General features: G+C 62.9%; 57 protein-coding genes (2 of these 57 cut by a window edge). 24 read left to right on the top strand and 33 right to left on the bottom strand.

Going from position 1 to position 56765, the window contains the following annotated elements; all coding sequences use genetic code 11:
* Positions 1-651 carry the 5' portion of an SDR family oxidoreductase gene (locus RA302_RS07000; protein WP_020968804.1) on the bottom strand. Its footprint begins 132 nt before the window's first position, so the window shows 651 of its 783 coding nt (coding positions 1-651); it begins with the start codon at positions 649-651; its stop codon lies off the left edge, out of view.
* 34 nt (positions 652-685) lie between these two features.
* Between RA302_RS07000 and RA302_RS06995 the strand changes: the two genes are divergently transcribed.
* On the top strand, positions 686-1129 hold the full coding sequence (locus RA302_RS06995; RefSeq protein WP_338479911.1) for a hypothetical protein: 444 nt from the start codon (positions 686-688) through the stop codon (positions 1127-1129).
* Between the two features lie 4 nt (positions 1130-1133).
* Here the strand turns inward: RA302_RS06995 and RA302_RS06990 are convergent, their stop codons facing one another.
* Positions 1134-1847, bottom strand: a complete 714-nt coding sequence (locus RA302_RS06990) for a lysoplasmalogenase (protein WP_021343244.1) — start codon at positions 1845-1847, stop codon at positions 1134-1136.
* Between the two features lie 49 nt (positions 1848-1896).
* Positions 1897-2577, bottom strand: a complete 681-nt coding sequence (locus RA302_RS06985; RefSeq protein WP_003944312.1) for a lysophospholipid acyltransferase family protein — start codon at positions 2575-2577, stop codon at positions 1897-1899.
* A 63-nt stretch (positions 2578-2640) separates the two neighbouring features.
* Here RA302_RS06985 and RA302_RS06980 point away from each other — a divergent pair, with 63 nt between their 5' ends.
* The 3 genes from RA302_RS06980 to RA302_RS06970 are packed head-to-tail and all read left to right on the top strand — an operon-like array spanning position 2641 to position 4961.
* Complete coding sequence (locus RA302_RS06980) at positions 2641-3204, top strand: TetR/AcrR family transcriptional regulator (RefSeq protein ID WP_042951078.1); 564 nt, start codon at positions 2641-2643, stop codon at positions 3202-3204.
* Positions 3205-3237: 33 nt separating this feature from the next.
* Positions 3238-3681 (top strand): MarR family transcriptional regulator, encoded by a 444-nt coding sequence (locus RA302_RS06975; RefSeq protein ID WP_020906635.1) that lies wholly within the window; start codon positions 3238-3240, stop codon positions 3679-3681.
* A gap of 23 nt (positions 3682-3704) precedes the next feature.
* Entirely contained in the window at positions 3705-4961 is a 1257-nt protein-coding gene (locus RA302_RS06970; protein WP_020906634.1) for an MFS transporter, read from the top strand.
* A 51-nt stretch (positions 4962-5012) separates the two neighbouring features.
* Here the strand turns inward: RA302_RS06970 and pyrE are convergent, their stop codons facing one another.
* The 5 genes from pyrE to clpB all read right to left on the bottom strand — a co-directional run bounded on the left by pyrE (position 5013) and on the right by clpB (position 11124).
* Positions 5013-5546, bottom strand: a complete 534-nt coding sequence (gene pyrE, locus RA302_RS06965; RefSeq protein WP_019749433.1) for an orotate phosphoribosyltransferase — start codon at positions 5544-5546, stop codon at positions 5013-5015.
* A gap of 74 nt (positions 5547-5620) precedes the next feature.
* Positions 5621-6421 (bottom strand): SDR family oxidoreductase, encoded by an 801-nt coding sequence (locus RA302_RS06960; RefSeq protein ID WP_029254745.1) that lies wholly within the window; start codon positions 6419-6421, stop codon positions 5621-5623.
* Positions 6422-6467: 46 nt separating this feature from the next.
* On the bottom strand, positions 6468-7355 hold the full coding sequence (locus RA302_RS06955; RefSeq protein ID WP_020968800.1) for a hypothetical protein: 888 nt from the start codon (positions 7353-7355) through the stop codon (positions 6468-6470).
* Between the two features lie 86 nt (positions 7356-7441).
* Complete coding sequence (locus RA302_RS06950) at positions 7442-8413, bottom strand: hypothetical protein (RefSeq protein WP_338479906.1); 972 nt, start codon at positions 8411-8413, stop codon at positions 7442-7444.
* 158 nt (positions 8414-8571) lie between these two features.
* Positions 8572-11124, bottom strand: coding sequence for an ATP-dependent chaperone ClpB (gene clpB, locus RA302_RS06945; protein WP_338479904.1), 2553 nt, complete (start codon positions 11122-11124; stop codon positions 8572-8574).
* A 182-nt stretch (positions 11125-11306) separates the two neighbouring features.
* On the opposite strand from clpB, the gene RA302_RS06940 reads away from it, so the two are divergent.
* Positions 11307-12503 (top strand): FAD-binding oxidoreductase, encoded by a 1197-nt coding sequence (locus RA302_RS06940; RefSeq protein WP_243617388.1) that lies wholly within the window; start codon positions 11307-11309, stop codon positions 12501-12503.
* 16 nt (positions 12504-12519) lie between these two features.
* Positions 12520-13266, top strand: a complete 747-nt coding sequence (locus RA302_RS06935; RefSeq protein WP_003944435.1) for an FAD-binding oxidoreductase — start codon at positions 12520-12522, stop codon at positions 13264-13266.
* 3 nt (positions 13267-13269) lie between these two features.
* Here RA302_RS06935 and RA302_RS06930 read toward each other — a convergent pair whose 3' ends face one another.
* On the bottom strand, positions 13270-14430 hold the full coding sequence (locus RA302_RS06930) for a globin domain-containing protein (RefSeq protein ID WP_338479902.1): 1161 nt from the start codon (positions 14428-14430) through the stop codon (positions 13270-13272).
* Positions 14431-14665: 235 nt separating this feature from the next.
* Between RA302_RS06930 and RA302_RS06925 the strand changes: the two genes are divergently transcribed.
* Positions 14666-15853: a nitric oxide synthase oxygenase gene (locus RA302_RS06925; RefSeq protein ID WP_020906627.1), complete on the top strand. Its 1188-nt coding sequence runs from the start codon at positions 14666-14668 to the stop codon at positions 15851-15853.
* A 6-nt stretch (positions 15854-15859) separates the two neighbouring features.
* On the opposite strand, the gene RA302_RS06920 is transcribed toward RA302_RS06925, so the two are convergent.
* A complete protein-coding gene (locus tag RA302_RS06920) occupies positions 15860-17245 on the bottom strand; it encodes a citrate:proton symporter (protein ID WP_003944372.1) in 1386 nt (461 codons plus the stop codon).
* 93 nt (positions 17246-17338) lie between these two features.
* Positions 17339-18346: a tripartite tricarboxylate transporter substrate-binding protein gene (locus RA302_RS06915; protein WP_037126234.1), complete on the bottom strand. Its 1008-nt coding sequence runs from the start codon at positions 18344-18346 to the stop codon at positions 17339-17341.
* A 179-nt stretch (positions 18347-18525) separates the two neighbouring features.
* Between RA302_RS06915 and RA302_RS06910 the strand changes: the two genes are divergently transcribed.
* Positions 18526-20178, top strand: a complete 1653-nt coding sequence (locus tag RA302_RS06910) for a sensor histidine kinase (protein ID WP_338479896.1) — start codon at positions 18526-18528, stop codon at positions 20176-20178.
* On the top strand, positions 20175-20858 hold the full coding sequence (locus RA302_RS06905; protein WP_020906624.1) for a response regulator: 684 nt from the start codon (positions 20175-20177) through the stop codon (positions 20856-20858). The genes RA302_RS06910 and RA302_RS06905 overlap by 4 nt, the downstream gene beginning before the upstream one ends.
* A gap of 24 nt (positions 20859-20882) precedes the next feature.
* Here RA302_RS06905 and RA302_RS06900 read toward each other — a convergent pair whose 3' ends face one another.
* The gene (locus RA302_RS06900; protein ID WP_141487880.1) at positions 20883-22457 is read right to left on the bottom strand and encodes an AMP-binding protein; all 1575 of its coding nucleotides are present in this window, start codon (positions 22455-22457) and stop codon (positions 20883-20885) included.
* A 222-nt stretch (positions 22458-22679) separates the two neighbouring features.
* Here RA302_RS06900 and RA302_RS06895 point away from each other — a divergent pair, with 222 nt between their 5' ends.
* From RA302_RS06895 to RA302_RS06875, 5 genes are all read left to right on the top strand, one after another.
* The gene (locus tag RA302_RS06895; RefSeq protein ID WP_338479893.1) at positions 22680-23225 is read left to right on the top strand and encodes a hypothetical protein; all 546 of its coding nucleotides are present in this window, start codon (positions 22680-22682) and stop codon (positions 23223-23225) included.
* 126 nt (positions 23226-23351) lie between these two features.
* A complete protein-coding gene (locus tag RA302_RS06890; protein WP_020906621.1) occupies positions 23352-24548 on the top strand; it encodes a Rieske 2Fe-2S domain-containing protein in 1197 nt (398 codons plus the stop codon).
* 51 nt (positions 24549-24599) lie between these two features.
* Entirely contained in the window at positions 24600-25781 is a 1182-nt protein-coding gene (locus RA302_RS06885) for an acyl-CoA dehydrogenase family protein (RefSeq protein WP_019749417.1), read from the top strand.
* A 39-nt stretch (positions 25782-25820) separates the two neighbouring features.
* Positions 25821-26732 carry a biphenyl-2,3-diol 1,2-dioxygenase gene (gene bphC, locus RA302_RS06880; RefSeq protein ID WP_029254739.1) on the top strand — a complete coding sequence of 304 codons (912 nt, stop codon included), beginning with the start codon at positions 25821-25823 and terminating at the stop codon, positions 26730-26732.
* A 210-nt stretch (positions 26733-26942) separates the two neighbouring features.
* The gene (locus RA302_RS06875) at positions 26943-27725 is read left to right on the top strand and encodes an IclR family transcriptional regulator (protein WP_020968790.1); all 783 of its coding nucleotides are present in this window, start codon (positions 26943-26945) and stop codon (positions 27723-27725) included.
* A 1-nt stretch (position 27726) separates the two neighbouring features.
* Here the strand turns inward: RA302_RS06875 and RA302_RS06870 are convergent, their stop codons facing one another.
* Positions 27727-28428, bottom strand: a complete 702-nt coding sequence (locus RA302_RS06870; protein ID WP_019749414.1) for a PadR family transcriptional regulator — start codon at positions 28426-28428, stop codon at positions 27727-27729.
* A gap of 239 nt (positions 28429-28667) precedes the next feature.
* Here RA302_RS06870 and RA302_RS06865 point away from each other — a divergent pair, with 239 nt between their 5' ends.
* The 3 genes from RA302_RS06865 (at position 28668) to RA302_RS06855 (ending at position 29915) form a co-directional block, all read left to right on the top strand.
* Positions 28668-29168 carry a flavin reductase family protein gene (locus tag RA302_RS06865; protein ID WP_020906617.1) on the top strand — a complete coding sequence of 167 codons (501 nt, stop codon included), beginning with the start codon at positions 28668-28670 and terminating at the stop codon, positions 29166-29168.
* A 115-nt stretch (positions 29169-29283) separates the two neighbouring features.
* Positions 29284-29670 (top strand): nuclear transport factor 2 family protein, encoded by a 387-nt coding sequence (locus tag RA302_RS06860; RefSeq protein ID WP_070797229.1) that lies wholly within the window; start codon positions 29284-29286, stop codon positions 29668-29670.
* Positions 29670-29915 carry a hypothetical protein gene (locus RA302_RS06855; protein WP_020906615.1) on the top strand — a complete coding sequence of 82 codons (246 nt, stop codon included), beginning with the start codon at positions 29670-29672 and terminating at the stop codon, positions 29913-29915. Before RA302_RS06860 ends, RA302_RS06855 begins: the two co-directional genes overlap by 1 nt.
* On the opposite strand, the gene RA302_RS06850 is transcribed toward RA302_RS06855, so the two are convergent.
* Both RA302_RS06850 and RA302_RS06845 read right to left on the bottom strand, forming a co-directional pair.
* Positions 29888-30373 (bottom strand): flavodoxin family protein, encoded by a 486-nt coding sequence (locus RA302_RS06850; RefSeq protein WP_070797228.1) that lies wholly within the window; start codon positions 30371-30373, stop codon positions 29888-29890. The genes RA302_RS06855 and RA302_RS06850 overlap by 28 nt on opposite strands.
* A complete protein-coding gene (locus RA302_RS06845) occupies positions 30370-30570 on the bottom strand; it encodes a hypothetical protein (RefSeq protein ID WP_021334256.1) in 201 nt (66 codons plus the stop codon). The genes RA302_RS06850 and RA302_RS06845 overlap by 4 nt, the downstream gene beginning before the upstream one ends.
* A gap of 92 nt (positions 30571-30662) precedes the next feature.
* Here RA302_RS06845 and RA302_RS06840 point away from each other — a divergent pair, with 92 nt between their 5' ends.
* From RA302_RS06840 to RA302_RS06830, 3 genes are all read left to right on the top strand, one after another.
* Positions 30663-31097, top strand: a complete 435-nt coding sequence (locus RA302_RS06840; protein WP_182261672.1) for a nucleotidyltransferase domain-containing protein — start codon at positions 30663-30665, stop codon at positions 31095-31097.
* A complete protein-coding gene (locus tag RA302_RS06835; RefSeq protein WP_338479880.1) occupies positions 31094-31705 on the top strand; it encodes a uridine kinase in 612 nt (203 codons plus the stop codon). Before RA302_RS06840 ends, RA302_RS06835 begins: the two co-directional genes overlap by 4 nt.
* 404 nt (positions 31706-32109) lie before the next feature.
* Positions 32110-33552, top strand: coding sequence for an FAD-dependent oxidoreductase (locus RA302_RS06830; protein WP_338479878.1), 1443 nt, complete (start codon positions 32110-32112; stop codon positions 33550-33552).
* 1 nt (position 33553) lies between these two features.
* Here RA302_RS06830 and RA302_RS06825 read toward each other — a convergent pair whose 3' ends face one another.
* The 4 genes from RA302_RS06825 to RA302_RS06810 all read right to left on the bottom strand — a co-directional run bounded on the left by RA302_RS06825 (position 33554) and on the right by RA302_RS06810 (position 37193).
* On the bottom strand, positions 33554-33856 hold the full coding sequence (locus tag RA302_RS06825; RefSeq protein WP_338479876.1) for a hypothetical protein: 303 nt from the start codon (positions 33854-33856) through the stop codon (positions 33554-33556).
* 82 nt (positions 33857-33938) lie between these two features.
* Positions 33939-34769, bottom strand: coding sequence for a mycofactocin-coupled SDR family oxidoreductase (locus RA302_RS06820; protein ID WP_020968781.1), 831 nt, complete (start codon positions 34767-34769; stop codon positions 33939-33941).
* Positions 34770-34773: 4 nt separating this feature from the next.
* The gene (locus tag RA302_RS06815) at positions 34774-35571 is read right to left on the bottom strand and encodes a mycofactocin-coupled SDR family oxidoreductase (protein ID WP_020968780.1); all 798 of its coding nucleotides are present in this window, start codon (positions 35569-35571) and stop codon (positions 34774-34776) included.
* On the bottom strand, positions 35568-37193 hold the full coding sequence (locus RA302_RS06810; RefSeq protein WP_047888741.1) for an NAD(P)/FAD-dependent oxidoreductase: 1626 nt from the start codon (positions 37191-37193) through the stop codon (positions 35568-35570). The genes RA302_RS06815 and RA302_RS06810 overlap by 4 nt, the downstream gene beginning before the upstream one ends.
* Before the next feature lie 218 nt (positions 37194-37411).
* On the opposite strand from RA302_RS06810, the gene RA302_RS06805 reads away from it, so the two are divergent.
* The gene (locus RA302_RS06805) at positions 37412-37852 is read left to right on the top strand and encodes a hypothetical protein (protein ID WP_020968778.1); all 441 of its coding nucleotides are present in this window, start codon (positions 37412-37414) and stop codon (positions 37850-37852) included.
* A 7-nt stretch (positions 37853-37859) separates the two neighbouring features.
* On the opposite strand, the gene RA302_RS06800 is transcribed toward RA302_RS06805, so the two are convergent.
* Complete coding sequence (locus RA302_RS06800) at positions 37860-38519, bottom strand: response regulator transcription factor (RefSeq protein ID WP_019749393.1); 660 nt, start codon at positions 38517-38519, stop codon at positions 37860-37862.
* 176 nt (positions 38520-38695) lie between these two features.
* On the opposite strand from RA302_RS06800, the gene RA302_RS06795 reads away from it, so the two are divergent.
* Complete coding sequence (locus tag RA302_RS06795) at positions 38696-39157, top strand: hypothetical protein (RefSeq protein ID WP_019749392.1); 462 nt, start codon at positions 38696-38698, stop codon at positions 39155-39157.
* A gap of 91 nt (positions 39158-39248) precedes the next feature.
* On the opposite strand, the gene RA302_RS06790 is transcribed toward RA302_RS06795, so the two are convergent.
* The 9 genes from RA302_RS06790 to dnaK form a co-directional block, all read right to left on the bottom strand.
* Entirely contained in the window at positions 39249-40424 is a 1176-nt protein-coding gene (locus RA302_RS06790; protein WP_024487410.1) for an NADH:flavin oxidoreductase, read from the bottom strand.
* Between the two features lie 132 nt (positions 40425-40556).
* Positions 40557-41276, bottom strand: a complete 720-nt coding sequence (locus RA302_RS06785; protein ID WP_020723665.1) for an ABC transporter ATP-binding protein — start codon at positions 41274-41276, stop codon at positions 40557-40559.
* Positions 41276-43126: a branched-chain amino acid ABC transporter ATP-binding protein/permease gene (locus tag RA302_RS06780; RefSeq protein ID WP_019749389.1), complete on the bottom strand. Its 1851-nt coding sequence runs from the start codon at positions 43124-43126 to the stop codon at positions 41276-41278. Before RA302_RS06780 ends, RA302_RS06785 begins: the two co-directional genes overlap by 1 nt.
* 1 nt (position 43127) lies before the next feature.
* The gene (locus RA302_RS06775; RefSeq protein WP_020906602.1) at positions 43128-43985 is read right to left on the bottom strand and encodes a branched-chain amino acid ABC transporter permease; all 858 of its coding nucleotides are present in this window, start codon (positions 43983-43985) and stop codon (positions 43128-43130) included.
* On the bottom strand, positions 43982-45196 hold the full coding sequence (locus RA302_RS06770) for an ABC transporter substrate-binding protein (protein ID WP_047890168.1): 1215 nt from the start codon (positions 45194-45196) through the stop codon (positions 43982-43984). Before RA302_RS06770 ends, RA302_RS06775 begins: the two co-directional genes overlap by 4 nt.
* 334 nt (positions 45197-45530) lie before the next feature.
* Positions 45531-45938, bottom strand: a complete 408-nt coding sequence (locus RA302_RS06765; protein WP_020906601.1) for a helix-turn-helix domain-containing protein — start codon at positions 45936-45938, stop codon at positions 45531-45533.
* On the bottom strand, positions 45938-47110 hold the full coding sequence (gene dnaJ, locus RA302_RS06760) for a molecular chaperone DnaJ (RefSeq protein WP_338479867.1): 1173 nt from the start codon (positions 47108-47110) through the stop codon (positions 45938-45940). The genes RA302_RS06765 and dnaJ overlap by 1 nt, the downstream gene beginning before the upstream one ends.
* 22 nt (positions 47111-47132) lie before the next feature.
* Positions 47133-47729, bottom strand: a complete 597-nt coding sequence (gene grpE / locus RA302_RS06755) for a nucleotide exchange factor GrpE (protein WP_019749385.1) — start codon at positions 47727-47729, stop codon at positions 47133-47135.
* Complete coding sequence (gene dnaK / locus RA302_RS06750) at positions 47726-49579, bottom strand: molecular chaperone DnaK (protein WP_019749384.1); 1854 nt, start codon at positions 49577-49579, stop codon at positions 47726-47728. The genes grpE and dnaK overlap by 4 nt, the downstream gene beginning before the upstream one ends.
* A 262-nt stretch (positions 49580-49841) precedes the next feature.
* Here dnaK and RA302_RS06745 point away from each other — a divergent pair, with 262 nt between their 5' ends.
* Positions 49842-50417, top strand: a complete 576-nt coding sequence (locus RA302_RS06745; RefSeq protein ID WP_021343221.1) for a hypothetical protein — start codon at positions 49842-49844, stop codon at positions 50415-50417.
* Positions 50414-51418 carry a TIGR03617 family F420-dependent LLM class oxidoreductase gene (locus RA302_RS06740; RefSeq protein ID WP_256064913.1) on the top strand — a complete coding sequence of 335 codons (1005 nt, stop codon included), beginning with the start codon at positions 50414-50416 and terminating at the stop codon, positions 51416-51418. Before RA302_RS06745 ends, RA302_RS06740 begins: the two co-directional genes overlap by 4 nt.
* Positions 51419-51437: 19 nt before the next feature.
* Here RA302_RS06740 and RA302_RS06735 read toward each other — a convergent pair whose 3' ends face one another.
* The 4 genes from RA302_RS06735 to RA302_RS06720 form a co-directional block, all read right to left on the bottom strand.
* Positions 51438-52082, bottom strand: a complete 645-nt coding sequence (locus tag RA302_RS06735; RefSeq protein ID WP_029254726.1) for an NAD(P)H-dependent oxidoreductase — start codon at positions 52080-52082, stop codon at positions 51438-51440.
* 23 nt (positions 52083-52105) lie between these two features.
* The gene (locus tag RA302_RS06730) at positions 52106-53689 is read right to left on the bottom strand and encodes an MFS transporter (protein ID WP_084325731.1); all 1584 of its coding nucleotides are present in this window, start codon (positions 53687-53689) and stop codon (positions 52106-52108) included.
* A gap of 104 nt (positions 53690-53793) precedes the next feature.
* Positions 53794-55278, bottom strand: a complete 1485-nt coding sequence (locus RA302_RS06725) for a dynamin family protein (RefSeq protein ID WP_338479860.1) — start codon at positions 55276-55278, stop codon at positions 53794-53796.
* On the bottom strand, positions 55275-56765 hold the 3' portion of the coding sequence (locus RA302_RS06720) for a dynamin family protein (RefSeq protein WP_338479858.1). It continues 378 nt past the right edge of the window; 1491 of the gene's 1869 nt are visible here — the last part of the coding sequence; its start codon lies off the right edge, out of view; its stop codon occupies positions 55275-55277. The genes RA302_RS06725 and RA302_RS06720 overlap by 4 nt, the downstream gene beginning before the upstream one ends.

Here is a 56765-nt window from a genome sequence, read left to right as displayed (position 1 = left end):
GGCCGCCCACAGTTCCTTCGCGACGTCGGTGGCAGTCAGCTTGATACCCAACGATCTGGTGGCTCCGGTGTCCATTCCAGTGACCATCGCGGTCTGGACGAACAACGGCCAGAGCGCGAGAACACGGATGTCGTGCTGTGCCCATTCCAGATCGAGCGCCTCGGTCAGGCCGCGGATCGCGAACTTGGTTGCACCGTACGTCGCCAGTTCGGGCTGGCCGTAGATCGCCGAAGCGGAGCACAGATTGACCACCTGAGCGCCGACGGTATCGCGGAGGTACGGGAAAGCCGTGTGCGTGCCGTTGAGGGTGCCGGTGATGTTGATGTCGACCATTCGGCGATGCGCCGCAAGAGAAATATCCTCGAACCGTCCCGAGGAGAGCACGCCCGCATTGTTGATCAGGATGTCCAGACGCCCGGACTCCCCGGCAAAATCGGCCAGACACTGCGCCCATCCGGCAGGATCGGTGACATCCAGGACACCCGTCACGACGCTCCCACCGAAACCGTCGATCGCGGCCTTCAAGGAGGCAAGGCCGGCGTCGTCGATGTCGAACGCGCCGACGCGGTATCCGTTGCGCGCGAACAACAGCGACGTCTCCCGCCCGATTCCAGCCGCAGCACCGGTGATGAAGACGTTCGGTTCGCTCATCCGGTCAGGCTATCCTGGATATGGAGGAAATCTGATGAATCACCGTCGCGTCGTACACACCGTATGTTTCATCGCGGTGGGATATCTGATCGTGCTCGCGGTGTGGCTCGGATGGCTGGTCGAGCACACCCCACCTGGCACTCTGCCCTATCAGATCGGCGGGCTACTCGCTGCTTTCGGCTCCGTACTCGGGTTCGGAATGGCCTGGGCCAATCGCCCGACCCGCGCCGAGCGCAAGCTCGAAAAGCACGGCCTCGAAGGGTGGGCACGAATCGACAAGGTCACACCCCTGCGCCGAACCGTCGACGGCGAGTTGGCCAAGCTCGCACTCCGCCTCACGGTTCCAGGTTCCGATTCGTACTCGGGCCGGATCGAGTACGAGATCCGACCCGAGTTCAAAGACAAGATCACTCCCGGATCCACGGTCACCGTCATGGTGGACCCGAACAACCGAGACCGAATCATGCTGTGCCCGTGAAAAACTAGACGCTCTTCTTGCGTCCCAGCGCCAACATGCCCTCCACCAGCATCAGTTGCGCTCCCGCGTACGACGCCAGGATCACACCCTCGGCAGCGGCGCGGCCGGCGGTCCCGCGGATGAACAGTCGACGCACCACGATCAGCCCGTCGGACGCGGTGAAGAGCACTCCGCCCAATCCGAGCCAGGAGCGTCGATCCTTGTTCGGGACGACCACGTCGAGCACGGCCTTGGACTGCGGTGCCAGAGCGGGGTCCGCCGACAACGTCGAGGTGGTTCCCAACATCAATCCGTATCCGGTGAGCGGCGTCGACACGCTCGGCGCCTTGGCACGGAGCAGACCGGACGCCGTCGACCAACCGCTGATGCGGGGTTTGAGGGCAGCACGGGTCGGCCGTGCCCCGCGGCGCAGGAGAAGAGCCGAGTAACTGGCCTGCATCACCGCGAACGACGACGCGCCCTTGATCAGACGAGCATCGTTGTCCGGGTCGATCATGAACACGTCGCCGACGGTCGCGGCGGCGAGGCCGGCCAGAAGCAGTGCGGTATCGGCAGTTTCCGTCTCCGAACGCTTGCGCAGCACTCGGGCGGCCAAGGCAGGTGCAATCAGCGGCTTGGCGATCTGCTGAACCCGCTCGTTACCGACCACTGCCCCAACCACCGTCGCTGCCGTCGCCGCCGCAAAAACTGCGTGCTCGATGCCCCACTTGCCCGCCATCACAATCCTCCTGTTGGTTACACGTCCAACAGCGACCGTACTGGGTCACTCAGGCAGCATCGCCGGATTTGACGTCCGCGCCGTAGACATCGACGTATTCCTGCCCCGACTGGTCACAGAGCACTGCCATCAATTCATCCGTCGCCGCGCGCACGACGGCCTGGTAGCCACGAAGTTCGCGGTACCGAGAGAAGTCGATCGGCTCCCCTACCGTGATCCGGACCTTGCTGAAGCGCCACATCCGCGTACCCGGCGGGTTGACTGCGTCACCGCCGTGCACGACGACGGGAATGACCGGCGCCCCGGTTTCCAAGGCGACACGAATCGCTCCGGTCTTTCCCTTGTACAGGCATCCGTCGGGCGATCGCGTTCCCTCGGGATAGATCCCCCAGACTCCGCCTTTGTCGAGAATTCCGATGGCCGTGTCCAATGCCGCACGGGAGGCATCGGCGCCACTACGGTCGATCGGCACCTGACCCGCCCCACCGAAGAACCAGCGCTGCATCGCGCCCTTCACGCCGGTCCCCGTGAAATATTCACTCTTCGCGACGAAGGTGATGCGCCGGCGCACCATGAGGACCAGGAAGAACGAGTCGACGACTGCCCGATGGTTTCCGGCGAGAATCACCGGCCCTTTCTTGGGGATGTGGTGCTGCCCCTCGATCGTCGGCCGCCCGAACAGCCAGAGGACCGGGCCGATCAGAACGTATTTGAACAGCCAATAGAGCACAGGGCATCACCTTTTCCGTCTAGTAGACAGTGTCTACGACGAGAATAGTAGACACTGTCTTCCATGACTGTCAGCAGCCTTCGCGAAACACTCGTCGCCACCGGCGTCGAGATTCTCGATGCCGACGGCGCCACAGAACTGACGCTACGGGAGATCGCGCGTCGGGCGGGCGTGTCGCACGGCGCCCCGCGGAGATACTTTCCGACCCACAACAGCCTGCTTGCCGCAATTGCCTCGCACGGCCTGCGCGATCTCACCGACAGGCTCCAGCCGGCACTCGTCGGCAAACAACCCGCTCGTAGCCGATTGATCTCGGCAGCAATCGAATACGTGTCATTCGCCCAGGAGCGGCCGGCGATGTTCGAGTTGATGTTTCGCCACGACCTCCTCGAGGGCGCCGGCAGCAACCTCCGAGAGTCGTCACTCCCGCTCTTCGCCGCCCTGCAAGCCTTGACCGAAGAGGCCGACGCGTCCGATCCCACCACTTCTGCAGTGAACATCTGGACCGGAACCCACGGCATCGCAGTGCTGGCGGCAAATCGAAGCCTCGCGCTCGTTGCACCAGGCCTCGACATCGCGGCACTGGTCACCACAAGTGTGACGGACCACCTTTTACGGACTCGTTGATTTACATAGTTACCCTATGCAATAATATTTTTCGTGACAGATGAAGAGCAGCAACTGCACGAACTACTCGTCGACCTCGTGAGCAACACGCACCGCTTCGCGAAGCTGGCAGGTTCTTTCGCGTCCGATCAGTACCCACGCGCCTGGCTGCGCGCGCTCTCGCTCCTCGAGGAATACGGCGAAATGCGGATCAGCGATTTTGCTCGACTCGACAGAAGCTCGCAGCCCTCTGCCACTGCCCTACTGCGCAAACTCGGCGAGAACGGTTACGTCGAACGCCGCGCCGACCCGGAGGACGCCCGCGCAGTGCGCGTCGCCATGACCGAGAAGGGTCGAAAGATCCTGAACGACGGCCGAAACGAGATCGCCGACGCTCTAGTCCCCCACTTCGTCGAACTCGGGCCCGAGCAGATCAAGAAACTGGCCGACGGATTGGCCGAATTGCGGTCCATCATCAAGACTTCCGACCCCAGCTGAAATACCCACCACTGAAAAAGGAGGTGGCCGTGAGCAACACGACCGCGACATCAACGCACCAGAACGAGGCTCCGCCGAGCCTCCTGAAACAACCGAAAGCGGTGTGGGCGGTAGCCTTTGCCAGCGTCATCGCCTTCATGGGCATCGGATTGGTCGATCCGATCCTCAAGCCGATCGGCGAACAACTCGACGCCACACCGTCGCAGGTTTCGCTCCTGTTCACCAGCTACATGCTCGTCACCGGCGTGGCCATGCTCATCACCGGTGTGGTGTCCAGCCGCATCGGCGCCAAGAAAACACTTCTTGTAGGCCTTGCCATCATCATCGTGTTCGCCTCTCTGGCAGGCGCTTCCAGCACCATCGGCCAGATCGTCGGATTCCGTGCCGGCTGGGGACTGGGCAATGCACTCTTCATCGCAACGGCACTGGCGGCCATCGTCGGCGCGGCCAGCGGCGGCGTCGCACGGGCGATCATCCTCTACGAGGCTGCACTGGGGATCGGTATCGCGGTCGGACCGCTGGTCGGCGGCGTTCTCGGTGACATCAGCTGGCGCGCACCGTTCTTCGGCGTCGCAGCCCTGATGGCGGTTGCTTTCATTCTCATCGTCGTGATGCTTCCGAGCGCACCCAAGCCCGAACACCACACGTCCATCGCTGCGCCCTTCCAGGCGCTGCGACACCGCGGGCTACTCACCGTTGCCATCACCGCGCTGCTCTACAACTACGGATTCTTCACGCTGCTCGCGTACACACCGTTCCCCCTCGACATGGGGGCGTACCCGATCGGATTCATCTTCTTCGGCTGGGGCCTGATGCTGGCGATCTCGTCGGTTTTCCTCGCTCCTCGCCTGCAACGACGCTTCGGCACACTACCGATGATGATGCTCGCGCTGACACTGTTCGCACTCGACCTCGGCATGATGGCGCTCTTCACCGAGAACAAGATCGTCTTGATCGTGGGTGTCGTCCTCGCCGGCTTGTTCCTCGGCGTGAACAACACACTCATCACCGAAACCGTCATGATCTCGGCTCCCGTGGAACGGTCGACCGCCTCGGCTGCTTACAGCTTCGTTCGATTCGTCGGCGGCGCCGCAGCTCCGTGGGTAGCCGGCAAGCTCGGTGAGTCCAACGTCCACATGCCGTTCTGGGTCGGCGCGGTGCTCACCCTCGCCGCCGTGTTCGTCCTGTCGAGCGGACGCAAGGTCCTCGCACACGTCGACGACCACGATCCCGCGCCGCACAGCGTCGACGAAGCACTCGCCGTCACCGTCGGCGACTGACCCCTGTGAGTGGTTGAGGAGTGCAGGGACCCCTTAACCACTCACGGGGCGTCAGCTCAGGTTCAGATCTTCCAGGCCCAGCAGCGATCGGTACTCGACGCCCTCGGCGCCGATAATCGCGTCCGCACCCGTCGCGCGATCGACGACCGTAGCGACTCCGACCACGGTGGCCCCTGCCTCGCGCAGAGCCTTCACTGCTGTCAACGGAGAGTTGCCCGTCGTGGTCGTGTCCTCGACAACCAGGACACGCTTGCCCACGATGTCCGGGCCCTCTATCTGACGCTGCATCCCATGAGCCTTCGCGGCCTTGCGAACGACAAACGCGTCGATCGGGCGTCCGGGAGCGTGCATCACCGCCATCGCAACCGGATCGGCGCCCATCGTCAAACCTCCGACGGCGTCGAAATCCCAGTCCGCGACCAGTTCACGCAGCAGCGAGCCGATCAGCGGCGCCGCCTTGTGGTGAAGTGTCGCGCGGCGAAGGTCGACGTAGTAGTCGGCTTCCTTGCCCGAAGACAGCGTCACCTTTCCGTGTACAACAGCCAATTCGCGCACCAGCGCAGCCAAATCCTCACGATCGCTCATGAGTGCTCAGCCTACCGACCACCGGCTTATGCTCGGCTTCTGCCTCTGGGCTACGTTCGGCTACTGCCTCTGGGCTACGTGCGCCCGCGGCCTCGTCCAACGATGTTGGTCAACCGGCGAACCAGCCCCTTGGGAACCAGACGCCCGGCCGTCGTGAGGACCTTGTACTGAATTCCCGGAATGCTGATGACCTTGTCGTCACCGAGATCCTTCATCGACGCCGCAACCACCTGGTCGACGCTCAGCCACATCGGCTTGGGGATCGTGGACATCTCGATGCCAGCACGCTCGTGGAACTCGGTGCGGATGAAGCCCGGGCACAGCGCCTGAACGCGCACTCCCGTCCCGGCCAACCCGCCGGAAAGCCCTTCGGTGAACGAGATGACATAGGCCTTGCTTGCCGAATACGTCGAACCCCGTCCGGACAGCAGGCCCGCGACGCTCGCCACATTGACAATCGTTCCGTGCGCCGACGCGATCATGCTGGGCAGCGCCGCGCGGGTCAGCCGCATCACGGCGGTGACGTTGACGTCGAGTTGAGATTGAAGAAGCGCCGGATCTGCAGTCCAGAACTCGCCGGAGGTACCGAATCCGGCGTTGTTCACCAACACCTCGACGCCCTTCTCCAGACGAAGCGCGACGGTGTCGCGTCCAGCCTCCGATGCGAGATCGGCAACCAGAATCTCCGACTCGGTGCCGAACATCGTCTTCAACTCGGACGCGAGGTCGTGCAATCTGACCTCGTCACGTGCGACGAGAACCAGGTCGTATCCGAGGGAGGCGTATTTCTTGGCGAAACCGGCGCCGAGACCAGAGGTAGGTCCGGTCACCAGGGCAACGGGACGCACAGGGCGATCGGAGTGGGAAGTCGACATACCGGCCACGCTAGTGGTTATCGCGGCTGGACGGGAACCTTAAAGGTCAGTCGACCGGGCGAATTGTGCCCGAGCGCTGGGACGCCGGACGCTGAGCCGGCTTGTCAGCCGCCTCGGGCTTGCGCAGCGATTGATCCGGACGTGGCGCAGATTCCCGCGGTGCAGGCTCACGCGGTGCGGACTCACGCGGGGCAAATTCACGCGGCGGAGCTTCACGGGGCGGCTGCTCTTGACGCGAACGGGGTTGTTCTACCGGATCCGGAGTTGGGCGAGACTTCTCGGCGCCCGGCCGCGGGCGGCTCGGATCGTGATCGACCTCGAGTTCGTTGGGATCGGTGACGGGAGGCAGGACATGCAGAATGCCGGACAGGCGCGCAACCGACTCGATTGCAGCGTCCCAATCCCGGCCGTTACTGGTCACCGGAAGCGAACCGAGCGTCCACTGCCCTTCGCTCCACAGCATGCTGATCGACGGCGGAACCGATTCGGTGAACGCCACCATGCGCTGATCACAGACACGACGTGCGATCTCGAGATCGGTCGCGAAGACGACTCGTGAACCGATCGCACCCAGCAGGTTCAGGTCGCCGTCCTTGGGCGGAGCCGTCGATTTCAACCGAAGATCGATGTCGACGTCCGACCCGATCTCGCGGCGAACGGCGACGATGGTTGCGGTCTCTTCCAGGTCGAACAGCACGAACTGCTCTCCGCGACGACGGCCTCGGACGACGTCGGTGGCAGTCAGGTAGTCCTGCTTCGCCATGACCGCGCGATGCCATTCGCCTGCGAGCTGATCGTCAGTGGCCGTGTACGTGTATCCCTGCGCCTTGGCCCAGATCTGACGCACTCGCCCGGATTGATCTCGCCTCGTCCTGTCGACGTACAGGAGCGCACCCGCGCCTGCGAGTGCAATTGCTGCCAGTCCGAACCACATTCCAGTCATCACCCTCCAGGGTAGCGACTCGCGGCCTCAACCTCCCGCGACACCCTGGTGGACTCGCCTGATGTGTCGTGAACGACTCAGTTGCCGAACTTCGGCAACGACGTACTCAGAATCGTGTTGGCGGTCATCGTGCCGTTCTCCACCGGAGTTCCGTCGACGACGATGTTGTCTCCTGGTTGCAGATCGGCGATCGTGGCGCGGTTGAGCGCGATGAGGGTGGTGTCGGCCGTGGTCAGAACCGTCACCTGCGATCCACCGATCGAATCGATGACCAACGTGCCGCCGTCGTTCGACTTGACGGTGCCGACGGCTCCCCCGGCGTCGCCGATGACTTCGCCGAGCCCGCCCGGGAGCTGGCTGAGCGGGGAATCCGTCGTCGGAGTCGGTGCCGTGGTGCTGGCTTTCGGCGGTGTGGTGGTCGGCGCCTGCGTCGCGGTGGTCGGCGGAACGAAAGCGGTCTGGGTTCCCTTGTCGTTCGAACCGAACGCCGAGAACGCGACGATCGCGATCACGGCGACCAGGATCCCGACCACACCGGCAGCCACCCACGTCGCGAGCTTGCGCTTCTTGCCGCCGCCCGACGACCCGTCTTCGATGAACGGCTGTTCCGGCGGAACTCCCCCGCCACCACCGGCAACCGGATACTGCTGTGTGTTTCCGTACTGCTGTGTATTCCCGTACTGATCCGGGTTCCCGTACTGCTGGGCCGTGTACGGCGGATATGCCTGCGTCGCACCCGGCGGCGGGGCCTGCGGATCGAACTGCGGGTTGTAGGCGGGGAAGGCCTGCGTGGGATTCGGCTGCTGCCCCTGCTGCCCCAAGTACTCCGTGTTCTGATTCGGGCCACCGTAGGGATACTGCTGCGCTCCCGGATACTGCCCCGCCCCCGGCTGCTGACCGAAGTACTCCGTCGGCTGGTTCGGATTCTGGCCGGACACCGTCCCGTACTGCTCTGTCGGCTGGTCGGGCGTACGCCCCCACACCTCGGTGGCCTCGGGATCCTCACGGCGCGGCCCACCCGAGTTACGCGGATCGTTCTGATCGGTCATGCCTGGCTCACCTTCGGTTGGGACGAAAGAGCGTCGAAGTCGTTCGGAGAGGCGCGGGTGCAGACATCCCCAGTTCGAGCATCCAGCCATCCAGGGTAGAACAAAATGCGAATGCCCCGCCGATCCACTTGGATCGGCGGGGCATTCCGCTTACCGAATCAGGAGAGAACCAACTGATCCGCGTCCTCACTGACACCGACGTGCACGGTGTCGCCGTCCTGGACCTTGCCGGCCAGGAGCAGCTTGGCGAGCTGGTCGCCGATCGACTGCTGAACGAGTCGACGCAATGGCCGAGCGCCGTACAGCGGGTCGTAGCCGCGCACCGCGAGCCACATCCGAGCCGCACCGTTCACCTCGAGGGTGAGACGACGCGCAGCCAGACGCTTCTGCAGCTGCTCGAGCTGAATGTCCACGATGTGCTCCAACTGCTCTTCGGAGAGCGAGTCGAAGACGACCACGTCGTCGAGACGGTTGATGAACTCCGGCTTGAACGCGTGGCGTACCGCGTCCATGACCTGCTCCCGCGTGCCACCGGATCCCAGGTTGGAGGTCAGGATCAGGATGGTGTTGCGGAAGTCCACCGTGCGGCCTTGACCGTCGGTGAGTCGGCCTTCGTCGAGCACGGCGAGCAGGACGTCGAACACGTCGGGGTGTGCCTTCTCGACCTCGTCGAAGAGGACCACCGAGTACGGGCGTCGCCGAACTGCTTCGGTGAGCTGGCCACCGGCTTCGTAGCCGACGTAGCCCGGAGGGGCACCGACGAGTCGGGCCACCGAGTGCTTCTCACCGTATTCGCTCATGTCGATACGGATCATCGCGCGCTCGTCGTCGAAGAGGAAGTCCGCCAAGGCTTTGGCGAGCTCCGTCTTGCCGACGCCGGTCGGGCCGAGGAACAGGAAGGAACCGGTGGGCCGATTGGGGTCGGCGACACCTGCTCGGGCACGGCGAACCGCATCCGAGACGGCGACGACGGCGTCGGTCTGGCCGACGACGCGCTTGCCGAGTTCGGACTCCATGCGGAGCAGTTTCTCGGTCTCGCCTTCCATCATCCGGCCGGCCGGAATGCCGGTCCAGGCTGCGACCACGTCTGCGACGTCGTCCGGCCCGACCTCTTCCTTGAGCATCACGTCACCGTCGGAGGCGGCTCCGGAAGCGACTGCTGCCTCTTCCAGTTCCTTCTCCAGCGCCGGGATGCGGCCGTAGCGCAACTCGGCTGCCTTGCCCAGATCGCCGTCACGCTCAGCGCGCTCGGACTCTCCTCGCAGGGTTTCGAGCTGTTCCTTCAGCACGCGCACCGAGTCGATGGCCTGCTTTTCGTTCTGCCAGCGGGTGCTGAGCTGATTGAGCTTTTCGCGGTCGTCGGCGAGTTCCTGACGCAGCTTCTCGAGCCGAGCCTTGGACGCGTCGTCTGTCTCCTTCTCGAGTGCCACTTCTTCGATTTCGAGTCGGCGAACAGTGCGTTCCACCTCGTCGATCTCGACGGGTCGCGAGTCGATCTCCATACGAAGTCGCGATGCGGCTTCGTCCACGAGGTCGATGGCCTTGTCCGGCAGGAACCGCGAGGTGATGTACCGGTCCGACAGCGCGGCAGCAGCCACCAACGCGGAGTCGGTGATGCGTACGCCGTGGTGAACCTCGTAGCGCTCCTTGAGACCGCGCAGGATGCCGATGGTGTCCTCGACCGAGGGCTCACCGACGAGCACCTGCTGGAAACGACGCTCGAGTGCTGCGTCCTTCTCGATGTACTTGCGGTACTCCTCGAGCGTGGTGGCACCGACCAGCCGCAGCTCACCGCGGGCGAGCATCGGCTTGATCATGTTGCCTGCGTCCATCGCGGATTCACCGGTGGCGCCGGCGCCGACGATGGTGTGCAACTCGTCGATGAAGGTGATGACCTGTCCGGCACTGTTCTTGATGTCGTCGAGAACTGCCTTGAGGCGTTCCTCGAATTCACCGCGGAACTTGGCACCGGCGACCATGGACCCGAGGTCCAGGGACACGACGGTCTTGCCTCGAAGCGATTCCGGGACGTCACCCGCGACGATGCGTTGGGCAAGGCCCTCCACGATCGCGGTCTTGCCGACGCCGGGCTCACCGATGAGTACCGGGTTGTTCTTGGTACGACGCGAGAGCACCTGCACGACACGGCGAATCTCGGTGTCGCGACCGATCACCGGGTCGAGCTTGCCGCTACGTGCAGCTTCGGTGAGGTCGGTGGAGTACTTTTCCAACGCTTGGTAGGTGCCTTCGGGCTCCGGGCTGGTGACGCGAGCGCTGCCGCGGACGGTGGTGAAGGCTTCCCGCAATGCGTCCTGGGTAGCGCCATGACGTACGAGCAACTGCGCGACGTCGGAGTCGCCGCCGGCCAGTCCGTAGAGGACGTGCTCGGTGGAGACGTATTCGTCGTCCATCTCGGTGGCGAGGTGCTGAGCAGCAGTGAGTGCCGCGAGTGCCTCACGCCCGAGTTGCGGGGTGGAGCTTGCGCCGGTTGTCTGGGGCAGGCGATCGACGATTGCCTGTGCTTCACGGTGTACGACCGTGGGGTCGACGCCCACAGCTTTGAGTAGTGGGGCAGCGATGCCGTCGGTCTGGTCGAGCAATGCGACCAGCAGATGGGCAGGCCGGATATCGGGATTACCCGCCGACGACGCCGACTGCAGTGCAGCCGTCATCGCAGCCTGGGTCTTGGTTGTTGGTGTGAACGAGTCCACTTGTCACCTTTCTGGCGAAGTCGAACGGGAAGAGCCGCGACCGGTTGGTATTGCGACTGTGTCAATATGCTCAACGCGGACAAACTTGAGTCTATTCCGCTCAAGTTTGTTTTCGCCAGGCCGAGTTGGTTTCGTAGGTCACATTTTGAGCCGTACTAGAATTGTGGCGAGAGTTGCAGCTGGTGCGAAAGGGGGATGGATTGGATCCGACAGTGATCGCCCGTCTGCAATCCAGCCTCGATTCTCTGACCGACGACGAAGAGAGCCGTGCGCACTTCTCGGCTGTGTTCTACACCGGCCTCTTTGCGGAACATCCTCTGTACCGCTCATTGTTCCCGGCCGGGATGGAATCGCAGGGGCACCGTTTCTTCAGAGCGATCGAGTTCGTCGTCAAGAACCTTCCCCAGCATCGTCGGATCCGGAAGTTCCTCACCCAACTCGGCCGCGATCATCGCCGCTACGGCGTCGAGCGTGAGCACTACGAGGCTGCCGGTGTTGCACTCGAGCGCGCAGTTCGGTCGATGTACGGAACCAGCGCGCACAGTCGCTACAAGTGGACGCCGGAACTGGAGGACGCCTGGTCTCAGTTCACCGACCTCGTCGTGAGCACGATGGCCGACGGCGCCGAGTCCGATACGACCCCGGCACTCTGGGGCGCAACCGTGGTCAGCCACGAACGAGTCCTCGACGATCTGGCGATAGTGCGCCTCGAAGCCGACCCACCCATTCCGTACGGGGCGGGACAGTACGTCGGCGTTCAGATTCCCCAGCGCCCGAAAATGTGGCGGTACTACTCACCGGCGATTCCGACCAACCCTTTCGGTCAGCTCGAGTTCCACATCCGCAAGGTGTCGGGAGGATGGGTCAGCCCCGCGATCGTCAGCGAGACCAACGTCGGTGACCGCTGGGTCATGTCCACTCCCCTCGGCGGTCTCGAGGTCGATTTCACCAGCGACCGTGACGTTCTCATGATCGGATCCGGCACCGGCATCGCCCCACTGCGGGCACAGGTGATGGAAATGTCCCAACGCGCGCACAATCCGCGCGTGCACCTGTTCGTCGGCGGCCGGTATCCGTGCGACCTCTACGACCTCGAAACGCTCTGGCACATCTCGCTCAGTAATCCGTGGTTGACCGTCGTACCGGTTTCCGAAGAACCCGAAAACCCTTGGTGGCACAACGGACCGGTGCTTGAGCCACCCTTCGGAATGCACAGCCGACTGATCGGACCGATCGGAAAAGTGGTCTCGCAGTTCGGCTCGTGGGCCGACCGTCAGGTGCAGATCTCGGGGTCACCGTCGATGATCAAGACCACCGTCTACGCCTTGCGTGTCGGCGGAACTCCGCTCGACCAGATCCGGCACGACCCGCTCTACTGACTACAGGAGAACTTTCATGGCCCAGCGAACCTGGTCGAGCACAGTCGTCGAACATCACCGTCTCCGTGAGGATCTGGCGGTTGTCCGCTTGGTCGGCGATGTCGTCCCCTTCCGCCCCGGCCAGTACGTCGATGTCAGCGTCCCGCAGAATTCGCGGTTGCTCCGCCGACTCTCCCCCGCCCTGCCTCCCTCACACGACGGGAAGTTGGAGTTTCACGTCAAGACGGTTCCCGGCGGTTGGGTCAGCGGTTCGATAGTCAAGGACACCCAGCCCGGTGACGTCTGGCAGATCCTCGACCCGCGCGGCAACCTGTCCGTCGACGAGAACGGCCCCACCGTCATCATGGTCGCGGGCGGAACCGGCTTGGCCCCACTCCGGTCGATCATTCTCGATCTGGCTCAGACCCCGAACCCGCCGCAGGTGTACCTCTTCTTCGGCGGCCGAACGCTTCGCGATCTCTATGCGGCGGACATGTTGTGGCTACTCGCCGATCAGTTTCCGTGGTTGCAGCCCATTCCCGTCGTCGAAGATCTCTCCGACGGCGGCCCGCCCGACGGATGGTTCGACCGTTTGAACGTCGACATCGGATTCGGCGACGATCATCTCATCGAAGGCACGCTCGCCGACGTCGTCGCGTCGTACGGTGCGTTCACCGAACATCAGGTCTTGGTGTGCGGATCAGCGGCCATGGTTCGATCGACGCGTGATCGATTGATCGAGGCCGGAACGCCGGCCGAGGTCATTCAGTTCGATCCGTACTGACGGTCAGTACGTCGGATCATTGCGAACGGTGTCGACGTCGATGCCCACCGCGCGAAGCCTGAATTTGGTGCTGTTGACCATGGATTCGCTGCCGACGACCTGGATGTCGTAGCCCGCCCAGTCCCCGAACGAGGTCACGACCTTACCGACCTTGCCGACGATGCGCCTGGCCATGCCGATCGGCGGCAGCGGTTCCGGTTCGGTGTGCCACCACGGATTCTCGTCTTCTTCCGAGACCGGGATGATCGTGAGCCACGGGTGCTTCTCGGCCAGCTTCCACAGATGAGGAAGGTCGTAGAGATCGCACGGATGCTGTCCGGAGTAGAACAGTTGGACCTTGCGAGTGTTGCCGCGTCGGATCAGTTCGAGGATCTGAGCGCGAAGAGGCGCGACACCTGTTCCCGACGCGATCATCAAAAGGTCCTTGGAGTTCTCCGGAATCCCCAGGGCGCCGATGGGCGAACCGACCACCCAGATGTCACCGACAGCGGTTTGGTTCACCATGACCGGGCTGACCCACCCGCCGGTGACCTGACGAACGTGGAACTCGAGGACTCCAGTCCCGTCGTACGGCGTGGCCGGTGAGAGGTAGCGCCACATCCGCGGCCTCGCGGCGACCTGCACGCTGACGTACTGACCGGCGCGGTATTGCATAGTCTGGTCGAGTTGCAGCCTGACGACGGCGACGCCCTTGATGACAGGGCGGCATTCGATGACGGTGGCACTCCAGGCGGGCGGGCCGTCCTCCGCGTTGGCGGCGTCCATCATCGCTGCCGAGATGATCGCGAGCGCGTTGCGCCATGCGCTGTCGACCTCGTCTGTCCACATTTCGGCGCCACCGAAAGTCTCGAGTGCTTCGATCAGGGCATTGCCGACTGCCGTGTAATGCTCGTCGGTGACGCCGTACTTGCGGTGATCGCGGCCGAGCTGCGCGAGGTACTCGAGTATCGCGTCGGACTCGTCGAGGCGTTCGACGACGTGAGCGATAGCGCCGACAAGCCGGTCCCGCTGCACATCCATCGCTGCCGGAAAGAACTCCCGGGTTTCGGGCGATCGAGCGAACAGGATCGAATAGAAGGTACGGGCGAGCCGTTCCGGACCATCTTCTACCGCAGCGACGGATTTGAAGCTCGACCGGACCAGAGAGATTGCTTGCGAATCCACGCTCATCCTCGTCCCGACTAGACGCGGCAAGACCCGCCGCGGAATTTCGTCTGCAGCTTATGTCACAAATGTCTGACTCGTAAATCATTCTGGACAAGTGTCACAATGCGACCCCATTTCGCGGTGTGACCGTCCCTTTCTTATTCTTGCGTGCAAGATAAACAAGAGCTTCGACACTCTCAATCGCCGAGCTAACGTTCAGCGAAATCTCAACCAGCCAAACAGGAGTCGTGCCGTGGATTTTGTTCGACAGGACGAATTGCCCACCGATAGCGGGCTTACGTCCCAGATCGCCTCCACCACCCCGACGCTGACCGAGCTTCAACGTCGGGAACTCGAGTGCGTCGAATTTTTCGACTCTCCGGAACTGGGCCACCTCCCGACGTCTCGGCGGCGCGAGGCCTTGCGTGAGCTCCACCGGACCGGTACCTACACGCACACAGCGGAGGAATTGCTCGTCGGCGCCAAACTCGCCTGGCGAAACCACGCCAGGTGCGTCGGTCGCGCGCATTGGCGGACCCTCAAACTCATCGACGCGCGCGACGCCGTCACGGCTTCCGCTCTCGCAGAAGCGTGCTGGGAGCACCTGCGACTGTCGACCAACGGCGGCGCTCTGCAGTCCGTCGTGACGGTCGGGCCGCTTCCCCGCGAGGACGGCCAGGAGTACCGCATCCTCAGCCCGCAACTGATCCGCTACGCCGGCTACCGGCAACCGGACGGCACCATCCTGGGCGACCCGTGGCACGTCGATCTCACCGCTCAGGTCACCGCGATGGGATGGAAGGGCGCCGGCACGGCGTTCGACGTTCTCCCCGTGCTGATTTCGGTTCCCGACGAACCCCTGCAGTACTTCGATGTCCCAACCGACCTCGTTCTCGAGGTCGAGATCGAGCATCCCGAATACAGCTGGTTCGCTGATCTGGGGCTTAAATGGCATGCCGTTCCCGCGGTCTCGGACATGAACCTCGACATCGGCGGAATCGTTTATCCCTGCACACCGTTCAGCGGTTGGTACGTCAGCACCGAGGTCGGTGCACGCAACTTCAGCGACACCGATCGCTACAACATGTTGCCGACCATCGGGGCGATGATGGAGCTCGACATGAGCCACGACCGCACGCTCTGGAAGGACCGTGCACTGGTCGAACTGAACCGTGCAGTTATCCACAGCTACCGCAAGGCCGGCGTCATCATGGTCGACCATCACACTGTCGCAAAGCAATTCATCGATCACATCGCGCGTGAGGACAAGGCCGGGCGCAAGTGCCCGACCGACTGGTCATGGGTGAACCCGCCCATGTCCAGCTCGCTCACGCCGACGTTCCACCGCCTGTACGACGAGCCCGATCTCGACATCCGGCCCAACTTCGTGACAAAAAAGAAGAAGGGCACCGACCAAGGCCGGTGCCCCTTCCACAACTGATCGCACTCAGAAGGGGATCTGCCCCAATCCGACACCGACCACGAGCATCGTGATCGAGATCAGGCCTGCTCGCCACAGGACCTTCTTGTGGTGATCCGCCAGGGACACACCGGCGAGCGTGACCAGCAGCAGGATCGCCGGGACCAGCGGACTCTGCATGTGCACGGCCTGCCCGGTGATCGAGGCGCGCGCCATCTCCACCGGCTCGATGCCGTACTGGGCTGCCGTCTCGGACAGCACCGGGAGCACACCGAAGTAGAACGCGTCGTTGGTCATGAAGAACGTGAGCGGAATGCTCAGGACGCCCGTGATGACGGCCAGATGCGGGCCCATCGCGTCGGGGATTACCTGCAGCAGCCACTCTGCCATCGCCTCGACCATGCCGGTTCCCTGGAAAACGCCGGTCAGCACCGCTGCTGCCAGCACCATCGCGACAACGGAGACGATGCTCGACGAATGGCGTGCGATTGCTTCGCCCTGATCCTTGACCGCCGGGAAGTTGACCGCGAGAGCGATCGACGACGCAATCATGAACAGCACCGGGATGGGCAGGATGTCCATCACGAGCACGACGAGAAGGATCGTCGTCAGCGCGGCGTTGAACCAGAGCAGCTTCGGTCGCAAGGTGTCCCGCTTGGGGTCGAGGCCGTCGATGAATCGTCCGGTGTCGCCGCCGTCGTCTTCGGAGTCGTTCGAGCCGCCGGTGCCGGCGCTACCGGTGCTGGAACTTCCACCGTTTCCGACCTTTTCGAGGATGCGCTCAGAAGTCAGGACCAAAGTCCCGATCCTGCGACGCTCCATGATCCCGAGGTGAATCGCGAATCCGAGCACCATGATCAGGCCGACGATCAACGACGGCACCATCGGGACGAACACGTCGGAGGGCGAGAGTCCCAGCGCGCTAGCCGCCCGCACGGTCGGGCCACCCCACGGAATGATGTTCATCGTCGCGTTGGACAAGCCGGCGATCACCGTCAGTACAACGGGACTGACACCGAGTTTGAGGTAGAGCGGCAGCAGTGCGGAGGTCACGATGATGAAGGTCGTCGAACCGTCTCCGTCCAGCGAAACCACCATCGCGAGCACCGCGGTGCCGACCACGAGCCGCATCGGATCGTCTCGCACCATCCGCAAGATGAGTTTGACCAGCGGATCGAAGAGGCCGACGTCGATCATGATTCCGAAGAAGATGATCGCGAAGAACAACAGCGCCGCGGTGGGTGCGAGCGACTTGATGCCGTCGGTGATCATGTCGCCGATGCCGAGGCCCGCTCCGGCGAGTAGTCCGAAGGCCACCGGCACCAGGGTCAGTCCCACCACCGGGGTCGCGCGTTTGGTGAGGATCAGGAACATGAACACCGCAACCATGAGGAAGCCGAGTGTGACGAGCATGATGAACTCCTTTTGTGCTGAGTTGCCGAGAAAAACGGCACGGCAAATCGAGCCGGTGACCTTCGTGGAGGTGAAACGAAACTTCGGTTGTGCTCAGTTGGTGCCGGGCGGATCGAGTGTCGCGTCGACGAACCGGGATTGTTCGGCGAGGAAGACAGAGAACTCGGGTTCGGTGAGAACTGCGCTGTTCCAACCATTTCGGTCGGACAGCTCGTTCCACCGTGGACTTGCCGCCAGATTCCGCACTAAATTCTGTAAATGCTGACGCTGGTCGTCCGTCAATCCGGGGGGCGCCATGAGACCCCGCCAGTTGGTGAACGTGACGTCGACGCCCGACTCCGCCATGGTCGGTGCATCCACCGCCGGAGTGCGCTCCGGCGAACTGACCGCGAGGACCCGAACCGTGCCTGCCGCAATCTGATCCAGGTACTCCCCGATACCGGTGGCGGCGACGTCGACCTGCCTGGTCAGCAGCGCCGGAAGCAGCTCTCCGCCGCCGTCGTAGATTCGGTAAGGGGACAGCGACGGATCGACGCCGACCGCCCGTGCGAACAGAAGGCGGAACAGCCCGTCCGGTCCGCCTTCACTCGAACCACCACCGATCGAGATCGACGACGGATCCGCCACCCAGGACTGCGTCAGATCTGCCAGAGTTTTGTAAGGCGAATCTGCTGGGACCAGTACAGCTTCCGGTTCTTCGACCAGTCTCGCGATCGGTGTCACGTCGGAAAGGGTGTGCTCGGACGGCAGTATCTCGAGCGAACCGAGAACGCCGAGTCCCATGACCATGAGTAGATCGGGATTTCCGCGTTCGAGAGCCAACCGGTTGAGTCCGACGATGCCACCCGATCCGGGCAGAACAACGACGTCGGCGTCGACGGTCCCTTCGTCGGCCAGTGCCTGCACCATGGTCCGGGCGGTCAGGTCGTAACCACCACCGGCCACCGAGGGCACCAGTACACGCAGTTCTTCGGAACTCTCACCCGCTCGACCACCGGCGAAGAAGGACTCGACCGGAGTGCATCCGGTCGAGAGCACGAGAGCCATCGCGCAAGCACCGAGCAGGGCGATATGCCTGCTCAGTCGCTTCGATGTCCTCATGGCCTTGTCCTTGTCTGCCGGCTGTCTGCTGGCTGTCTGCTGGTACCGCTGTGTGAACAGGTTTCATACTGACGCACTTTGTGACTGGGGTCACCATTGGGAAAGCAAATTGATTTGTGCTCATTGTGCTCACGAACAGCTGCTTTCCCGGCATCGAACTGAAGGCTAGGGTCTGGCTGGTGTCCTCAGGAAACGAGCAGGCCGAGCGAGAGCGCAAGTCGCCTCTGCGTGCGCGCCTGTTTCGGCGCCGGCACACTCTGGCGACCCAACTTCTCGAACTGCAACTTCTGATCGTCGTCGCAGTTCTCGTGTGTGTCACCGCCCTCTCCCTCGCTCAGTCGTCTGCGAGTTTCCAACGCGAGGAGGGACGTCGCGCACTCTCGGCAGCGGAATCACTCGCAGCCAATCCAGCGGTACGTGAACTACTCCCCCAGGCACAGACTCGTCTCCGCTCCGGACTACAAGGTTCGGTCGACTCGGTGCGCGCAATCTCGGGCGTCACCTACGTCTCGCTTGCCGACGCCGACGGCAGTGTCGTCATTTCGACGCGTCCCGGCGATGTCGGCATCGACGCACGTCAGAGACAGGATCGGTCATGGACGGGTTTAGTCGACACGTCCTCAGGCAAGGCAGTGGAAGCGCACGTTCCGATTCTCGGCAGCGAAGGAGGGATCACCGGAACCGCGATCGTCGGCATCGAGTACCCCTCGATCTGGACGCGACTGCTGCAGTCTGCACCGAACCTCCTGGTATACCTCGCCGTGGCCTCGCTTCTCGGGGGCGTCGGTTCGATCCTGTTGGCCCGCAGGGTCAAACGGCAGACCCTCGGCATGGAGGCTCGCGAGATCCTGGACCTGGTTCGCCAACGTGAGGCGATGCTGCGTGGCCTCAAGGAAGGTGTCATCGCATTCGACGCGCAGGGAAAGGTGGTGCTGATGAGCGACAGTGCCCACCAACTCCTCGACATCCCACGCGGGAGTGCCGGTAGATCTGTGCGGGACCTCGGTCTCGACGACCGACTCCAGAGTGTACTGACCTCCGGGACAACCGAATCCGATCAGTTGGTTCTTGTCGGAGATCGACTACTCGTCCTCAACACCGTCTTGATCGAATCGAAAGGCCGCACCATCGGGTCGGTCACCACCTTCCGCGACCGCACCGAATTGCGCTCCGTGGAAGAAGAACTCGACGTGACCAAAACCAGCACGGACGCGCTACGCGCCCACATCCACGAGTTCGACAATCAGTTGCACACCATTTCCGGCCTCATCCAGCTCGGCGAGTACGACGAGGTGGTCGGCTACGTCGAGGGCCTGACCATGGAGCGCGCACAGGTCAGTGCGGCCGTGACCGACAAGATCGCCGACGTCGGCACTGCCGCACTCGTGATCGCCAAGATAGGTGCCGCTGCAAAGGGATTGGTCACCGTGGAACTGACATCGGACACGCACCTGGACTCGGTTGATCGCCGACTCGGCCGAGACCTCGTGACGGTGGTCGGAAACCTCGTCGACAATGCCGTCGACGCTGTCGGTGAGATGCCGGAAGCGTCGCGCCGCAAGGTTCGATTGTCGATTCGGGGCCGTGGCACCGCCGTCGAAGTACGGGTCGAGGACGCCGGCCCCGGTATCGCGCCGGAGAATCGCGACAGGGTTTTCGGCCAGGGCTGGAGCACCAAGGGACAATCGAGCGACGGACACGGTTTCGGCTTGGCACTGGTACGCCTGACGTGTCGTCGACGCGGTGGCGACGTCACCGTGAGCAGTCGTTCGACAGAGGGCATCGAATGGACTGTCTTCACCGCAGTCCTACACGACGGAGAGGGCGCATGATCCGGGTACTGGTGGTCGACGACGACTTCATGGTGGCGAAGGTGCACAGCGGATTCGTCTCGCGGATAGACGGTTTCGAAGTGTGTGGCGTCGCCCATTCGGCCGAGGCCGCGCTGGCCGCAGTCGGTGAGTTCCAACCCGACCTGGTGCTTCTCGACGTCCACCTGCCGGGCACCACCGGACTCGATCTGATCGCCCCGTTTCGCGAGCTGGCACCGGAGCTGGATGTTCTTGTCATCACGAGTGAGCGCGAGGCCGGCTCGGTCAAGAAGGCGCTGCGCAGCGGCGTCGTGCATTACCTGATGAAGCCATTCACGTTCGAGGTTCTCCGTGAGCGTCTCGAGCGTTACCGATCGACATACGCGAATCTCGACAGCTCCGGCGAAGCAGAACAGACAGCAGTGGACGAGGCCTTCGGTGTGGCAGGTGGCGCGCCCGGGGCGTCGTCCCACAAAGGTTTGCCCAAGGGACTCAGTCCCGAGACTCTTCTGTTGGTCGAGACAGCTCTGCGAGACGACACCGAACCCGCCTCGGCAACAGACATTTCCGAGAGAGTCGGTATCTCGCGCGCGAGCGCGAGGCGCTACCTCGAGTACCTCTACGAGTCCGGGCGGTCCACCACCTCGCTGAAATACGGAGTGGTGGGCCGCCCGGAGCGTCGTTACGTCTGGAAACGCTGACCCTTCGCTACACGACGCTGGTTCCTAGACTGCGCGGGCGCTGGTCTCCCAGTACCGCGCGCGCAGTGCCTTCTTGTCCAGCTTGCCCAGCGGTGTCAACGGGAGTGAATCCACGAAGTCGATGCTCTTGGGAGCGTGAACCGAACCCTTGGCTGCCTTCACCTTGTCGACCAGTTCCTCGGTGTCCACGGTCAGTCCGGCACGAAGCACCACGCAGGCCTTGACGGCTTCGCCCCACTTGTCGTCCGGTACACCGACTACCGCCACCGATGCGACGGACGGGTGCGCCGAGATCACGTCTTCGATCTCGCGCGGGAACACGTTGAAACCACCGGTCACGATCATGTCCTTCTTGCGATCGACGATGGACATGAACCCGTCCTTGTCCTTACGTGCGATGTCGCCGGTGTGCAGCCAACCCCCACGGAACGCCTCGGCGGTTTCGGCCGGCTTCTTCCAGTAGCCCTTCATGATCAGCGGGCCGCGCACGCAGATCTCACCGAGCTCTCCCTGCGGCACCTCGTTGAGGTCGTCGTCGAGCAACCGGACGTCGAGCCATGGCACGGGCCGCCCACAGGTAGCGAGGCGGGCCGGATCGTCGGCGACGTGTTCTTCCTTGCGCAGCACCGAGATTGTCATGCCGCACTCGGTCTGACCGTAGAACTGGAAGAAGATCTGCCCGAACTTCTTGATGCCCTCTTGCAATCTGGCCGGGGACATCGCGGACGCTCCGTAGAACAGCGTCTGCAAACTCGATACGTCACGCTTGGGCAGATCGGGGTGGTCCATGAGCATGTAGATCATGGTGGGCACCAACATGGTTGCCGTGATCTTGTGCTTCTCGATCGCCTCGAGCACGGCCCCCGGTTCGAAGGCGGGCAGGACGATCAGAGCGCCGCCGCGCAGCAAAGTCGGGATGAAGAACGCCGCGCCTGCATGTGAGAGTGGCGTGCAGATGAGAAAGCGGTTGTCCTCGGGCCACTGCCACTCCGACATCTGGATCTGATTGAGCGCTGCACCCGAACGGAACGATCCCACAACACCTTTGGGCTTTCCGGTCGTTCCACCGGTGTAGACCATGCTGCTGGCGTCTTCGGCATCGACGTGCGCTGCCTTCAGCGGCGCAGGCTCGAATGTGGCAGCCAGCGCGAGGATGTCGATCCCCACTTCGGACGGGCCCATCGAGAGCACGTTGGTCAGCGAAGGCGACGACGCCTTCAACTCGGCGGCACGCTCTTCGAAGGCGTTGGGATCGAAGATGAGGGTCTCGATCTCGGCGTCGTCGACGATGTACTTGTGGTCGTCGAGCGATCCCATCGGGTTCAAGGCACTCGCCCGGCAGCCGGTGATCATGGTCGCGCCCATGCTGATCAGCACCTCGGGGCGGTTCTTCGACAGCATCGCGGTGCTGGTGCCCTGAGTGATTCCCAGCGACACGAGAGCCTGGGCGAAGCAGCTGATCTGATCGCGCATCTGCCCTCCGGTGAGGATCACGTCTCCGAGGTACAGCGCAGGCTTGTCGTGATTGCGTTCCAGAGCGGTGATGAGCAGGTCCGGACCGTATACCGGTCGGTGCAGGTCAGCGAACTCGTCTGTCATCTGGTCTTCCTTCTGCTCGGCGCGTGCAGTCATCGAGATGTGCTCCCGGTCACGGATACGATATCCAGAATTGCACAAAACTGGAACAGGTTCCACCTCTTCGATCGAATCCGAGAATGCTCCCGATCAGCGGGAAGCCCGTCGTCACCCACGAGAGCGGTGGTTAGCGTCGATGTACCCACCGAGACGACAGCGTCTCGGTCGCGTCCAACGGAGAGTGTCATGACTACCAACCTCGGTACCGCCCACTTCACGGCATCTGCTCCCCGTACGTCCACCACGCTTTTCTCGGATTTCGACTCGCTGTACGGCACCGTGCGCTCGGCACCCGACGGGTCCGTCGTCGAACAGGACGTCGTGTTCTTCGGGCGCCCTGATCCGGGCGCGCTGCTCACCGGATCCGTGAGGCCGCTGGGCTCGACTCTCGAGCGGATCACCGAATACCACGACCAGACCGGGCATCTGGTTGCCGAGGTCTTCGTCCGGGAAGCTCCGACAGCGGGCACCGGAACCGATTCCGTTGCTGCCCTTGCCGATTTCGCCGCTCGTCGTTACGGCTCGGCGTCGCTACGACGGTTCCGCGGACGTTGCACCGCAACTTCCGCAGGAGCAGATCTGAACTGCTCCGTGACGGTGCTCGCTACGTACGAGAAGGACCACGAGAGCGTCGCCGACGTAGCTCTGGTCGCCACCGATCCCACCGGGGTCGTCACCGCTCGGGCCTGGGCGACTTACGCGATCGACGATGTGGCGACACTCGCGAGCTGAATCTCTGCAGGTCACCGAGCGGGTGTTCCATCCAGCGGGAGCTGCCGTATCTCCAGAGGACGCTTCGTCGTTGTATGAGACGGATCACATCACTGGAGCGTCGCAAGACGCGGCTCGGAGGAAGACATGGCACTCGGAACCGGCCCACTCACCACTACGGACGCCTCGACGCAGTCGGGCGCCGGCGAGGAAATTCGAGAAATCGAAGCGGCAGCGCCCCCGGCGCGGTTCGCGCGTGGATGGCACTGCCTCGGACTGAGCAATACCTATCGCGACGGTCAGCCCCACCAGATCGAGGCATTCGGCACCAGCCTTGTCGTCTTCGCCGACAGCAAGGGCGACATCAAGATTCTCGACGCCTACTGCCGCCACATGGGTGGCAACCTCGCTCACGGAACCGTCAAGGGCGATTCGATCGCCTGCCCGTTCCACGACTGGCGTTGGGGCGGTAACGGAAAATGTACGGCGATCCCCTACGCACGACGCGTTCCGCCGCTGGCCAAGACGCGGGCGTGGACCACACTCGAGAAGAACGGTCAGCTGTTCGTCTGGCACGATCCCCAGGGAAATCCCCCGCCCGCCGAGGTCACAATTCCCGACATCGAGGGCTTCGGAAGCGATGAGTGGAGCGACTGGAGCTGGAACACGCTCACCATCGAAGGCTCTCATTGCCGCGAGATCGTGGACAACGTCGTGGACATGGCCCACTTCTTCTACGTTCACTACTCGTTCCCCAAGTACTTCAAGAACATCTTCGAAGGTCACGTAGCGAGCCAGTACATGGAATCGGTGGGACGCGAGGACATCATCAGCGGCACCAACTACGGCGATCCCAACGCTGTTCTTCGTTCGGATGCTTCGTATTTCGGTCCGTCGTACATGATCGACTGGATCAAGAGCGAAGCCAACGGGCAGATCATCGAAACTGTATTGATCAACTGCCACTACCCCATCTCGAACAATGCCTTCGTGTTGCAGTACGGCGCGATGGTCAAGAAGCTTCCCGGTATGGACGACGAGTCCACTGCCGCGATGGCCGCGCAGTTCACCGAGGGCGTCGAGATGGGATTCCTTCAGGACGTGGAGATCTGGAAGAACAAGGCCCCGATCGACAACCCGCTGCTCTCGGAGGAGGACGGCCCGGTTTACCAGTTGCGGCGCTGGTACAACCAGTTCTACACCGATGTCGAGAACGTCACGGAAGACATGACGAAGCGCTTCGAATTCGAGATCGACACTACCCGCGCAGTGGAGAGCTGGAAGCGGGAAGTCGCCGAAAACGTTGCCGCACGTGACGCCCAGGCGCTCGAGACAACCTCCTGATTCGCAGTCGAAAACACTGCTGAGACAACCTGACTGAACGCAAGGAACAACATGACGTACGAAGTGCTCGAACAGATCAACGCGATGGCCGACGACATCTTCGCCGAAGGCATCGAGGCCGAGCGGATCGGCCGGGTGGCCGACGACACCGCCAAGAAGATGAAGGCAATCGGTTCCATCCGCATGCTCCAACCCAAGGAACACGGCGGAATGGAGGCGCATCCTCGCGAGTTCGCCGAGACCGTGATGCGCATGGCTTCGCTCAATCCCTCGGCCGGCTGGGTACACGGGATCGTCGGAGTTCACCCGTGGCAGCTCGCGTTCGCGGATCCCAAGGTGCAGCAGGAGATCTGGGGATCGGATCCCGACACCTGGATGGCATCGCCGTACATGCCCGGCGGAATGTGTATCCCCACCGACGGCGGCTACAAGTTCTCCGGCCGCTGGCAGTTCTCTTCCGGCACCGACCATTGCGACTGGGCTTTCCTCGGTGCGATGGCGTGCGACAAGGACGGCAACATGGAGATGCCGCCGCGCATGCTCCATGTGATCATTCCGCGCACCGACTACGAAATCATCGAAGACTCGTGGGATGTCATGGGACTTCGCGGCACCGGCTCCAAGGACCTCGTGGTCAAGGATGCGTACGTCCCCGATTACCGCGTCATGGACTGCGACGAGGTCATCGACGGAACGGCGGTGCGCAAGTACGGGCGCACCGAGACGCTGTACCTGATGCCGTGGTCGAACATGTTCCCCCTCGGTATCACCGCCGCCACCATCGGCATCTGCGAGGGAATGCTCTTCCACGCCAACGAGTACCAGGCCGATCGCATCAACGCACAGGGCACGGCAGTCAAGGACGACCCGTACACCTTGTTCGCCATCGGTCAGGCAACTGCCGACATCCGGGCAGCCCGCGACACCCTGCTGGCCAACGTCGACCGCATGTGGGATCGAGTGGATGCCGGCAAGGAAGTGACCTTCGAGCAGCGGGCCGAGGGACGTCAGACTCAGGTGCAGGCCGCCTGGCGCGCAATCAATGCAATCGATCAGGTCTACCCGCGCTGCGGCGGCAACGCACTGCGGATGGACAAGCCGCTTCAGCGATTCTGGCGCGACGCTCACGCGGGACAGCACCACGCAATTCACGTGCCGGGCACCGTATTCCACGCCGCCTCGCTGAGCCGTCTCGGCGCAGATCCGCAGGGTCCGCTGCGGGCGATGATCTGATCAGACTTCGACACAAGAAATCGACAGGAACAGAACACGATGACACACACTGACATCAAGGGACTTGGCTACGTCAAGATCTCGACCAACGACATGGCACGTTGGCGCACTTTCGCTTTCGATGTTCTCGGATTCGCCAAGGGCAGTGGGCCGGACGAGAACGCTCTCTACCTACGGCTCGACGAGCGTGCTGCTCGCATCGTCGTCGTCGAGGGTGAGCGCGACGAGATCGTCAACATCGGTTGGGAGGTCGCCGATCACGCCGCACTGCGCCGCGTTCAGGAGGCCCTCGAAAAGAACGGCACCGAGGTGGAGCAGCTTTCGCTCGCCGAAGCGGATGCTCGACGGGTCGAAGAGGTCATCGCCTTCACCGATCCCGGTGGAGCAGCCATCGAGGTCTTCCACGGCGCGATCCTCGACCACAGCCCCGTGGTGACGCCCTTCGGCGCTCGATTCGTCACCGGCGCACAGGGTCTCGGCCACGTCGTGCTCCCGGTGATGGACAGTGCTGCGAGCTTCGACTTCTACACCGAGGTGCTCGGCTTCTACCCGCGCGGCGCCTTCCGCCTGCCGGCCCCGCCCGAATTCGGGCCGCTGCGAATCCGTTTCATGGGCGTCAACGAGCGTCACCACAGCTTGGCCCTGTGCCCGGCACCGCACGGCGGCGCACCCGGCCTGATTCACATCATGGTCGAGGTCGACACCCTCGACGCTGTCGGCCAGGCTCTCGACCGAGTGATGAAGGACGGATTCTCCGTGTCGTCGACCTTGGGTCGCCACACCAACGACAAGATGATCTCCTTCTACGTCCGCGCACCCGGCGGCTGGGACATCGAGTTCGGCACCGAGGGTGCGAAGGTGGATCAGGACTCGTACTCCTCCGAGGAGATCACCGCTGACAGCTACTGGGGCCACGACTGGTCCGGAAGCGAACCGCTGGCAGCTATGTAATACCTGCCGGCGACGATGTAGTACCCGCCGGTAGTAAACAGACGAAGGGGCTTGCGCGAGCATTCGCGCAAGCCCCTTCGTCGTTTCCACCGTGACGCGCCCGAAAACAGACCGGTGATCCACTTCACAAATCCACAACTCTATGACACTATTTCTAATTGAAATAGCCAGTTCACTGGTTGTGGAGCTCTAAGAGAAGTGAGGTACACGATGACACTGCAGGCTGTGGATGCTTTAGGCGCCGATTCGGCCCCGACAGCAATTCTCGATCGCGTCTCGCTGGTTCTCGACGCCTTCGACGGTCCCGGCAGGTTGACGCTCGCTCAGGTCGTTCGGAGCACGGGCTTGCCACGCTCGTCTGCCCACCGCATGCTCGAACGTCTCGTCTCGATGCGTTGGCTGCGCCGCGACGGCCGCGACTACGAACTCGGTATGCGCCTCGTCGAACTGGGATCGCTCGCGGTTCATCAAGACCGCCTCCACGCTGCAGCCATGCCGCTCCTCCACGAGCTCTACCGCGTTACCGGCTTCGTGGTTCACCTCGGCATCCTCGACGGGCCCGATGTGGTCTACATGGAGAAGATCGGCGGACGCCTCGCTGCCGCGGTGCCGACGCGTGTCGGTGGTCGACGCCGGGCCGAGACCACTGCGATCGGTCAGGCACTGCTTGCATTCGGTTCGCCGAAGTCCTCGGGCTACGCACTGCCCCACCTCGCCAGGATTCGCGAATCAGGGGTGGCATTCGAAACCGGAAACGGCCTACCGGGATTCAGCTGTCTTGCGGCACCGATCGGCCCCATCGGCCGCGCTGTTGCCGCGGTATCCATCTGCGCGCCGTCGAAGGCTCTCCGACTCGACCACGTCAGCGCAGCGCCGGTTCGGATGGCGGCCGCTGCCATTTGGCGTGGCATCGACGGCGGATCGCTGAGCGTCACTCCGACGTTGCAGCGTCGTCACCTGCTGCGCAACATGCCGACCGCGGCCGGGGCCTGACTCAGATATTCGAGCCGTTGCCGGTGAGACCGGCTTGCTCGAGCGCCAACACGTACTCCTCGACGTTCTTCCATCTGCCAGGCGTCGAGGGCAACGGCGATCCCAGTCGGTCGTGCTCGGCGACGTTCGCGAACTCGGCGGACGCACGATCGATGTCTTCGAGTAGTTCGCGAGCAAGTTCGATCTCGGCTCGGAAGTACCGTTCCGACCATCGCAACGTCATGACCGGGAACGACCAGGCCGGCTCGTTCTCGGCATGATCTGCGTGGAGTTTCGCGCGTCGAATCTGCTCTTCGACGTTGGCGATATGGGCTTCGACCAGTGCCTTCAGTCGCTCGGGTTCGTTGAGGTGTCCCATCCACAGACGCAACATCACGCCGTGCTTGAGCACCGGGACTTCCACCGGCGCCTCCCGTGACCACGTCCGGACGGCGTCGGTTCCTGATTGGGTGATCGAGTAGAGGCGCTTGCCCCGCACCCCGGGCTCGGAAACGACCCGGGACTCCACGAATCCGATGCTTTCGAGCTTCTTCAGCTCTGCGTAGACCTGGCTGATGGACGGGCTCCAGTAGAAGAAGCCGACACTCCAGTCGGCCCACTTCTTCAAATCGTTTCCGGTCAGTTCCTCCCCGAACGTCAGCATCCCGAGCACTGCCCAGCTGGTAGCGGGAAGTCCTCGGGACACGTCATCAGGTTCGGACATGCCCGAAGTCTAACAATCACTGGTGATTTGCTGGTTTCGTAGAATCCGAACGGACCGCTGAGCGGGATCAAATTTGCCCGAGACCCCTCCACCTGACACTCGGTCGGTCCGAACCCGTGGCGAGAAGCCATTGCTGCCATTGAGTGGGACTGCCGCTGGATTACGACCGCGGCGCCACACATCGTTGCTTCTGAAGCTGTTTGCAGAGTTTTGAACAGAGATTTGAACAAGGAGACGACATGACCGTGGAAAACGCCGAGCCGCCAGTTCTGGACGGACGCACACTTCGCAACGTGATGAGCAATTTCTGCACTGGCGTCACCGTCATCACCGCTCACGATGGAGACTCACCCCTCGGCTTCACCTGCCAGTCTCTGGTCTCGGTATCGCTCGATCCCCCGTTGCTTTCGTTCTGCCCGGCGAAGACGTCGACAAGTTGGCCGAAGCTTCGCGAATCCGGAACTCTCTGCATCAATGTTCTCGCCCACGATCAGCAGGACATGTGTTCGGCGTTCGCTCGCGGCGGGACCGACAAGTTCCTCGGCGTCGAGTGGGACGCGGCCGGCAACGGTGCTCCGGCGCTCAGCGGCGCACTCGCTCGCATCGAGGCCACCGTCGAGCAGGAGCACGACGCCGGTGATCACACCATCGTCGTCGCACGCATCACCGATCTGAACGTGCTGCGCCACGACGGTCCGCTTCTGTTCTACCGCGGCGGCTTCGGACGCTTCGACGCCTGAATTTCTTGCGGGCCGTCCCGCTGCGTGGGAGATTGCGACGCCGAATCGAGACGGCACCGATAGCGTCCGAAGTAGTTGTCAGACCCTGAACTTCTCGACTGATCGGACTAACTCGATGACCACTCTCGAACCAGACACCACGGCCACGATCACGGCGACGGTTACCACCTACCTCGACGCCGTGGCTCGCGGATCGTCAGCGGACATCGCCGCCCTCTACGCCGAGAACGCGACACTCGAAGACCCGGTCGGCAGCGAACCCCGTGTCGGCAAAGCGGCGATCACCGAGTTCTACGGCGCTCTCGAGGGCGGTTCGCAAGAGACGGAGCTTCTCACCTTGCGGGTGAGCGGATCCAGCGCGGCCTTCCACTTCCGCGTCGTCACACCGGTGGGCGATCAGGTCTACGAGGTCGAACCGATCGACGTCATGACTTTCGACGCGGACGCCAAGATCACGAGCATGCGCGCGTTCTGGTCACCGGCCGATCTGATTGCACGCTGATGCGTCAGGTCAGCTGTCGGAACTGCGGAAACCGCGTTCTGGTCGAGAAATACAGCGAAGCGCACACCAGCGTTCAATGGCTCGAAGAGTCGCAAGTGGTGTGCCCGGAACTGGGGCGTGAGAACGGTCGAGCCAACGCTCAGCGGACGTGTGGCGCTCTGCGTCAGACGATCAACGACCTTGCCGACGCCGGTGAGCTGGAGATGAGCCTGCGCAGCTACCCGGTGCCGGGCAAGCTGTCCTGAACGCTTTCGCGTAGGACTTCGGCGAACGTGCGCGCCGATTCCAAGTCGTCGGCGTTCGGCCGCCCCTTCCGGATACCTCCGAACGGCTTGAACGGAAAATACGTATCCCACGCGCGGGACGAGAAGGCTGCGACCACATCGAAGCCCTTCTGCTCGAGCAGCTGAACCAGTGGACGCGAGAAGCGATGAATCCCCTTGTCGGGAAAACCACTGGTGGCGAAGACAAAAGCCTTGGATCGCCGTTCTTCGGGGAGTGCCTCGATGAACGAGCGTAGATCTTCGTGGTACGAGCGTAGGTAGATGCCGGAGCCGAAGCCCACCAGGTCGTAGTCGGCGAGCTGCGCGGCGTCGATGTCACCGGGCTCGACCACGCGAGCATCGAGAACTTCTCCGATGACGTCGGCGATACGCTTCGTATTGCCATGGGAGACAGAGGTACACACGATGATTGCCTTCATCGACTGCCTTCTTTCGTCGCTGTGTGTGGGACGCCATCTACGTTCTCGCGCAGGTAGATCCAGGTGATGAATCCCCCGCAGATTGCAAAAATCACGGCGACAACCGAATATGCGTCGAGCGGAAACCCAGTCCAGATCAAGCCTGCAACAAGGACCATCGCACCAACAGCCAGACCTGCCGATACTTCCTTGGACATACGCATCCCTCCCCTGGTTCATCACTGCCAGTTCCAGGATAGAGGTACCAGCGAAGCTACGGACAGCCGTGACGGTGGGGAATGATGCCGGTATGTCAGCACGATTGAAAGGACGTAGGCGCGCGGTCAACGCTTTGCTCGTCGACGTCGAACGATGGGCCGGTGAACACGACGGAGTCAAGGCTCTAGCGCTGGTCGGGTCCTACGCGCGCGGCGCGGAGCGTATGGCGAGTGATCTTGATCTGATGATCCTGGCCGACGACGCGAACGCGCTCGCAAGTGAAGACTGGTTCGTGCGGCTCCGCCCCGACGCGCGATTCATCGGAGTCGCAAACTGGGGGCCAGTTCGAGAACGACGCTTCCGCCTACGGTCCGGCCTCCTCGTCGAGCTGAATTTCGCGAGCGAGAGCTGGGCGGACGTTCCGCTCGACGCGGGTACTCGACGTGTTCTCGAAGACGGTCACCGAATCCTGTACGACACTGGGCCTCTTCGTGTCGCTGCGAGTGCTGTAGGAATTGATCGATGAGCACTGCGTCGGTCTTCGAAACCTTAGCCGCCGAAATATCCGCGTTGCGCGGCTCGCCTCTCGTCTCGATCGACGGTGTCGATGGGAGCGGCAAGACAACCTTCGCTAAAAGCCTTACAGCGCAGCTGAATGCACGCACAGCCATCGTGATTCACGTCGATGACTTTCTGAATCCGCCGGAGATTCGTCATCGTAGAGGTCGGCAATCACCGGAAGGCTTCTGGCTCGACAGCTACGACTACGACGCCCTCGAACGACATGTCCTCGATCCGTTGGGGCCGGGCGGGAGCAGAAGGTACCGACAACGGCGGGACAGCGACCCGTACCTGCATGCAGCCGATGGAGCGATAGTCCTTGTCGAAGGACTCTTCCTGCATCGAGACGAACTCGCCGAACGATGGGACTATTCGGTCTTCCTCGATGCGCCCTTCGAGGAGACCGCGCGGCGCATGAACCTTCGCGACGGAACGAACGCGGATCCGGATCATCCTTCGATGAACAGATATGTGGGCGGGCAACGGCTTTACTTCGCCGCTGCAAAACCCTGGATCCGAGCCGACTGCGTCATCGACAACTCCGACCCGGGCATGCCGCGCATCCACTCCTGATATCGCGTCGAGATCGCGAGCGATACTCGTATTCCGCCATCCCTCCCGGCCTGGGAATTCTCCCGAACGGTCGCGAGAAGTCGAGTAGGGTCTCTCAATGACGTCACCAACCGCCTCCCGCATCAGAACTCTGAACTGGATCGCATTCGGGATCGGGATTCTGCTGACTGCCCTCGCAATTTACGATCTCGTTCAAGGCGAGCGTTCAACGAGTGTATGGATCGCCGTTGTGTGTTGGCCGATTGTCGCAACACTCAGTGCGGTCCAGCTATTCAAGTCGAGACCCAACAGCTGAGTACCTGATGTGCACCCACTGATCCTCAGGCGAATGTCCGGAACAGGCCTTCTCTCGCTCACCGGGAAGGCACGTATGAGGCGCCACCATCCGACCATAGCTTTGTGACATGGACAACAACGTCGATGTCATTGTCATCGGATCGGGCGCTGCCGGATCCGCCGCAGCACTCCAAGCACACGCTGACGGCGCGTCGGTGGTGATTCTGGAGAAGAGTGGACGCGATGCCGCGGGTGGCAACACTCGACTGTCCGGCAGTGGATGGTTCGTCAACCAGGACCCTGCTGCCGCCCGCACCTTCCTGCGTTCGTTGAACGGATCGTTCACCGTTGCCGACGACGTCATCGACGCCTGGGCAGAGAATACGCAAGGACTGTCCGACTGGCTCCGCAGTCTGGGTGCAACTGTAGCGATGACCGGCGATTTCCATTCCACGGCGGAGTACGGCGAACTCGACGGAAGTTCTTGTTACGCAGGGATGGATACCATCGAAGGGAAGATGGGCAATGAACTTCTCTACCGCTTCCTCGTTTCCGCTCTCGCTGAACGCGGCATCACAACTCTTTTCGACACCGAAGCCACCAGACTCTTGACGGATGAATCCGGATCGGTGACCGGAGTCGAGATCCGTTCGGGCGAACAAACTTCGCAGATCCATGCGCGCCGAGGTGTCATCCTTGCCACCGGAGGTTTCGAAGCAAATCCGGCCATGGTGCGCGATTACCTACGCCTGGAGAATCCGAAGATCTGGGGCTCACCTTCGGCAACAGGCGACGGCCACCGGATGGCACAGGCAGTGGGCGCAGATCTGTGGCACATGAACAACATGATGACCATTACGGGAATCCCCGGCGACCTCGAAAATCCGACTGGATTCTTCCTCGCACTGTGGAACGCGCACAACTATGTGTTCCTCAGCCGGGAAGGTCGACGCTTCACCGACGAGTCAACCGAAATGCGGCACGGTCATGTGTTCAGAGAGGGTTCCTACCAACACTTTCCGGTGCAACCGATGAACATTGTGTTCGACGAGACGATGAGGTTGGCCGGGCAGCTGAGCCCCGGTCGCGACGCACTGCCCGTCGGACACATGGTCCTCGACGAAGGGTACGAGTGGAGTTCGGACAATCAAGCCGAGATCGACAAGGGTTGGATCGTCAAAGCGGACACGCTTGCCGAACTCGCCGGGAAGCTCGGCTTGGACCCCGCCGTCGTGGAAACAAGTGTGCACCGCTACAACGAGGCGTGCGCGGACGGCGTAGACCATTCCTTCGGCCGCAATCCGGAAACTTTGGCTCCGGTGGCAACCGCTCCGTTCTACGCCGTCTCCGGGCCACCGCTGCTGGGATGGAGTAGCGGTGGGCCGCGCCGCGACGGTCATTCCCGCGTCCTCGACACCGCCGGTAGCCCGATTCCGGGGCTGTATGCGGCGGGCGCAGTGAGTTCCACCTACAGCGCGGCGAAGGACGGTGGATTCCATATTGCCGACGCCTTCGCGTTCGGTCGTGTTGCCGGCGCCCATGCTGCCGCGCGCGCGACAGCGGGCGACTGAGTCACGTACGAGCGGCCTTGACCTCGTCGAAGAACGCGACGACGGCGGCTTCGTTCTCCGGCGGAACGGTGAGCGATGCCCGTGGACCCGCTACCGCGATGGAGTCGTCGGCGAGCCGGTTTCCAATGGTGAGCTTCAATCCCGATTTCGACGGTTTCGCCTTCACCGCAATGTGTTCGACATGCCAGCGAGCCACTTCGCTCGTGCTCGCGGCGGTGCGGTCGAAGACCTCCACCGTGCGGTGGTCGAGGACCATGACGATGTCGGTCCCGACGGTGACTTCCAGATAGCGTCGTTCCGCCACGGTGTGCGCCTTTCGGTTAGGTGAAACCGACGCTACACACCGTGGCGGAACCCAGCGCGACAAACCTCAGCTATTCCAAACTTCAGCGGGACGAACTCCCCGCATCCACCGGCAGGGCGACCGACGTGATGTAACGGGCCTCGTCGGAGGACAGGAACAGTGCCGCATTCGCTACGTCCACCGGTTCGATCCACGGAATGGCAAGCATGTTCATCGTCATCGCCGCCGCAGCGAATTCCTCGCGCGTCGGGTTCTCGAGATCGGGGCGGAACTTGCCGCGCACCAACGGGTTCTGAATCATCAGAGTGTCGACGTTGGTGGGATGAACGGTGTTGACCCGCACGTTGTGCGGCGCCAATTCCTTTGCCAGCGAACGCATCAGACCAACGACTCCATGCTTGGCTGCGGTGTAGTGCGCAACTCCGACCAGCCCCCGCAGTCCGGCGATGGAACTGGTGAGTGTCATCGATCCCCCACCTCGCGCGATCAAGTGCGGCGCCGCAACCGTCGTGGTGTGCCACACCCCGGTCAGGTTCACGTCCAGCATGGTCTGCCACATCGTTTCCGACATCGTCAGAGCCCCGTCGGAAGACGTGATACCGGCTGTAGCGCACACGATGTCGAGTCCGCCGAGCGCTTCGACCCCCGAGTCCACCGCGCTGCGTAGCGCCTCGAGATCCCGAACGTCCACTACCGCAGATTCGACCTTTCGCCCCAGTGCCTCGATCTGGGCTACCGTCTCGGCGAGATCGGATTCCGACGCGGGCGGGGTGACTGTCGTTTCCACCGACGCGCACACGTCGATCGCGATGATGTCCGCACCCTCTTCGGCGAATCGCACGGCCTGAGCCCGGCCGATTCCTCGAGCCGCACCCGTGATCAGCGCGATCTTGCCTTCCAATCGAGAAGTCATCAATTCACACTTTCTGGGTCAGGCCGGCGTCGACCACCAACTGACAGCCGGTCATGTAGCGGGACTCCGCGGATGCGAGAAACAGGACGGCATTGCTGACATCCACCGGATCGACCCAGGGAACAGGTAACAGGTTGCGTGCGCTCAGTACTGCAGCGGCGTCTGCTTCCGTGGGATTCTCGATGTCCGGGCACAGGTTCGCGAACACTCGCTCGTTGATGATCATCGGGGTACGTACCGAACCCGGATGCACGGAGTTGACGCGAATACCCTCCGCGCCCAACTCGTTGGCCAGCGTTCTGGCCAGGCCCACCACGGCGTGCTTGGCGGCGCTGTAATGACTCGCTCCGGCAATACCTTTGATTCCCGCTGTCGAGCTGACCAGAACGACGGATCCACCGTCGCCGAAGTGCGGAACACAGGCCTTGACGGTGTGCCACGCCCCGGTCAGATTGACGTCGAGCGAGCGGCTCCACACTGCAGGATCGACGGTCCACGACGGTCCCGGCGTGTCGTACACGCCTGCATTCGCGACGACGACGTCCAACCCGCCGAGTTCGGCGACACAATCGGCGACTACCGCGGCGAGATCTTCGAAGTCACGAATGTCCGCGACGCCGGTGACCGCCACGCCTCCACGCTCGCGTACCGCCTGGGCGGTCTCCTCCAGCTCGGACTTTGCCTGCACGACATCCAACGCGATCACGGACGCGCCTTCGTCGGCGAGACGCTCGCAGTGTGAGCGGCCCATCCCGCCGGCCGCACCTGTCACGAGTACGCGAAGACCCTCGAGGCGACTCATGCGTGCACCGCACTGTTCAGTTCGAAGCCTCGGTATCCCGCTGCTGCCACGTCTGCACAGATGTCGGAGTAGACACCGAATCCTCCGATGAATGGCATGAATATCCTCGGCTTTCCCGGAATGTTGGCTCCCATGTACCAGGAGTTCGCGGATGGAAACAGCGTCGCCGACGCCCGGCGTGAGCATTCGTCGAGCCAGTTGTCCACGGCTTCGGCACTCGGTTCGATGGTGTCGATGCCCGCCGAATCGAGGTGGTTGATCGCGCCCGCGATCCAGTCCACGTGCTGCTCGGCAGCGAGAATCATGTTGGACAGCACACTCGGGCTACCCGGCCCGGTGACGATGAACAGGTTGGGGAACCCGTGTACTCCGAGGCCTAGATACGTCCTTGGACCCGCATGCCAGTTCTCGCGCAACGTCTCGCCATTGCGGCCGCGGATCTCGATGCGATCGAGCGCTCCCGTCATCGCGTCGAACCCGGTGGCAAACACCAGCGCATCCAGTTCGTAGTGCGCATCGGCCGTCTTGATTCCAGCCTCGTCGATCGCCTCGATCGGTGCGGACTTGAGATCTACCAGGCTGACGTTGTCACGGTTGTAGCTCTGGTAGTAGTTCGTGTCCGTGACAATCCGCTTGGTTCCGATGGGGTGGTCATTCGGAATGAGCAGGTCGGCGATCGCCTGATCCTGGACTTCCGAGCGGATCTTGCGTTCGGCAAACGCAGCCGCTGTCCCGTTGGCCTCGATGTTGCTCGTCTGGTCTGCGAAGGTCTTGGCGAACAGGACACCGCCGAGCTTCCACCGCTCCTCGTATGCCGCGTTTCTCTCGGCCTCCGAGACCTCGAGGGCGCTGCGAGGATCCGAAACGAACGGCGATCCACCGCCACTGCGCTTGGACAGCGCTCGACGCTCTGCATAGCCGGCCTTGATCTCGGCGCGGCGCTTGTCATCGAGAGGCGTGTTTCCTGCCGGCACACTGTAATTCGCGGACCGCTGGAACACGTAGAGATGATCGGCCTGCTCGGCGATCAGCGGAATGGACTGGATGCCCGAGGATCCGGTGCCGATCACGCCGACGCGTTTGCCGGTGAAGTCGACGCCCTCGTGCGGCCAGAAACCGGTGTGGAACACCTCGCCACCGAAGGTCTCACGGCCCGCAATGTTCGGAACGTTCGCGGTCGAGAGGCTACCGGTAGCGCACACGACGAAGCGTGAGGTGACGTCGTGACCGCCGTCGGTCTGTACTCGCCACGTCGCAGTACCCTCGTCGAACTGTGCGCTCAGAACGCGTGTGTCGAAGGTGAAGCCAGTGCGAAGGTCGAAGCGATCAGCCACGTGATCGAGGTACGAGAGGATCTCCGGTTGCGCGGCGTACTTCTCACTCCAGTCCCAATCCTGTTGCAGCTCTTCGGAGAACGAGTAGGAGTAGTCGAAACTCTCGACGTCACAGCGTGCGCCGGGGTAGCGGTTGAAATACCACGTGCCGCCCACTCCGGAGCCCGCCTCGAAGCCGTGGACACGCAGCCCCTGCTCGCGAAGTCGGTGCATGGCGTACATGCCAGCGACGCCGGCGCCGATGACTACGACGTCGAGTGGTGCGGTGGAGAAGTCAGGATCGGTCATGGTGGTCACGCTACGAGTGGACTGGTTGGTAGAGGAACGGGTTCTCCCGCTGGGTGGGCTACGGCAGTGGAGAGCGTTGGTGTCCACCGATCGGGGGACACCGATGTCATCCAGCACTCGGACCCGTAGGTGGACAGACCCGAAGGGATTTCGGGGCCATAGTTGTCTCATCACCGAAACACACGGTCACCGAGACCGACAAATCGAGGAGAAACATCATGGCTACCAACACAATTCGACCCGAAGCAATTTCCTTCTCCGGCCTCAGCATGGCAGCTCTGGTCGCCCGCGCCGCCGGGGCGAACGCGGTGAAGTCGATAACCGACACATCCGTCACGACGGCGATGATCAGCAATTCGGGCTTCGGGGCCCTGTATCTGGTCGACGCATCCAATCCGAACGGTGACTGGATCGTCCCGCCGGCCGACTACATCCTGCCGAACATGAACGTCAACGTGGTCGCCACCAGCAAGAATCAGAACGACTTCCCCGTCGTGCTGACGTACCGCTCCGACGACGGTGGAGTGTTTGTCTTCAGCGCCACCAACTCGAAGGCCAGGGCAGATGCCGGCGGAACGTACGCCCCCGACGGCCACGACGTCACGGTGACGATGACCTCGGGTTACCCGGCCATGAACGTCACGTACGTACTGCGGTGACTCCCGTTCACTCCAACAGACCCTGCCGCATCGCGGCGGCGACGGCGGCGCCTCGATCGTTGACTCCGAGTTTCTCGTAGAGGCGCTGCACGTGGGTTTTGACGGTCGAAGGCGCAAGAAAGAGCTGGGAGGCGATGGTGGGGATACTGGCGCCCTGTGCGATCAATCCGAGGACTTCACGCTCACGGGCGCTGAGAGTCGGGCCGGACGGCTCGCTACGGCGACGCACCTCTCCCACCAGTCCGGCAGCGATGCTGGGCGGCAACACATCTCGTCCCGCGGCGCAGTCGAGCACGGCGCTCACGATCTCGGCCCGGGTGGATTCCTTCGGCAGGAATCCGGCAGCACCCGCCTGCAGAGCCTGATACACGACGGACGATTCGTCGTGAGCACTGAGCAGGAGCACCCTGGTCGGCAACTCGTCTCGAACCACTGCTGCTGCCACCTGGGTCCCGTCCAGGTGGGGCATCCGGAAATCGATCAGCGCCACCTTCGGGCGTAATTCCCGAATCATTGCGAGCGCAGCTGCGCCGTCGTCGGCCTCGCCCAGAACGTCGATGCGGTCACTGCCGGTCAGGGCCCGAACCACGCCCTCACGAAACAACGGGTGATCGTCGCCGACCACCACGGAAACCTTGCCGACCACCGGCTTCGTGCCTTCTCGCATTGCTCACTTTCTCACGCCCGTACCAGCAATGCGAGCACTTGCGCCTCCCCCGATCGGGGGACACGCGATTCAACCCCGCCACGGCCCCGTCGGCGGACATACAGCAGCCCTGATTCGCGACAAGATTGATTCATCGCCGAGAACGGCAACCACACACCAGCCCAGGAGCAGACATCATGCGTACCAACACCACTCGCTTCGTAGCAGTCACCGCGATCGCCCTCGCTCTCGGCGGAACCGCACTGGGAACCGCGGCGGTCGCCAACGCCGGCACCATGCCGACCGACGGCCCGACGGTTGCCATGACCATCACCAACAACACCGACAACCCGATGCTGCTGGACAGCGCGTCCAACCCCTACGGACAGTGGATCAACGGCCCCCGCTCCTACCTGGCTCCGCACACGACCGAAATCGTCACCGCCTACAGCAGCGATCCGCGCGGCATCGGTGTCGACGTCACCTACAACGTGGCCGACGGAGTCCAGACCGTCATGGCGGCCAACAACTACGCCGGCAACCCCACCCTCGACGGGACCCGCATCATCGGTGACCCGACGCACGTCATCCTCACCGACTACATGGCCACCGGCTACCCCACGATGAACGCCTCCTACGACGTCTTCACGCAGAACTGAAACGAGCGTTGAAGCAACCACGAACTTGATCCGCTACGGCCCACGACCCGGTATCCGCATGGATGTCGGGACGTGGTGTGCGCTGACCAGCTCAGACGCGTTCGACCAACACGCAGCGGGCACCACTGAAGATCGTAGGCATGCACTTGTTGCAGTGGATGCACAGTGATTGGGTATCGGATTCGGCTGCGATCCGATTGATCAGATCCGGTTCTCTGAGCAGTGCCCGTGCCATGGCGACGAACTCGAACCCTTCCGCCATTGCGGTATCCATGCCCGCTTTATCCGTGACACCGCCGAGCAGCACGAGCGGCAACTTCACCGCAGCACGGATCTGCCGAGCCTCTTCCAGCATGAACAGCGGCTTGTACGGATAGGCATGCAACATGCTCTTGCCCACCAACTGCACACCGAGTCGAACAGGTTGCGGCATCGCGGCGGCAAACTCGCGGATCGGCGCATCGCCCTTGAACAGGTACATCGGGTTGAGCAGTGAGCTACCCATCGTCAACTCGAGCGCATCGACACTTCCGGATGCCTCGAGCCACTGCGCCACCTGGATTGCTTCGTCCACCCAGAATCCGCCTGGCACACCGTCGTCCATGTTCAGCTTGGCCAAGATCGCGATCTTGTCGCCGACTGCATCGCGCACACTGCGCGCAGTTTCGAGTACGACGCGAGCCCGATTCTCGAGCGATCCGCCGTAAGAATCCTTACGACGGTTCAGTTTCGGACTCAGGAACGAGCTCGCGAAATAGTTGTGGCCGAAGTGGATCTCGACGGCGTCGAATCCTGCCTCGACGGCAAGTCGCGCAGCGCTCCCGTGCGCCGCCGCAATTCTGGTGATGTCCGCTGTGGTGGCAGTGCGAATCATCCTCATGCTCAACGGATTGAACGAACTCGACGGTGCCAGCGCAGGCAGTCCGGTCGACTTCTGATTCGCGACGGGGCCGGCGTGCCCGAGCTGCGCCGATGCTGCTGCCCCTTCGGCGTGAATGGCATCGGTGAGTCGTCGCAGTCCGGGGAGGGCATCGGGCCGCATCCACAGCTGGCCGTATTCGGTGCGCCCTTCCGGTGCGACGGCGCAATACGCGACGGTGGACATCCCGACTCCGCCGGCTGCCGGGCGGCGATGGAACTCGATCAGCTCGTCGGTGACCAGGGCGTCGGGAGTTTTGCCTTCGAATGTCGCGGACTTGATGATTCGATTTCGCAAGGTCACCGGGCCCAGCTTTGCCGGGGCGAGCACGTCGGGAGCAGTCATCAAGTTTGCCTCTCGCAGGGGTTGTTTGCTGGACGGTAGATCGATGGTCCAGAGCTGGCCAGCCCCCGTGCCACGGAGCGGGAAAACAACTTCAGCCCGGCCGAGGTGGCCGGGCTGAAGTGACATCGGTGCAGATCAGATGCGTCCGAAGTACGCGTCCTTGAGCACTGCCAGGTCGTCGATGTCCTTGGCGTCGGCGTCGAGGACCACCTTGCCGATGTCGAGGACCGTCACGTGATCGGCGACGCTCATCGCGGCCTCCACTGCCTGCTCCACCAACAGAACAGCCAGGCCGGTTTCTTTGAGCTGCTGGACGCGGTCCATCACCTCACCGACGATCACCGGAGCCAGCCCGCCCGACGGTTCGTCGAGAAGGAGCAACCGCGGCTGCGCCATCAGCGCTGCGCCGATCGCGAGCATCTGCTGCTGACCGCCCGACATGGAACCGGCGGGAAGCGCACGCTTCTCCCCCAGGATCGGGAACATCTCGTACATGGACTCGACGGATTCCATCAGCTCGCCGCGCTTTGCCTTGCGGGTGTACCCGCCCAGCAGAAGGTTCTGCTCGACGGTCTGCTTGTGAAAGACCCGCTTACCCTCCTGCACGTACGCCATACCCTGCCGCACCCGCTTGTGGGCGGGAACTCCGGTGATGTCGGCACCGTCCATTTCGACGGTTCCAGAGGCCACCTTGTTGAGGCCGGACAGAGCACGGAGCGTGCTCGTCTTGCCTGCACCGTTGCGTCCGAGCAGGGCTGTCACCTGACCGGGATAGACGTCGAACGAGACATCCCAGACGACGCGCAGATCGCCGTACCCGGTCTGCAGGTTACGGACCTTCAGAATCGGTTCCATCACTTCACCTCGCTGGTCTGATGGTCTACCGCGCCGATTTCTTCGAGCAGCGCATCCTCATCACCGGACTTGACTCCGAGGTATTCGCTCAACACGCGCGGGTGATGTTCGATCGTCGCCGCATCGCCGGTGGCGATCACCTGCCCCTGCGCCAGCACCACGATCTCGTCGGCCAGCGAGAGCACGAGGCGGAAGTTGTGCTCCACCAACACCACTGTGGCCCCGGCATCACGCAGTACCCGGATCAGGTCCGCCAGGCGTTCGAGTTCGTCCTCGTCGAGTCCGGACGCAACCTCGTCGAAGAGTACGACCCTCGGCTCGGCGATGACGGCGCGAGCAACTTCGAGCATGCGACGCATCCCCAGGGGCAGCGACGTCGCGATCTCGTTGCGCAGGTGCGACATCCCCACGAGCTCGAGAACACGCTCGGCCTCGACGATGTCGGCCTTCGCGATCCTGCGGAAGCTGGGCAGGCGAAGCACAGCCGACGCCATCGACGCGCGGTGCACCGAATACCGTCCGGATGCAACAGCTTCCAGAACCGTGATGTTCTCCGGAATCGTCGGAGTTTGGAACGTCCGCGCCACACCCACGCGCGCCACCTTGTGCGGCGACGACTGCGAGACCACCGTGTCACCGATTGTGATCACGCCGGCGTCCGCGGTGTAGAACCCGCAGATCATGTTGAGCATGGTCGTCTTACCCGAACCGTTTGGCCCGATCAACGCGGTGACCTTACCTGCCTCTGCGGTCAGGGTTGCCGCATTGAGAGCCTGGTTGCCACCGAATGCCTTGGACACTCCGTCGACCACCAACCGTGCGCCGTTGATCGGCGCCAGTTCCGGTGTTCCGCCGCTGTTTTCCTTTGCGGTGACTACGCCCAGGCCGGCCCTGCGATCGAGTTTCGAGACGATCGCTCGCCCGACCTTGGTCAGACCACCGGAGAGCAGCACACCGCCGATGATCAGGAAGCCTCCGTAGAAGATCAGCGAGTATTCCTGAAATGCCGTCGACTGGTTGGGACCGAGCTGCATGATCGCGGCACCGACTACGGCGCCGTACACACTTGCCGCACCGCCCAGGATGGATGCCGCCAGAACCGCTGTCGCAAAGGTGAACCCGAAGGCTTCCGGCGAGATGAACAGGTCGGTATTGGCGAACAACGCACCCGCCAGACCGGCCGGGAACGCACCGATCGCATAGCCGAGCAGTTTCATCCGGAACACCGACACACCCTGCGACGACGCCAGCACCGGCGACTGCTTGAGCGTGCGGAACGCGATGCCGTGGCGCGAGACCACCAGGTTGCGCATCACCGCGAACCAGAGGACGGTCACCACGACAACCACCATGTAGTACTGCTGGGTGTCGAGTTCGGAGCCGAAGAGCGTCGGCGGCTCCATACCGGTGAGGCCGTTTCGGCCGCCGGTCTTGCCGCCGAAGATCGCCAGTACGTCCGGCACGAGCAGCACCAGGAAGAACGACGTCATCGCCAGGGACCAGTTGCCCAGTCGCAGACCGGGAACGCCGGTCAAGATGCCGACGCCCAATGCCACGGCACCGGCCGCAGCGAGCTGGACCAGGATGTCGGTGTGACCGGCCTGGGACATCAGACCCGCGGTGTATGCACCCGCCGCGTACATCGCGGCCTGGCCGAGCGCCAGTTCACCGGCAAAGCCGAGGCTCAGGTTCAGGCCGCTGACCACAAGTGCCAGGATGCAGGCCAATTGAATCTGCCGTGATGTCGACAGGTCGAGCCCCATCACGGGCAGCAGCAAGATCACTACCGCCAGGACGAGCGGGATGATCCAACTCGGAAGGGAACGGAAAGTCCGCCACGCGCTTACCATTTCACACCACCCGTTCTCGGACGTTGCCGAACAAGCCGGCAGGTTTGACCATCAAGATGACGATCAGCACCGTGAAGACGGCGATATTGCTGTACTGACTTCCCGCCCACAGGGCGGTGAACGATTCCACCAGGCCGACGGTCAGGCCGCCGATCAAAGCGCCTGGCAGAGAGCCGAACCCGCCGATCGCCAACGCCACGAATCCCTTGAGGGCCAGCGCGGCACCCAACGTCGCAACTGCAAACGTCTTGGGGCCGACAAGGAGTCCGAGGACACCGGCCAATGCACCCGAGAAGGCAAACGCACCCAGCGCCAACCGTCGTACGTTGACTCCTCGCAGCATCGCCGCTTCACGATCCTCGGAGATACCGATCAGAGCCAGACCCGTCATGGTCTTCTTCGAGACGTAACTCAACCCGATGACCAGTGCGATCGCCGCAACAAGCAGAGCGATCTCGACCGGGTAGGTACGGCCGCCGAGTAGGGTGATCGGTTCGTTCGATCCGAAGAACGGAACCGTGAGAGGTTCACTACCCCAAATCAATTGAGTTGCACCATTGAGCAGAGTGGCAACGCCAAGCGTGGTGACCAGCTGGTTCTGGTGATCGGCCACCGGTCTGATCGCGACGATCTCCTCGACCGAGGCGAGGAGCATCACGGTCACGGTTGCCATGACGGCCACCACGAGAACGGGAAGTTTCAGGGTCACGAGACCCGTGTAGGCGACGAAAGTGCCCACCATCATCAGCTGAGCTTGAGCGAAGTTGAAAGTGTTGGAGGAAACGAAAACGATGTTGTACCCGATGGCAACCAGCACGTAGACCGCGCCGAGCGCCAATCCGGACCACAGAATGGTCATGACGCAGCCGGGTTTCCGAACTGACCGTTGAGGATCTTCGTCGGGCTGATGAACTTCAGCTCACTGGTATCCGGGTTCGGGCCGTGGTTGTCAGAGCTGAAGTTGTAGCGCGAGAGGAATGCGGTCTTGGCATTCTCCTGAACCTCTGCGGTTTCCAGTGCTTCGGCGAGCTTCTTCGGATCGGTCGAACTGCCGACCTTCTCCGCTGCTGCCGCGACGAGGGGGAATGCGTCGTAGTTGTCCGCGAGGATCAGCGTCGACGGGATCGAGCCCAGCGACGCCATCGTGTCCACCATCGTGTTGACGAGCGCGTTGTTCGGATCGAACACCGTGCTGGTGAACACCTGCGTCACCAGGTTCTTCACCTGCGGGGTGCCGAGCACGCCGGCGGGCGGATCATTGGCGATGAGGTTGGTGGCAGAGACCGACGTGTTGCCGATCAACGGCACGTCCCAGCCGAGTCGCTCCAGGCTCTGCAACACGTATCCGAGCGGGGCGCCGTACGCGTCCAACGCGATTGCCGTTGCACCGGCATTCTTGAGCGACTGCAACTGCGCCGTCATGTCCAGAGCAGCGGCGTCGTATTCTTCGTTGCCGGCAGCTTTCAGACCGACTTTCTCGAGCGCACTGGTCATCTCCTCGCCGAAGAGTTCACCGTAAGCGGTACTACCGTGCAGGACTCCGACGCTGCTGTAGCCCTTGGTTTTTGCATACTCGGAGATGCCGCGAGCGGTGTCGGTCGCGCCCGGAGCCAGGTCGAAGTTCAGCGGGAACTTCGAGGGGTCCGTGGAATCGGGAGAAGGCGCCATGCTCAGCGAGAGGATGTTGTTCTGCTTGAGGATCGGGAGAACCGCAGCCGCGATCGACGAAGGACCCGAGTTGAGGTAGAGGTCAGGCTTGTTCCCCGAGTTGATGGCTTCGCGCAGCTTGGTGACGGCGATGGTTGCATCACCCGCGTCGTCGACAGTGGTGAGCTCGATCTGACGGCCGCCGATGCCCCCGGCCTCGTTCTGGACCTGAACGCCGGCCTTCGTGGCCAGCAGGGAAGTCTGCGAGTTCGCCGCGAGAACACCCTGCGCACTGATCCCGCCGGTCAGCAGGACGCGGTACGGCGAATCCGCGCCACCTTCGGACTCCGAAGAACCACTACACCCCGCGAGAGCCAGAGCCGTCACGGCAACTGCCGCAACAAGAATGGGCCGACGATTCATGTCTGCACTCCTAGAACACATGTATGCACCGAACGTCAGGCGAATACCTGACGAAAGAAGGATCGGCCGGTGGGAACGCCTGATTTCGAGCACCAGCCAACCAAGCACCCGCTTGATGATCTAGCAAGCAGTTGCTTGGGTTGGAGCATAGAATGTGATCTGGATAACGTCAAACGCACAAAAGAGGAGTCATGGAAGCGGACGCTATGCATATTCGGGCGGCCTCGACAGACCGATTCCCGCTGGGTGGAAACGCCAAAACGGCCCCACACCCTGCGGGATTCGATGAGGTGAATCCGAGCAGGGCGTGGAGCCGTTTGCGTAAAGGTCTGAACTATCGCTGGTTTCGTGGCTTCCAAACCACCAACGCGTTGTTGCGTGGAATCGGAACGAGGTCCCGGCGATAGCCCGCATGGACTTTCGCGATTTCCTCGGCCAGTTCGCGGACGCGATGCTGCAGAGCCTCGACCTGGTTGGTCAGTTCGATGATCCGTTTGATTCCGGCGAGGTTGACGCCCTCGTCCTGCGAAAGCCGTTGCACTTCACGCAGAAGCGCAACATCACGCGGGGAGTAGCGTCGTCCGCCACCAGTGGTTCGGTGAGGGGTGACCAAACCGAGTCGATCGTAGTTACGCAAGGTCTGCGCATGCATTCCGGCCAACTCGGCTGCCACCGAGATCACGAAGATCTGGGCGTCAGGATCGACCGTCGCATCCCATTGATTCTGCGGTCGTTCGGTCATCATGCACCGGCCCACCCGGCCCGTGGATCGAACCCGCTCGCCTTCTCGGCTTCGAGATAGGTCTTCAGCGCTTCGATCGCCGGGTCGTCCAACTTCTGCGGGACGGATACCTTGACGGTGACCAGAAGGTCGCCGGCCCCCTCGGGACGCTTGGGGATGCCGCGTCCGCGAACTCGCAGAATGCGTCCGTCCACCGTTCCGGCCGGAACCTTCACTCCGACACGGCCGTCCAGGGTCGGCACGGACAGTGTCGTCCCGAGCACCAGTTCGCCGTAGCTCACCGGAACCGTCAGCGTCAGATCGTCGCCGTTACGGCCGAAGACATTGTCCGGCTTGACGCGGATGTTGACGAACAGGTCACCCGCCGGAGCTCCGCGGAGACCCGCTTCGCCCTTGCCCTTGAGTCTGATTTTCTGACCGTCGCTCACGCCTGCCGGCACGCGAACCGTGATGGTCCGTGTCCGGTTGGTGACGCCGCTACCGTGGCAGTCCTCGCAAGGCGAGTCGATGATCGAGCCGGTTCCCCGGCAGTCGTCACACGGCTCACTGAATCCGAATGCGCCCTGGTTGCGGCTGACCACGCCGGTTCCGTTGCAATGCGGGCACACTCGCGGGCTGGTGCCCGGCTTTGCGCCGCTGCCGTGACACGTGGTGCACGACGTCGGGCTGGTCAGACGAAGTGGGACGGTGACACCGAGCGCCGCTTCGCGGAAGGCGAGCGTCGTCTCGGTCTCGAGGTCCTTGCCTCGACGCGGGCGGTTGGGCGCAGCGGTGCGCTGGCCCGCTCCCCCGCGATTGAACAACCCGCCGAAGATGTCTCCGAGACCCGAGTCCTGTCCGCCGGCACCGCCGCCGAACAGGTCGTTGATGTCGAAACCACCAGCGCCGGGGTTGAATCCACCGCCACCTTGCGCACGGGTACCGAAGCCTCCGCTGGCAAAGAGGCGCCTGGCCTCGTCGTACTCCTTGCGCTTGTCCGGATCAGACAGAACGGCATGAGCTTCACTGACGGACTTGAAACGCTCTTCGGCCTTCGCATCGTCAGGGTTGGCGTCGGGATGAAGATCCCGGGCCAGCTTGCGATACGCCTTCTTGATTTCGTCGGCCGTCGCGGTGGACGAGACGCCCAGCTCCTTGTAGAAGTCCTTCTCGATCCACTCCCGTTGACTCACTGGGCGTCTCCTCCTCTCACTCTTACTTCGCTTCTTGTTCTGAACCGTCTGCAGGCTTGTCGCCTACCCGGTCCGTCACGGCCACCATTGCGGTCCGAAGGACCCGGTCGCCGAGCTTGTAACCCTTGCGCATGACCGTCCCGAGTACGGGGTCGTGGCCTTCGCCTTCATGCTGCACCGCTTCGTGGAGTGCGGGATCGAAATCGTCGCCCTCGTTACCGAAGTCGGTCAAACCCAGACCCGTCAGGGTCGTGTTGAGCTTGTCCGCGAGTGCACGCAGTGGACCTGATTCGAGGTCACCGTGTGCCCGAGCGCGATCCAGGTCGTCGAGGATTCCGATGAGTTCGGTGATGACCGAAGCTCGCGCGGTTTCCTTGATGACCTGCTTGTCACGCTCGACGCGACGACGGTAGTTGGTGAACTCCGCCTGAAGTCGCTGCAGATCCGCAGTTCGTTCGGCGAGCTGATCGGTGGCGGATGCTTCCTCCACGATCGACTCTGCTTCCTGAACTACCCCTGTGTCTTCCGAGTCGAGCGGCGGCAGGGATTCCCCCGCCGCCTCTCCCTGTGCACCGGTCTCGGGGTCGACCGGGTTGTTCTCGGAGTTGTCCGAGGTCACTTCTTGTCCGAGTCGGTGGGCTCGTCGACAACCTCGGCGTCGACGACGTCGTCGTCATTGCCTGCGCCGTCGGTGTTTCCGGCCTCGTTTGCAGCGGAAGCCTCGTAGATGGCCTGGCCCAGAGCCTGCGACTCGGTGCCCAGCTTCTCCACTGCGGTCTTCACTGCAGCGATGTCGGTGCCTGCCAGGGCGTCGTTGACGTCCTTGACCGCTGCCTCGACCTTGGTCAGGATCTCCTCGGAGACCTTGCCCGCGTTCTCACCTTCACGCTGCTCCTTGACGAACTTCTCCGTCTGGTGGACCAGCGACTCGGCCTGGTTGCGGACCTCTGCCTCTTCGCGACGTGCCTTGTCTTCCTCGGCGTGAGCCTCGGCGTCCTTGACCATGCGCTCGATCTCTTCCTTGGACAGACCGGAGCCGTCCTGGATCTTGATCGTGTTTTCCTTGCCGGTGCCCTTGTCCTTCGCCGTCACGTGCACGATGCCGTTGGCGTCGATGTCGAAGGTGACCTCGATCTGCGGAACGCCACGCGGGGCGGGCGGCAGATCGGTGAGCTCGAAGGAGCCGAGCAGCTTGTTGTGCGAAGCGATTTCGCGCTCACCCTGGAAGACCTGGATCTGCACCGAAGGCTGATTGTCGTCAGCGGTGGTGAAGGTCTCGGAACGCTTCGTGGGGATGGTGGTGTTGCGCTCGATGAGCTTGGTCATCACGCCACCCTTGGTTTCGATACCGAGGGAAAGCGGCGTGACGTCGAGGAGCAGAACGTCCTTGACCTCGCCCTTGAGCACGCCGGCCTGGAGTGCGGCGCCGACTGCGACGACCTCGTCCGGGTTGACACCCTTGTTGGGCTCACGGCCACCGGTCAGTTCACGAACCAGATCGGAGACTGCCGGCATACGGGTGGAGCCACCGACGAGCACGACATGGTCGATGTCCTTGACGGCGATTCCGCTGTCCTTGATCACTGCCTGGAACGGCGCACGGGTGCGATCGAGCAGGTCCGAGGTGATCTTCTGGAACTCGCTGCGGGAGAGCTGCTCGTCCAGGAAGAGCGGGTTCTTGTCCGCGTCGACCGTGATGTACGGGAGGTTGATGGAGGTGCTCTGCGAGCTGGAGAGCTCGATCTTCGCCTTCTCCGCAGCCTCACGCAGACGCTGCAGGGCCATCTTGTCCTTGGTCAGATCGATGCCGTTCTGAGCCTTGAACTTGTCGACCAGCCAAGCGACGACGCGCTCGTCCCAGTCGTCGCCACCGAGGTGGTTGTCACCGGAGGTTGCGCGAACCTCGACGACGCCGTCGCCGATTTCGAGCAGGGAGACGTCGAAGGTGCCGCCACCGAGGTCGAAGACCAGAATGGTCTGCTCGGTGTCACCCTTGTCCAGTCCGTATGCCAGTGCAGCCGCGGTGGGCTCGTTGACGATACGAAGGACGTTGAGGCCGGCGATCTGGCCGGCTTCCTTGGTTGCCTGACGCTGTGCGTCCTCGAAGTATGCGGGGACGGTGATGACGGCGTCGGTGATGTCTTCGCCGAGGTAAGCCTCCGCGTCACGCTTGAGCTTCATGAGCGTGCGGGCGCTGATTTCCTGCGGCGTGTACTTCTTGCCGTCGATTTCCACGTTCCAGTCAGTGCCGATGTGGCGCTTGACGGAGCGGAGGGTGCGGTCGACGTTCGTGACTGCCTGGTTCTTCGCGGGCTGACCGACGAGAACCTCGCCGTTCTTGGCAAATGCGACCACCGAGGGGGTGGTACGTGAGCCTTCGGCGTTGGCGACCACTACGGGCTCGCCGCCCTCCAGCACTGCAACTACCGAGTTGGTCGTACCGAGATCGATACCGACTGCACGAGCCATAGTGTTCCTACCTTTCGTTCTGCGGTTCTCTGCCCGAGTGGTTGATCTCGAACATGACCGCGAGTTTTTCGCTTGGTGAGCGTCCTCCGCTCAAGTTTGCCTCCGACCGTGGCCGGGAGTCAACTCGAAGTTGAGCCGAGGGCGCTCAAGCTTGTCGAAATGGTCAACTACAGCCCACGTAGATTTGTTCCCGCCTTCCCCGAAAAGCCGAAAAAGTGCGCCACATCACTTCCGAATCTCTCCGAATGGCTACGATCGGCCGGTGACCGATCCCGACAATTCTCCCGTTCGACCTGCTCGACCGGCGCCGGCGCGCCCGGCACCCGAGCGACCCGACGTCTCGGTTCGGCCGCTCCGACCTGCAGCGAACGACGAGATACCCAAGGCCGTGACCTTGTCCACCTCTGCCTGGATCGGCTCGTTCGTCGTCCTGGCCGGTATCGCCGGAGTGGTAGTCACCAGCCTCGACGACGTCCGGTCAGCCCTCGAAGAATCGACTGCGCGCGACAATCCCGGATACTCGTCCACCGACATCTCCGATGCCGTGACGGTCGTCCTGGCCGGCAGTGGCGGCGGCGCTCTCGTCCTGATCCTGCTCGCACTCATGAGCCTTCAACTCCTCCGTGCCCGCAAGAACGCCGGGCGGGTGATGACGGCGATCGTCGGAGCCCTCAGCATCGCGGCCGGACTCGGCTTCATGTCTCTGGTCGACGGCGCCGCGGATATCGGCGCCGGAGTTCTGAGATGGGGTCCGATTCTCTACTGCGTCCTTGTAGCAGTGGCGGCGATCGCTCCGTTTGCTCCCGGTGTCAGCACCTGGCTGCGAGTACGCCGATGAAGGTTCACGTACAACTCGACTCCGCGCCGGGCGCGGGCGCTGCTCGCAGCCGTGAACTCGCGGCCACCGGCGCCGGTGGCCTGTTCACCTTCGAGGGACCACACGACGTGTTCTTCCCGCTCGTCGAAGCGGCATCGGCCGTCGACCTCGACCTGATGACCAACGTCGCCATCGCATTCCCCCGCAGTCCCATGCATCTGGCGCATTCGGCCAACGACCTACAGTTGCTCAGTCGCGGCCACTTTCGCCTCGGTCTCGGATCGCAGATCAAACCGCACATCGAAAAACGCTACAGCGCAACGTGGTCGCGTCCAGCGGCCCGCATGAAGGAGACGGTCGCAGCGGTCAAGGCGATCTTCACGGCGTGGGAGAACACCTCGACGCTGAACTTCCGCGGCGAGTTCTTCACCCACACTCTGATGCCCCCGACGTTCGATCCAGGCCCCAATCCCTATGGACCGCCGCCCATCCTGATGGGTGCGCTCGGACCGGTGATGACCCGGACGGCGGCGGAGGTGGCCGACGGACTCCTGGTCATGCCGTTCCACACGCAACGCCATTTCCTCGAACGAACACTTCCGGCCGTCGATGCCGGCCTCCGTGAATCCGGCCGCACCCGAGACGAATTCACGATCATCCCGCAGGTCATCGTCGGCGTCGGCCGCGGCGACGATCAACTTGCCGCGGCCGCCCGAGGCGTCAGAGCCCTGCTCTCGTTCTACGGTTCGACGCCCGCATACCGTCCGGTGCTCGACGTCGAAGGGTGGGGCGAGGTCCAACCGGAACTCAATGCCCTGTCGAAGCGAGGTGGTTACGCCGACATGGCATCACTGATCACCGATCCGATGCTGACCACACTCGCCGTCGTCGGCACCCCCGAAGAGTGTGCCGCCGAGATTCGGCGCCGGTTCGGCGAGCATGCCGACGAAGTGTGCTGCTACTTCCCGGGTTACGACGTAGAACCGTCAGACGTGGCGTCGATGATCTCGCTTCTCACCTGAACCTGGTCGAACTTCCTGATCAGGCCCCCAAGGTACGGGCCAGCTCGGTCAACGACTCCCGGGCAGCACGCAGGCTCGCGTCACCCTGCTCGATCAGCGGTGCCATCGCCGGAATACGCTGCGCCAAAGTCAGTTCCGCGGTGATGACGGAGACATCCATTCCCATCGACACCCCGAGCACCTGAACGAGTGGCGGGACGGTGTGATCGTTGGCCTCGTTCCCCGAGCCCGGTGCATAGGTGTTCCCACGGCTGGACACGATCACCACGGGCTTACCTGCGAGCGGCTGAGTACGCGTGTCGAAAGGCACCGTAGTCCCCAGGACGTGCACGTAATCTATCCACGCCTTCAACGTCGACGGGATCGACCAGTTGTACATCGGCGCGCCGATCACGACTACGTCTGCAGCGGTAAGTTGCTCGATGACCCGAGCCTGTAGTGCTTCCGCGGCGGGATCCGGAATCTCCCCATCGACTCGCAAGCGTGGTGCGTAGTGCAGGGCCGCATCCGCGAGGTGCGGCAACGGATCCCGGTGCAGGTCCACCGTCACCGTCGTGTGATCCGGGCTGTTCTTCGACCACTGCTGAGCGAACAGGGCAGTCAGATCACGCGAGGTTGAGTTGTGGAGTTCGGCAGACGAATCGATGTGAAGTAGCTGTGGCATCCCTCATCACTACCAGAGCGCGCTCAACTCTTCTCCGCGGCGAGATCGGATTCTGCCGCGTACTGCGCCAGCAGGACACGTTCGCGCTCGCGATGCGGATAGAAGAACGTCACCACCGCGGCCCCGGCACACACGATGATGATCGCCGCGATGTAGGCGTTTGTATCCCCGTCCAGGAAGGCGTTTTTGGCGGCGGTCATGATTTGGTCCGCGTATTGCGGGTAGCGTTCCGCCAGAACTTCGGCGCTGGAGAAAGATTTGGTGAGCGCGGCCTGAGTTTCAGGAGTCACCTCGGATGCGTTCGGCGATGACGAGATCGCAGTACCCAACGATTTTGCGTAACCGGCCGTGAGTATTCCGCCGAGAATCGACTGCATGATGGCCCCGCCCAGGTCACGTTGCAGGTCCGACGTTCCCGACGCCATACCAGCGCGGTGCACGGGAACGGATCCGGTCAGCGAACGCGATGCCGGTGTGCCGGCCAGGCCGACGCCGATCCCGACGAGCGCATAGGCCAGCGCGACCTGCCAATACTGTGTGCTTTCGTTCCACAGGAAAAGCGCGACAAACAACCCGAGAACCACGAACAGGTAGCCGGAGAGCAGCGTGACGCGGGCGCCGTACCTTTCGATCATGGTCGCCGAGCGCGGCGCAACGATCACCATCGCCAGCGCAGCCGGAATGATCGCCGCACCGGCTGCCAGCGTCGAGTAGCCGAGGACGTTCTGCAGGAACTGCTGGCCGATGAACATCGCGCCCATGAGCGAACCGAACACGACCAACCCGCCCACCGCCGCGACCCAGAAGGTCGGGCGCGCAGCTACGTGAAGATCGAACAGCGGATTGACCGCGCGTCGCTGTTGCAGGAAGAACCCGATACCCGCGACGACCGCTATCGCCCCGAGCACCAGAGCCAACGTGCCCGAACCCTTCACCGGCGCAAAGTTGATGGACAGCACCAGCGCCCCGATGAAGACGATCGACACTATGCCGCCGAGGTGATCAACTCGCTCGGTCGTCTCGTTGACGTGCGCGGGCACCAACACCAGCGAACAGATCAGTGCCACGAGAGCCAACGGAAGGGTGACGAAGAAGACCGAACCCCAGTGAAACTGCTCGAGCAGCGCCCCCGAGACGATCGGACCGAGTGCTGAAATCGCGCCACCGATTGCGGACCACATGGCAATCGCCTTGGTCCGTGCCGGTCCGGCCCACAGCGCCGTGATGATCGCCAGCGTGGTCGGGAATGCAAGACCTGCCGAGACGCCTCCGACTATCCGAGCAAGGAACAGCACTTCGAAGTTCCCGGCGAATCCAGCCACGATCGACGCCGGAATAGACAGCGCCATGCCGGTGACCAGCAGCATCTTGCGGCCGTATCGGTCTCCCAACGCCCCAAGGTAGAGCACCGTTCCGGCCAGGCCCAACGAGTACCCGACCGCGATCAGGTTCAGTTGTGTCTGGCTGGCGTCGAAGGCCCGCCCGATGTCCGGCAGCGCGACATTCGCGACCGAGAGATTGAGATTCGCGACCGCAGCGACCAGGATGAGCGTCCCCAGGACGAGGGTGGCTCGATCCGGTGAAGCGGACTTGATGTCACTCGCCATGCGCGTGCTCCCATCGAGGTGGGACCCGAACCTGGGAGTTATGTCCGGGTCATCCCGAACTCAAGATAGAACCCTCTCCAAGCGCTCGCACAGTGAACGGGTCCCTATTCGGGCACAATTTCAGCCAAGACGCCCTCGGCGCTGCGGGCAGCAACCAGGCAGGCGCGGGAGGTGAACCTGTCGAAGAGCGGATGCCTGGACAACTCGCGCCATCGCCGGACAGCCGCGGTAGCCCGCGCACGCTGCACCTCCGGCGATTCTTCCGGTTCGCAGCCCAACCGGTCACTGGCCCGGATTCCGTAGCCACCGATCAGCCTTTGTAGTTGTGCCAGGTCGTCGGGTGGCAGATCTGTGTGTACCGAACGAAGTCGCCCGAGCAGGCGAAGTTCGTGGAAACCGTGAACGTCGGCAAGCAACCGTTGTGCCTCCGCCGCGATCTGGTCGCCTTCCTCACTCGGATCAGCTTCGAGGATCCTGCCCAACGTCACCAGTGCTGTGTGCGATTTCAGTTGATCCGCGCGCTGCCCGAATTGAACGTCGATCACCTGACGAAGCTCGTCCAGTCCGCTTCGCTCCAGCAATTCGGCTGCCAGACTCGGTGAATCAGTGGCACCCAGCTTGATCGACGTCACGGCGAGGCGAATTCCGAAGAGCCCGAACCGATCGGCCAATTGCGCCCGCATCGCCGCATCGACCGGGAGTGGACTGTCCTGCCTGGCAAAACGATCCGCGGAGAGCAGTGCCAGGCTCAGATCCTCGGATGCAACCTGCGCGAGCGCCGAGAAGGCAGCGAACTCACTCTGCCTCATCGTCCGTGCGGCGAGTGCCAGCAGACCTGCCACGGGAACCACCGACTGACACAGGCCGGTTCGCTCCAATTCCTCGGCAAATCGTGCCGCGACGTCCTTCGCCGAAGACAACGCGTCGAGCCTGCCTGCGCCGACCTCGTCGGCACGCGAGAGAACACCGATCACTCCGAGCGGGCCGGATTCTCCGCCGACATGATCAGCGATCTTCCCGAGGAACTGCATGTCACTGGCGTTCAGGGCGCGCAGCAGGTAGACCACCGCGTCCGCGCCGGGCGCACCACCATCGGGAACCAGCATGTCCCAGGTTCGGGCCGAAACCTCGGTCGAGAGCGAAGACGTACCTGGGGTGTCGATGATCGTTGTACGAGCCAATGCCGAAGACGGCCAGTCGACGTCGATGCGGTCCACCGAGTCTGCGGTGTACTCCCCCAGATCGAACGTGAGCCTGCCGTCGCGGCGCGTCACCGGCACGTTGAACTCGGCACCGTTCTCGGCCGTCGCAGTCACCTGGGGCGTTGTCCCGTTCCGATACCAGGTGACGACGCGCGTGCACTCCGTCGCGTCGGTAGGCGCTATATCCTGTCCGACAAGCGAATTGAGCAGCGTCGACTTCCCCGCCTTGAGGGAGCCGGCGAGCGCCACCCGGAGTGGCTCGTCGAGCCTGGCAGCGCATTCGTCCAACTGGGCTCGCGTCTGCGGCTGGTCCGCGTAGACCCGTCTGGCGTGGTCGATCAGAGCATGTGCCGACTCCACAGCGGTCACGGCGGTCGTGGCACTCATGCGTTGCTCACCTTTGCCGAAGCAGGAGCCGGAGTTTCGCCGATCAGCTTTCCGGCAACGGTGTCAAGCTCTGCGACGACGCGCATGTCGGTCTCCAGACGCTTGATACGAGCGGCGTGTTCGCTCGACTCCAACTGCGCAGCTTCCTGCGTGGCGCGGAGGGATTCGTTGATCGAGCGCAGCGCCTGCTCGGCGATGTCGGTGAAGTGATCCCGCAGGAGCCGCTGCACCAGGCGGAGGCGGTCCTTCGACTCCTTGCCCACCTGGAAGCTGACGTCGTCGGCGAACCGTCGGATAGCCGCTTTCGCCTCGGCCCGACGCTTGAGCACCTGTGCTTGTTTGTCTTCGCGATAAGCCTTGGTACCCAGCAGAACCCCGGCTCCGATGGAGATCGGGTTGACCAGTGCCATGCCCATCATCGTGGTGATCAAGCCGAACATCAATACGCCGCCGTACGAGCCGCGCATGCCGACCAGGACCTTCTGAGTGATGCCGATACGGCCGGATTCGAGGTCCGACAACGCGCCAACCGGTTCCAGGAAACCGTCGGTGTCGGCGACGTCGAGATGCGGGAGCGCGACGTCGCCGGTCTCCGCGAAGTGCTGCGCCACAACTTCTGCCAACCATTGAGCTCGATCGTGAGCCCACACGAAGTTGTCACCGATAGCGGTGGCGATCTCCTGTTCGAGCCACTCCCCCACTACGTCCCAGTCCTTACCTGGATCGCCTTCGTCGACCGTCTCTTCGGCCTGGCGGGTGACCCGGCGCAACCGGTCCCGGAGGTCGTGATCGATGTCGGCGGCAAGGTCTGCAATGCCGTCGCCGAGGCTCTGTTGCCAGAGCGAGGTCTTCTTGTGCAGTTCCTCGGCCGCTGCCCGGGCACGCTGCAGGCCGGCGACCGCCGCTTGAGCGGTGGACGGATCCTTCAGCGCCGCAAGCTCACTGCCCATCTCCAACGTCAGATGTGCTGCCGAGGAACGCACGTCCATCGCAACTGCGCGTCGCGTGTTCGACTCGGCACGCGCAACCACGTTGTCCCGCAGGAACTGATAGAGGTCCAGAAATCCGGATTCCGCCTCGAGTTCCTTGTCCCCCAGCCTCAGTGCGTGCGACCGCAGTACCGAGGAGATCGGAATGAGCGGCAGGTCCAACCCGGCGCGCTGGAGATGTCCGCGATCGGCGTCGAGGATCTGTCGCCAGTGCGGGTACAGATCGGTCTTGCTGATCAGACCGGCCACCGCAGGACACAGATTGACGACCTGGCGGATGAATCCCAGCTCGGGTTCGGTGAACTCCTGACTGGAGTCCGACAGAACCAACACGGCATCGGCCGCAGTGATCAATCCCAATGTTCCTGCAGCATGCGGATTTCCATGACCACCGACACCGGGGGTGTCGATCAGAACCAAACCGTCGGCCAACAGCGGACTGGGAACACCCACTTCCACACGCAGAACTTCACGCCCTTCGGCGCGAGGCGTGGCCGG

The organism is Rhodococcus sp. DN22, assembly GCF_036669995.1.
Classification (GTDB): Bacteria; Actinomycetota; Actinomycetes; order Mycobacteriales; family Mycobacteriaceae; genus Rhodococcus_F; species Rhodococcus_F erythropolis.
Note: the sequence above shows the minus strand (reverse complement) of the source record. Positions and strands in the feature narration are given on the sequence as shown.

What these genes read in the sequence shown, in the direction of transcription:
- RA302_RS06995 (WP_338479911.1), top strand. Translation starts at nt 686, where the DNA reads ATGAATCACCGTCGCGTCGTACACACCGTATGTTTCATCGCGGTGGGA.
- RA302_RS06990 (WP_021343244.1), bottom strand. Translation starts at nt 1,847, where the DNA reads ATGGCGGGCAAGTGGGGCATCGAGCACGCAGTTTTTGCGGCGGCGACG.
- RA302_RS06980 (WP_042951078.1), top strand. Translation starts at nt 2,641, where the DNA reads ATGACTGTCAGCAGCCTTCGCGAAACACTCGTCGCCACCGGCGTCGAG.
- pyrE (WP_019749433.1), bottom strand. Translation starts at nt 5,546, where the DNA reads ATGAGCGATCGTGAGGATTTGGCTGCGCTGGTGCGCGAATTGGCTGTT.
- RA302_RS06960 (WP_029254745.1), bottom strand. Translation starts at nt 6,421, where the DNA reads ATGTCGACTTCCCACTCCGATCGCCCTGTGCGTCCCGTTGCCCTGGTG.
- RA302_RS06955 (WP_020968800.1), bottom strand. Translation starts at nt 7,355, where the DNA reads ATGTGGTTCGGACTGGCAGCAATTGCACTCGCAGGCGCGGGTGCGCTC.
- RA302_RS06950 (WP_338479906.1), bottom strand. Translation starts at nt 8,413, where the DNA reads ATGACCGATCAGAACGATCCGCGTAACTCGGGTGGGCCGCGCCGTGAG.
- RA302_RS06935 (WP_003944435.1), top strand. Translation starts at nt 12,520, where the DNA reads ATGGCCCAGCGAACCTGGTCGAGCACAGTCGTCGAACATCACCGTCTC.
- RA302_RS06920 (WP_003944372.1), bottom strand. Translation starts at nt 17,245, where the DNA reads ATGCTCGTCACACTCGGCTTCCTCATGGTTGCGGTGTTCATGTTCCTG.
- RA302_RS06915 (WP_037126234.1), bottom strand. Translation starts at nt 18,346, where the DNA reads ATGAGGACATCGAAGCGACTGAGCAGGCATATCGCCCTGCTCGGTGCT.
- RA302_RS06905 (WP_020906624.1), top strand. Translation starts at nt 20,175, where the DNA reads ATGATCCGGGTACTGGTGGTCGACGACGACTTCATGGTGGCGAAGGTG.
- RA302_RS06900 (WP_141487880.1), bottom strand. Translation starts at nt 22,457, where the DNA reads ATGACAGACGAGTTCGCTGACCTGCACCGACCGGTATACGGTCCGGAC.
- RA302_RS06895 (WP_338479893.1), top strand. Translation starts at nt 22,680, where the DNA reads ATGACTACCAACCTCGGTACCGCCCACTTCACGGCATCTGCTCCCCGT.
- RA302_RS06890 (WP_020906621.1), top strand. Translation starts at nt 23,352, where the DNA reads ATGGCACTCGGAACCGGCCCACTCACCACTACGGACGCCTCGACGCAG.
- RA302_RS06885 (WP_019749417.1), top strand. Translation starts at nt 24,600, where the DNA reads ATGACGTACGAAGTGCTCGAACAGATCAACGCGATGGCCGACGACATC.
- bphC (WP_029254739.1), top strand. Translation starts at nt 25,821, where the DNA reads ATGACACACACTGACATCAAGGGACTTGGCTACGTCAAGATCTCGACC.
- RA302_RS06875 (WP_020968790.1), top strand. Translation starts at nt 26,943, where the DNA reads ATGACACTGCAGGCTGTGGATGCTTTAGGCGCCGATTCGGCCCCGACA.
- RA302_RS06870 (WP_019749414.1), bottom strand. Translation starts at nt 28,428, where the DNA reads ATGTCCGAACCTGATGACGTGTCCCGAGGACTTCCCGCTACCAGCTGG.
- RA302_RS06865 (WP_020906617.1), top strand. Translation starts at nt 28,668, where the DNA reads ATGACCGTGGAAAACGCCGAGCCGCCAGTTCTGGACGGACGCACACTT.
- RA302_RS06860 (WP_070797229.1), top strand. Translation starts at nt 29,284, where the DNA reads ATGACCACTCTCGAACCAGACACCACGGCCACGATCACGGCGACGGTT.
- RA302_RS06855 (WP_020906615.1), top strand. Translation starts at nt 29,670, where the DNA reads ATGCGTCAGGTCAGCTGTCGGAACTGCGGAAACCGCGTTCTGGTCGAG.
- RA302_RS06850 (WP_070797228.1), bottom strand. Translation starts at nt 30,373, where the DNA reads ATGAAGGCAATCATCGTGTGTACCTCTGTCTCCCATGGCAATACGAAG.
- RA302_RS06845 (WP_021334256.1), bottom strand. Translation starts at nt 30,570, where the DNA reads ATGTCCAAGGAAGTATCGGCAGGTCTGGCTGTTGGTGCGATGGTCCTT.
- RA302_RS06840 (WP_182261672.1), top strand. Translation starts at nt 30,663, where the DNA reads ATGTCAGCACGATTGAAAGGACGTAGGCGCGCGGTCAACGCTTTGCTC.
- RA302_RS06835 (WP_338479880.1), top strand. Translation starts at nt 31,094, where the DNA reads ATGAGCACTGCGTCGGTCTTCGAAACCTTAGCCGCCGAAATATCCGCG.
- RA302_RS06830 (WP_338479878.1), top strand. Translation starts at nt 32,110, where the DNA reads ATGGACAACAACGTCGATGTCATTGTCATCGGATCGGGCGCTGCCGGA.
- RA302_RS06820 (WP_020968781.1), bottom strand. Translation starts at nt 34,769, where the DNA reads ATGACTTCTCGATTGGAAGGCAAGATCGCGCTGATCACGGGTGCGGCT.
- RA302_RS06815 (WP_020968780.1), bottom strand. Translation starts at nt 35,571, where the DNA reads ATGAGTCGCCTCGAGGGTCTTCGCGTACTCGTGACAGGTGCGGCCGGC.
- RA302_RS06810 (WP_047888741.1), bottom strand. Translation starts at nt 37,193, where the DNA reads ATGACCGATCCTGACTTCTCCACCGCACCACTCGACGTCGTAGTCATC.
- RA302_RS06805 (WP_020968778.1), top strand. Translation starts at nt 37,412, where the DNA reads ATGGCTACCAACACAATTCGACCCGAAGCAATTTCCTTCTCCGGCCTC.
- RA302_RS06800 (WP_019749393.1), bottom strand. Translation starts at nt 38,519, where the DNA reads ATGCGAGAAGGCACGAAGCCGGTGGTCGGCAAGGTTTCCGTGGTGGTC.
- RA302_RS06795 (WP_019749392.1), top strand. Translation starts at nt 38,696, where the DNA reads ATGCGTACCAACACCACTCGCTTCGTAGCAGTCACCGCGATCGCCCTC.
- RA302_RS06785 (WP_020723665.1), bottom strand. Translation starts at nt 41,276, where the DNA reads ATGGAACCGATTCTGAAGGTCCGTAACCTGCAGACCGGGTACGGCGAT.
- RA302_RS06780 (WP_019749389.1), bottom strand. Translation starts at nt 43,126, where the DNA reads ATGGTAAGCGCGTGGCGGACTTTCCGTTCCCTTCCGAGTTGGATCATC.
- RA302_RS06775 (WP_020906602.1), bottom strand. Translation starts at nt 43,985, where the DNA reads ATGACCATTCTGTGGTCCGGATTGGCGCTCGGCGCGGTCTACGTGCTG.
- RA302_RS06770 (WP_047890168.1), bottom strand. Translation starts at nt 45,196, where the DNA reads ATGAATCGTCGGCCCATTCTTGTTGCGGCAGTTGCCGTGACGGCTCTG.
- RA302_RS06765 (WP_020906601.1), bottom strand. Translation starts at nt 45,938, where the DNA reads ATGACCGAACGACCGCAGAATCAATGGGATGCGACGGTCGATCCTGAC.
- dnaK (WP_019749384.1), bottom strand. Translation starts at nt 49,579, where the DNA reads ATGGCTCGTGCAGTCGGTATCGATCTCGGTACGACCAACTCGGTAGTT.
- RA302_RS06740 (WP_256064913.1), top strand. Translation starts at nt 50,414, where the DNA reads ATGAAGGTTCACGTACAACTCGACTCCGCGCCGGGCGCGGGCGCTGCT.
- RA302_RS06735 (WP_029254726.1), bottom strand. Translation starts at nt 52,082, where the DNA reads ATGCCACAGCTACTTCACATCGATTCGTCTGCCGAACTCCACAACTCA.
- RA302_RS06730 (WP_084325731.1), bottom strand. Translation starts at nt 53,689, where the DNA reads ATGGCGAGTGACATCAAGTCCGCTTCACCGGATCGAGCCACCCTCGTC.
- RA302_RS06725 (WP_338479860.1), bottom strand. Translation starts at nt 55,278, where the DNA reads ATGAGTGCCACGACCGCCGTGACCGCTGTGGAGTCGGCACATGCTCTG.